This window comes from Mesorhizobium sp. AR02, assembly GCF_024746835.1.
In the GTDB taxonomy this organism is placed as follows: domain Bacteria; phylum Pseudomonadota; class Alphaproteobacteria; order Rhizobiales; family Rhizobiaceae; genus Mesorhizobium.
On sequence record NZ_CP080531.1, the window covers coordinates 6,085,916 to 6,140,333 of the forward strand.

Annotated in this window: 58 protein-coding genes and 3 pseudogenes (2 of these 61 cut by a window edge); 31 read left to right on the forward strand and 30 right to left on the reverse strand. The window is 61.9% G+C overall.

The window, feature by feature from the left end; all coding sequences use genetic code 11:
• The 3 genes in view from DBIPINDM_RS33655 to DBIPINDM_RS33665 are tightly spaced (at most 23 nt apart) and all read left to right on the forward strand, a layout consistent with a single transcriptional unit that may run on beyond the window.
• Nucleotides 1–732, forward strand: partial view of a heme/hemin ABC transporter substrate-binding protein gene (locus tag DBIPINDM_RS33655; protein ID WP_258583257.1) — the 3' portion only. The gene continues 159 nt to the left of window position 1, outside the view; the window shows 732 of its 891 coding nt (coding positions 160–891); its start codon lies beyond the left edge, outside the window; the stop codon is at nt 730–732.
• 11 nt (nt 733–743) lie between these two features.
• A complete protein-coding gene (locus tag DBIPINDM_RS33660) occupies nt 744–1,847 on the forward strand; it encodes a FecCD family ABC transporter permease (protein ID WP_258583258.1) in 1,104 nt (367 codons plus the stop codon).
• A 23-nt stretch (nt 1,848–1,870) separates the two neighbouring features.
• Entirely contained in the window at nt 1,871–2,659 is a 789-nt protein-coding gene (locus tag DBIPINDM_RS33665) for a heme ABC transporter ATP-binding protein (RefSeq protein ID WP_258583259.1), read from the forward strand.
• Nucleotides 2,660–2,952: 293 nt separating this feature from the next.
• Here the strand turns inward: DBIPINDM_RS33665 and rirA are convergent, their stop codons facing one another.
• The gene (gene rirA / locus DBIPINDM_RS33670; RefSeq protein WP_258583260.1) at nt 2,953–3,414 is read right to left on the reverse strand and encodes an iron-responsive transcriptional regulator RirA; all 462 of its coding nucleotides are present in this window, start codon (nt 3,412–3,414) and stop codon (nt 2,953–2,955) included.
• Nucleotides 3,415–3,724: 310 nt separating this feature from the next.
• Here rirA and DBIPINDM_RS33675 point away from each other — a divergent pair, with 310 nt between their 5' ends.
• From DBIPINDM_RS33675 to DBIPINDM_RS33685, 3 genes are all read left to right on the forward strand, one after another.
• Nucleotides 3,725–5,020 (forward strand): DUF445 domain-containing protein, encoded by a 1,296-nt coding sequence (locus DBIPINDM_RS33675; protein WP_258583261.1) that lies wholly within the window; start codon nt 3,725–3,727, stop codon nt 5,018–5,020.
• 103 nt (nt 5,021–5,123) lie between these two features.
• Entirely contained in the window at nt 5,124–5,552 is a 429-nt protein-coding gene (locus DBIPINDM_RS33680) for a phasin family protein (protein WP_258583262.1), read from the forward strand.
• A 258-nt stretch (nt 5,553–5,810) separates the two neighbouring features.
• Entirely contained in the window at nt 5,811–6,308 is a 498-nt protein-coding gene (locus DBIPINDM_RS33685) for a MaoC family dehydratase (RefSeq protein WP_258583263.1), read from the forward strand.
• Between the two features lie 23 nt (nt 6,309–6,331).
• Here the strand turns inward: DBIPINDM_RS33685 and DBIPINDM_RS33690 are convergent, their stop codons facing one another.
• A complete protein-coding gene (locus DBIPINDM_RS33690; protein ID WP_258583264.1) occupies nt 6,332–7,801 on the reverse strand; it encodes an MFS transporter in 1,470 nt (489 codons plus the stop codon).
• A gap of 128 nt (nt 7,802–7,929) precedes the next feature.
• Here DBIPINDM_RS33690 and DBIPINDM_RS33695 point away from each other — a divergent pair, with 128 nt between their 5' ends.
• Nucleotides 7,930–8,820: a LysR family transcriptional regulator gene (locus DBIPINDM_RS33695; RefSeq protein WP_258583265.1), complete on the forward strand. Its 891-nt coding sequence runs from the start codon at nt 7,930–7,932 to the stop codon at nt 8,818–8,820.
• A gap of 17 nt (nt 8,821–8,837) precedes the next feature.
• Here DBIPINDM_RS33695 and DBIPINDM_RS33700 read toward each other — a convergent pair whose 3' ends face one another.
• On the reverse strand, nt 8,838–10,256 hold the full coding sequence (locus DBIPINDM_RS33700; protein ID WP_258583266.1) for a PLP-dependent aminotransferase family protein: 1,419 nt from the start codon (nt 10,254–10,256) through the stop codon (nt 8,838–8,840).
• A 105-nt stretch (nt 10,257–10,361) separates the two neighbouring features.
• Between DBIPINDM_RS33700 and DBIPINDM_RS33705 the strand changes: the two genes are divergently transcribed.
• Entirely contained in the window at nt 10,362–11,225 is an 864-nt protein-coding gene (locus tag DBIPINDM_RS33705; protein ID WP_258583267.1) for a DMT family transporter, read from the forward strand.
• Between the two features lie 9 nt (nt 11,226–11,234).
• Here the strand turns inward: DBIPINDM_RS33705 and DBIPINDM_RS33710 are convergent, their stop codons facing one another.
• Together DBIPINDM_RS33710 and DBIPINDM_RS33715 are read right to left on the reverse strand one after the other, a co-directional pair.
• A complete protein-coding gene (locus DBIPINDM_RS33710; protein WP_258583268.1) occupies nt 11,235–12,275 on the reverse strand; it encodes a zinc-dependent alcohol dehydrogenase family protein in 1,041 nt (346 codons plus the stop codon).
• A gap of 114 nt (nt 12,276–12,389) precedes the next feature.
• Complete coding sequence (locus DBIPINDM_RS33715; RefSeq protein ID WP_258583269.1) at nt 12,390–12,851, reverse strand: winged helix-turn-helix transcriptional regulator; 462 nt, start codon at nt 12,849–12,851, stop codon at nt 12,390–12,392.
• Between the two features lie 99 nt (nt 12,852–12,950).
• Between DBIPINDM_RS33715 and DBIPINDM_RS33720 the strand changes: the two genes are divergently transcribed.
• A complete protein-coding gene (locus tag DBIPINDM_RS33720) occupies nt 12,951–14,195 on the forward strand; it encodes an MFS transporter (RefSeq protein ID WP_258583271.1) in 1,245 nt (414 codons plus the stop codon).
• A 4-nt stretch (nt 14,196–14,199) separates the two neighbouring features.
• Here DBIPINDM_RS33720 and maiA read toward each other — a convergent pair whose 3' ends face one another.
• Both maiA and DBIPINDM_RS33730 read right to left on the reverse strand, forming a co-directional pair.
• A complete protein-coding gene (maiA, locus tag DBIPINDM_RS33725) occupies nt 14,200–14,850 on the reverse strand; it encodes a maleylacetoacetate isomerase (protein WP_258583272.1) in 651 nt (216 codons plus the stop codon).
• 4 nt (nt 14,851–14,854) lie between these two features.
• A complete protein-coding gene (locus tag DBIPINDM_RS33730) occupies nt 14,855–15,550 on the reverse strand; it encodes a fumarylacetoacetate hydrolase family protein (RefSeq protein WP_258583273.1) in 696 nt (231 codons plus the stop codon).
• 225 nt (nt 15,551–15,775) lie between these two features.
• Between DBIPINDM_RS33730 and DBIPINDM_RS33735 the strand changes: the two genes are divergently transcribed.
• Entirely contained in the window at nt 15,776–16,459 is a 684-nt protein-coding gene (locus DBIPINDM_RS33735) for a response regulator (RefSeq protein WP_027043803.1), read from the forward strand.
• A gap of 372 nt (nt 16,460–16,831) precedes the next feature.
• Here DBIPINDM_RS33735 and DBIPINDM_RS33740 read toward each other — a convergent pair whose 3' ends face one another.
• Together DBIPINDM_RS33740 and DBIPINDM_RS33745 are read right to left on the reverse strand one after the other, a co-directional pair.
• Nucleotides 16,832–18,172 carry a hybrid sensor histidine kinase/response regulator gene (locus DBIPINDM_RS33740; protein ID WP_258583274.1) on the reverse strand — a complete coding sequence of 447 codons (1,341 nt, stop codon included), beginning with the start codon at nt 18,170–18,172 and terminating at the stop codon, nt 16,832–16,834.
• 19 nt (nt 18,173–18,191) lie between these two features.
• Nucleotides 18,192–19,328 carry an FIST signal transduction protein gene (locus DBIPINDM_RS33745; RefSeq protein ID WP_258583275.1) on the reverse strand — a complete coding sequence of 379 codons (1,137 nt, stop codon included), beginning with the start codon at nt 19,326–19,328 and terminating at the stop codon, nt 18,192–18,194.
• Between the two features lie 310 nt (nt 19,329–19,638).
• Here DBIPINDM_RS33745 and DBIPINDM_RS33750 point away from each other — a divergent pair, with 310 nt between their 5' ends.
• From DBIPINDM_RS33750 to DBIPINDM_RS33765, 4 genes are all read left to right on the forward strand, one after another.
• Nucleotides 19,639–20,142 carry a (2Fe-2S)-binding protein gene (locus tag DBIPINDM_RS33750; RefSeq protein ID WP_258583276.1) on the forward strand — a complete coding sequence of 168 codons (504 nt, stop codon included), beginning with the start codon at nt 19,639–19,641 and terminating at the stop codon, nt 20,140–20,142.
• A 113-nt stretch (nt 20,143–20,255) separates the two neighbouring features.
• The gene (locus DBIPINDM_RS33755) at nt 20,256–22,607 is read left to right on the forward strand and encodes a xanthine dehydrogenase family protein molybdopterin-binding subunit (protein WP_258583277.1); all 2,352 of its coding nucleotides are present in this window, start codon (nt 20,256–20,258) and stop codon (nt 22,605–22,607) included.
• Between the two features lie 12 nt (nt 22,608–22,619).
• Nucleotides 22,620–23,417: an FAD binding domain-containing protein gene (locus DBIPINDM_RS33760; RefSeq protein ID WP_258583278.1), complete on the forward strand. Its 798-nt coding sequence runs from the start codon at nt 22,620–22,622 to the stop codon at nt 23,415–23,417.
• Between the two features lie 274 nt (nt 23,418–23,691).
• Nucleotides 23,692–24,714: an acyltransferase family protein gene (locus DBIPINDM_RS33765; RefSeq protein ID WP_258583279.1), complete on the forward strand. Its 1,023-nt coding sequence runs from the start codon at nt 23,692–23,694 to the stop codon at nt 24,712–24,714.
• 1 nt (nt 24,715) lies between these two features.
• Here the strand turns inward: DBIPINDM_RS33765 and DBIPINDM_RS33770 are convergent, their stop codons facing one another.
• The 3 genes from DBIPINDM_RS33770 to DBIPINDM_RS33780 all read right to left on the reverse strand — a co-directional run bounded on the left by DBIPINDM_RS33770 (nt 24,716) and on the right by DBIPINDM_RS33780 (nt 26,624).
• Nucleotides 24,716–25,213, reverse strand: coding sequence for an SRPBCC family protein (locus DBIPINDM_RS33770; protein WP_258583280.1), 498 nt, complete (start codon nt 25,211–25,213; stop codon nt 24,716–24,718).
• A 167-nt stretch (nt 25,214–25,380) separates the two neighbouring features.
• The gene (locus tag DBIPINDM_RS33775; RefSeq protein ID WP_258583281.1) at nt 25,381–25,869 is read right to left on the reverse strand and encodes a GNAT family N-acetyltransferase; all 489 of its coding nucleotides are present in this window, start codon (nt 25,867–25,869) and stop codon (nt 25,381–25,383) included.
• A complete protein-coding gene (locus DBIPINDM_RS33780) occupies nt 25,866–26,624 on the reverse strand; it encodes a copper homeostasis protein CutC (RefSeq protein WP_258583282.1) in 759 nt (252 codons plus the stop codon). Before DBIPINDM_RS33780 ends, DBIPINDM_RS33775 begins: the two co-directional genes overlap by 4 nt.
• Before the next feature lie 244 nt (nt 26,625–26,868).
• On the opposite strand from DBIPINDM_RS33780, the gene DBIPINDM_RS33785 reads away from it, so the two are divergent.
• The gene (locus tag DBIPINDM_RS33785) at nt 26,869–27,324 is read left to right on the forward strand and encodes a carboxymuconolactone decarboxylase family protein (protein WP_258583283.1); all 456 of its coding nucleotides are present in this window, start codon (nt 26,869–26,871) and stop codon (nt 27,322–27,324) included.
• 103 nt (nt 27,325–27,427) lie between these two features.
• Here the strand turns inward: DBIPINDM_RS33785 and DBIPINDM_RS33790 are convergent, their stop codons facing one another.
• Nucleotides 27,428–27,859 (reverse strand): cupin domain-containing protein, encoded by a 432-nt coding sequence (locus DBIPINDM_RS33790; protein ID WP_258583284.1) that lies wholly within the window; start codon nt 27,857–27,859, stop codon nt 27,428–27,430.
• Nucleotides 27,860–28,143: 284 nt separating this feature from the next.
• Here DBIPINDM_RS33790 and DBIPINDM_RS33795 point away from each other — a divergent pair, with 284 nt between their 5' ends.
• Nucleotides 28,144–28,269, forward strand: coding sequence for a type IV toxin-antitoxin system AbiEi family antitoxin domain-containing protein (locus tag DBIPINDM_RS33795; protein ID WP_244571155.1), 126 nt, complete (start codon nt 28,144–28,146; stop codon nt 28,267–28,269).
• A gap of 28 nt (nt 28,270–28,297) precedes the next feature.
• Here the strand turns inward: DBIPINDM_RS33795 and DBIPINDM_RS33800 are convergent, their stop codons facing one another.
• Nucleotides 28,298–28,846 carry a group I truncated hemoglobin gene (locus DBIPINDM_RS33800; RefSeq protein ID WP_258583285.1) on the reverse strand — a complete coding sequence of 183 codons (549 nt, stop codon included), beginning with the start codon at nt 28,844–28,846 and terminating at the stop codon, nt 28,298–28,300.
• Between the two features lie 215 nt (nt 28,847–29,061).
• Here DBIPINDM_RS33800 and DBIPINDM_RS33805 point away from each other — a divergent pair, with 215 nt between their 5' ends.
• From DBIPINDM_RS33805 to DBIPINDM_RS33815, 3 genes are read left to right on the forward strand one after another with little or no spacing between them, the layout of a single operon-like run.
• On the forward strand, nt 29,062–29,295 hold the full coding sequence (locus DBIPINDM_RS33805) for a hypothetical protein (protein WP_258583286.1): 234 nt from the start codon (nt 29,062–29,064) through the stop codon (nt 29,293–29,295).
• A gap of 59 nt (nt 29,296–29,354) precedes the next feature.
• Nucleotides 29,355–29,564: a hypothetical protein gene (locus tag DBIPINDM_RS33810; RefSeq protein WP_258583287.1), complete on the forward strand. Its 210-nt coding sequence runs from the start codon at nt 29,355–29,357 to the stop codon at nt 29,562–29,564.
• Between the two features lie 36 nt (nt 29,565–29,600).
• A complete protein-coding gene (locus DBIPINDM_RS33815) occupies nt 29,601–29,822 on the forward strand; it encodes a hypothetical protein (RefSeq protein WP_258583288.1) in 222 nt (73 codons plus the stop codon).
• Between the two features lie 323 nt (nt 29,823–30,145).
• On the opposite strand, the gene DBIPINDM_RS33820 is transcribed toward DBIPINDM_RS33815, so the two are convergent.
• On the reverse strand, nt 30,146–30,394 hold the full coding sequence (locus tag DBIPINDM_RS33820) for a hypothetical protein (RefSeq protein ID WP_258583289.1): 249 nt from the start codon (nt 30,392–30,394) through the stop codon (nt 30,146–30,148).
• 136 nt (nt 30,395–30,530) lie between these two features.
• Between DBIPINDM_RS33820 and DBIPINDM_RS33825 the strand changes: the two genes are divergently transcribed.
• The 4 genes from DBIPINDM_RS33825 (at nt 30,531) to DBIPINDM_RS33840 (ending at nt 33,017) form a co-directional block, all read left to right on the forward strand.
• Nucleotides 30,531–30,737 (forward strand): outer membrane protein, encoded by a 207-nt coding sequence (locus DBIPINDM_RS33825; RefSeq protein WP_258589406.1) that lies wholly within the window; start codon nt 30,531–30,533, stop codon nt 30,735–30,737.
• Nucleotides 30,738–31,080: 343 nt separating this feature from the next.
• On the forward strand, nt 31,081–31,266 hold the full coding sequence (locus tag DBIPINDM_RS33830; RefSeq protein ID WP_258583290.1) for a hypothetical protein: 186 nt from the start codon (nt 31,081–31,083) through the stop codon (nt 31,264–31,266).
• A gap of 941 nt (nt 31,267–32,207) precedes the next feature.
• Entirely contained in the window at nt 32,208–32,576 is a 369-nt protein-coding gene (locus DBIPINDM_RS33835) for a YybH family protein (protein WP_258583291.1), read from the forward strand.
• A gap of 222 nt (nt 32,577–32,798) precedes the next feature.
• On the forward strand, nt 32,799–33,017 hold the full coding sequence (locus DBIPINDM_RS33840; RefSeq protein WP_258583292.1) for a hypothetical protein: 219 nt from the start codon (nt 32,799–32,801) through the stop codon (nt 33,015–33,017).
• A 599-nt stretch (nt 33,018–33,616) separates the two neighbouring features.
• Here DBIPINDM_RS33840 and DBIPINDM_RS33845 read toward each other — a convergent pair.
• From DBIPINDM_RS33845 to DBIPINDM_RS33875, 7 genes and pseudogenes are all read right to left on the reverse strand, one after another.
• Nucleotides 33,617–33,991 carry a MucR family transcriptional regulator gene (locus DBIPINDM_RS33845; RefSeq protein ID WP_318036915.1) on the reverse strand — a complete coding sequence of 125 codons (375 nt, stop codon included), beginning with the start codon at nt 33,989–33,991 and terminating at the stop codon, nt 33,617–33,619.
• Nucleotides 33,992–34,038: 47 nt separating this feature from the next.
• A pseudogene (locus tag DBIPINDM_RS33850) lies at nt 34,039–34,994 on the reverse strand (IS481 family transposase).
• 776 nt (nt 34,995–35,770) lie between these two features.
• Complete coding sequence (tnpC, locus tag DBIPINDM_RS33855; protein WP_258581801.1) at nt 35,771–37,342, reverse strand: IS66 family transposase; 1,572 nt, start codon at nt 37,340–37,342, stop codon at nt 35,771–35,773.
• Nucleotides 37,343–37,396: 54 nt separating this feature from the next.
• A complete protein-coding gene (tnpB, locus tag DBIPINDM_RS33860; protein WP_014761846.1) occupies nt 37,397–37,750 on the reverse strand; it encodes an IS66 family insertion sequence element accessory protein TnpB in 354 nt (117 codons plus the stop codon).
• The gene (gene tnpA / locus DBIPINDM_RS33865; RefSeq protein WP_258580855.1) at nt 37,731–38,204 is read right to left on the reverse strand and encodes an IS66-like element accessory protein TnpA; all 474 of its coding nucleotides are present in this window, start codon (nt 38,202–38,204) and stop codon (nt 37,731–37,733) included. The genes tnpB and tnpA overlap by 20 nt, the downstream gene beginning before the upstream one ends.
• An 84-nt stretch (nt 38,205–38,288) precedes the next feature.
• Nucleotides 38,289–38,376 (reverse strand): annotated as a pseudogene (locus tag DBIPINDM_RS33870) (ATP-binding protein); the annotation flags it as partial.
• Nucleotides 38,377–38,493: 117 nt separating this feature from the next.
• On the reverse strand, nt 38,494–39,582 hold the full coding sequence (locus tag DBIPINDM_RS33875; RefSeq protein WP_258583293.1) for a YncE family protein: 1,089 nt from the start codon (nt 39,580–39,582) through the stop codon (nt 38,494–38,496).
• 237 nt (nt 39,583–39,819) lie between these two features.
• Here DBIPINDM_RS33875 and DBIPINDM_RS33880 point away from each other — a divergent pair, with 237 nt between their 5' ends.
• Nucleotides 39,820–39,954 (forward strand): hypothetical protein, encoded by a 135-nt coding sequence (locus tag DBIPINDM_RS33880; RefSeq protein WP_258583294.1) that lies wholly within the window; start codon nt 39,820–39,822, stop codon nt 39,952–39,954.
• A 53-nt stretch (nt 39,955–40,007) separates the two neighbouring features.
• Here DBIPINDM_RS33880 and DBIPINDM_RS33885 read toward each other — a convergent pair whose 3' ends face one another.
• From DBIPINDM_RS33885 to DBIPINDM_RS33895, 3 genes are all read right to left on the reverse strand, one after another.
• On the reverse strand, nt 40,008–40,808 hold the full coding sequence (locus tag DBIPINDM_RS33885) for a class I SAM-dependent methyltransferase (protein WP_258583295.1): 801 nt from the start codon (nt 40,806–40,808) through the stop codon (nt 40,008–40,010).
• Nucleotides 40,809–40,988: 180 nt separating this feature from the next.
• Nucleotides 40,989–41,183, reverse strand: coding sequence for a hypothetical protein (locus DBIPINDM_RS33890; protein ID WP_258583296.1), 195 nt, complete (start codon nt 41,181–41,183; stop codon nt 40,989–40,991).
• 388 nt (nt 41,184–41,571) lie between these two features.
• Nucleotides 41,572–42,954: an FAD-binding oxidoreductase gene (locus tag DBIPINDM_RS33895; protein ID WP_258583297.1), complete on the reverse strand. Its 1,383-nt coding sequence runs from the start codon at nt 42,952–42,954 to the stop codon at nt 41,572–41,574.
• A 295-nt stretch (nt 42,955–43,249) separates the two neighbouring features.
• Here DBIPINDM_RS33895 and DBIPINDM_RS33900 point away from each other — a divergent pair, with 295 nt between their 5' ends.
• The gene (locus DBIPINDM_RS33900) at nt 43,250–44,386 is read left to right on the forward strand and encodes a helix-turn-helix transcriptional regulator (RefSeq protein WP_258583298.1); all 1,137 of its coding nucleotides are present in this window, start codon (nt 43,250–43,252) and stop codon (nt 44,384–44,386) included.
• A 367-nt stretch (nt 44,387–44,753) separates the two neighbouring features.
• Nucleotides 44,754–45,743, forward strand: coding sequence for a methyltransferase (locus DBIPINDM_RS33905; protein WP_258583299.1), 990 nt, complete (start codon nt 44,754–44,756; stop codon nt 45,741–45,743).
• A 406-nt stretch (nt 45,744–46,149) separates the two neighbouring features.
• On the opposite strand, the gene cls is transcribed toward DBIPINDM_RS33905, so the two are convergent.
• A complete protein-coding gene (cls, locus tag DBIPINDM_RS33910) occupies nt 46,150–47,586 on the reverse strand; it encodes a cardiolipin synthase (RefSeq protein WP_318036916.1) in 1,437 nt (478 codons plus the stop codon).
• 700 nt (nt 47,587–48,286) lie between these two features.
• A pseudogene (locus tag DBIPINDM_RS33915) lies at nt 48,287–48,436 on the reverse strand (transposase); the annotation flags it as partial.
• A gap of 84 nt (nt 48,437–48,520) precedes the next feature.
• Between DBIPINDM_RS33915 and DBIPINDM_RS33920 the strand changes: the two are divergent.
• Nucleotides 48,521–48,739: a hypothetical protein gene (locus DBIPINDM_RS33920; RefSeq protein WP_258583300.1), complete on the forward strand. Its 219-nt coding sequence runs from the start codon at nt 48,521–48,523 to the stop codon at nt 48,737–48,739.
• A gap of 688 nt (nt 48,740–49,427) precedes the next feature.
• On the opposite strand, the gene DBIPINDM_RS33925 is transcribed toward DBIPINDM_RS33920, so the two are convergent.
• Both DBIPINDM_RS33925 and DBIPINDM_RS33930 read right to left on the reverse strand, forming a co-directional pair.
• On the reverse strand, nt 49,428–50,207 hold the full coding sequence (locus DBIPINDM_RS33925) for a CDP-diacylglycerol diphosphatase (RefSeq protein WP_318036917.1): 780 nt from the start codon (nt 50,205–50,207) through the stop codon (nt 49,428–49,430).
• Between the two features lie 200 nt (nt 50,208–50,407).
• Nucleotides 50,408–50,620, reverse strand: a complete 213-nt coding sequence (locus DBIPINDM_RS33930) for a hypothetical protein (RefSeq protein ID WP_258583301.1) — start codon at nt 50,618–50,620, stop codon at nt 50,408–50,410.
• Nucleotides 50,621–50,681: 61 nt separating this feature from the next.
• On the opposite strand from DBIPINDM_RS33930, the gene DBIPINDM_RS33935 reads away from it, so the two are divergent.
• Nucleotides 50,682–51,545 carry a class I SAM-dependent methyltransferase gene (locus DBIPINDM_RS33935; RefSeq protein WP_258583302.1) on the forward strand — a complete coding sequence of 288 codons (864 nt, stop codon included), beginning with the start codon at nt 50,682–50,684 and terminating at the stop codon, nt 51,543–51,545.
• 94 nt (nt 51,546–51,639) lie between these two features.
• On the opposite strand, the gene DBIPINDM_RS33940 is transcribed toward DBIPINDM_RS33935, so the two are convergent.
• Complete coding sequence (locus DBIPINDM_RS33940; protein ID WP_258583303.1) at nt 51,640–52,002, reverse strand: hypothetical protein; 363 nt, start codon at nt 52,000–52,002, stop codon at nt 51,640–51,642.
• A 362-nt stretch (nt 52,003–52,364) separates the two neighbouring features.
• On the opposite strand from DBIPINDM_RS33940, the gene DBIPINDM_RS33945 reads away from it, so the two are divergent.
• The 3 genes in view from DBIPINDM_RS33945 to DBIPINDM_RS33955 are tightly spaced (at most 50 nt apart) and all read left to right on the forward strand, a layout consistent with a single transcriptional unit that may run on beyond the window.
• On the forward strand, nt 52,365–52,739 hold the full coding sequence (locus DBIPINDM_RS33945; RefSeq protein WP_258583304.1) for a glycosyltransferase: 375 nt from the start codon (nt 52,365–52,367) through the stop codon (nt 52,737–52,739).
• A gap of 50 nt (nt 52,740–52,789) precedes the next feature.
• Entirely contained in the window at nt 52,790–53,653 is an 864-nt protein-coding gene (locus DBIPINDM_RS33950; protein ID WP_258589410.1) for a sugar phosphate nucleotidyltransferase, read from the forward strand.
• Nucleotides 53,650–54,418: the 5' portion of an NAD-dependent epimerase/dehydratase family protein gene (locus DBIPINDM_RS33955; RefSeq protein ID WP_258583305.1), read on the forward strand. The gene runs 110 nt beyond the window's last position; 769 of the gene's 879 nt are visible here — the first part of the coding sequence; its start codon is at nt 53,650–53,652; its stop codon lies beyond the right edge, outside the window. Before DBIPINDM_RS33950 ends, DBIPINDM_RS33955 begins: the two co-directional genes overlap by 4 nt.

Below are 54,418 nucleotides of genomic sequence, written 5' to 3' on the forward strand. Positions count from 1 at the left end.
CTTGGCGAGGAGAAACATCTGGTGGCGCGCGATTCCACCAGCAATTATCCGAAAGCGGCGCTCGACCTGCCCGATGTCGGCTATATGCGCGCGCTGTCGCCGGAAGGTGTGCTGTCGGTCAATCCGACCGGCATCCTGGCGCTGCAGGGCAGCGGTCCCAAGGAGGCCGTCGATGTGCTGAAGAAGACCAGCATTCCGTTCATCGAGGTGCCCGAGCACTATAGCCGCGAAGGCATCCTCGAAAAGGTTCGCATCGTCGGCAAGGCGCTGGGCGTCGACGCCAAGGCCGATGTATTGGCCAAGGAGCTCGATGCCAAGCTCACCGCCGCAGAAAAACAGACGGCCTCGATCAAGGAGCGCAAGCGTGTCCTGTTCGTGCTGTCGATACAGGGCGGCAAGATCTTGGCGGCCGGCAGCGAAACCGCTGCCGACGGCATGGTCAAGCTGGCGGGCGGGGTCAACGCCGTCGAAGGCTTCTCCGGCTACAAGCAAATGTCCGACGAGGCTGTTATCACCGCCAGGCCTGACGTCATCCTGATGATGACCAATGCCGGACCGCCGGTGTCGGACGACGAATTGTTCGGCAATCCGTCTGTTGCCTCGACGCCGGCCGGAACCGCGCGCAAGCTGATCCGCATCGATGGCGGCTATCTGCTCGGCTTCGGGCCGCGCACGGCTGAAGCCATCCACGACCTCGCCGTCTCGCTCTATGGCGCTGAAGTCACGGACTGAGCAGGCAGATCATGGTCGATCAATCGATCGCCGGCCCGGTGAAGGCGATGGCGAGTGCATCCGAAGGCGACCGTTCGGGTCGCGCCCGCATCGTCATCCTGCTGCTGTGCATCGGGCTCGCGGCCGCCGCGCTTTTGTCGCTGACATCAGGGGCATCGGATGCTTCGGCCGTCAATCTCCTCAGGGACTGGCTGCTTGGCGCTGTCCCGGGTGATGCAGTGCTGAGCGCCCGTGACAGCCTGATCGTCTACGACATCCGCTTGCCGCGCATCATCCTCGGCATGCTGGTCGGCGCAGCACTGGCGGTCTCGGGCGCCGTCATGCAGGGGCTGTTCCGCAATCCGCTGGCCGATCCTGGCTTGATCGGCGTTTCCGCCGGCTCCAGCCTCGGCGCCGTCGCCGTCATCGTGCTTGGCACCACGGTGCTGGCGCCGGTGACAGCCTTGTTCGGCACGCTCGCGCTGCCGCTGGCCGCCTTCTTCGGTGGCCTCGCCACGACACTGGTGCTCTATCAGGTCGCCACGCGACGCGGGCAAACCTCGGTTGCCACCATGCTGCTGGCCGGCATCGCGCTGGCAGCGCTCGCCATGGCACTGACCGGCATCCTCATCTTCATGGCTGACGATCGCCAGCTGCGCGACCTGACCTTCTGGCAACTCGGATCGCTCGGTGGCGCAACCTGGCAGAAGATCGGTTCCGTCGGGCCGATCATCATACTGGCACTGGCGGCGATGCCGTTCCTGGCGCGCGGCCTCAACGCGCTGGCGCTCGGCGAGGCGACCGCCGGCCATCTCGGCATTCCGGTGCAGCGGCTGAAATACACGGCCATCATCGGTGTTTCGGCGGCGGTCGGTGCGTCTGTCGCCGTCAGCGGCGGCATCGGCTTCGTCGGCATCGTCGTGCCGCACCTGCTGCGCCTGCTGATCGGTCCGGACAATCGCTATCTCTTGCCGGCTTCGGCGCTGCTCGGTGCCTCGCTGCTGCTCCTGGCGGATGCTGTCGCCCGCACCATCGTGGCGCCGGCCGAATTGCCGATCGGCATCGTCACCGCGATAGCAGGCGCGCCGTTCTTCCTGTGGATACTGCTGCGCAAGCGCGGCGTCGTTGACTTGTGAGACACGGGATTTGTGAGGCTGAGATGATCGAGGCAAGGGACGTGTCCGTTGATATTGCCGGCAAGCGCATCGTCGGCGGGGTCGATTTCGATGCACGGCCCGGCGAGATCGCGGCAATCGTCGGCCCCAACGGCTCCGGCAAGACGACCTTCCTGAAAGCGTTGTCGGGTGAACTCGCCTATACCGGGCGCGTCACCCTCAACGGCCGCGATCTCTCGGCGATGAAGCCGGTCGAGATTGCCGTGCATCGCGCGGTGCTGCCGCAGGCGACGACGCTGTCCTTCCCGTTCACGGTGCGCGAGGTGGTCAAGCTCGGCCTTGTCGGCGGTCGCTCGGGAGTCTTGTCGGGCGAGGATGCGCGACTGCCGGAGCGGGCACTGGCGCGTGTCGACCTCGACGGTTTTGCCGGACGTCTCTACCAGGAGCTTTCGGGCGGCGAGCAGCAGCGTGTCCAGCTTGCGCGCGTGCTGTGCCAGGTCTGGGCGCCGGTGCTCGACGGCAAGCCGCGCTATCTGTTCCTCGACGAGCCGGTTTCGAGCCTCGACATCAAGCACCAGCTGATCATCATGAACATCGCCCGCGATTTCGCCAGAAGGGGCGGCGGCGTGGTCGCCATCCTGCACGACCTCAATCTGACTTCCATGTATGCCGACCGCATCTTCGTCATGCATCGCGGCCGGCTGGCCGCGACAGGCTCGCCGCAAGACGTGCTGAGCGATGATCTGATCGAGAAGGTTTTCGACTGCCGGCTCAGGGTCGGCGTGCTGCCGGCCGGCAATGTGCCGTTCGTGCTGCCGCAATCCGCAGCTTAGGGTTGGCGGCAGCCTTCCCCAACTTCGTCATCCACGGGCGGAGCGGGAGCGAAGCGGACGCGCAGACCCGAGGATCCATTCCGTTACATCAACCGAAGGATGCGGCGATGCAGAAGAGGCGCTGGCGTTGCCGCCACTCGTTCTGCATAGCTGCGGTGCTCGAACGTCACGGAATGGATTCTAGGGTCTGCGCTGCGTCGCTTCGCTCCTTGCTCCGCCCTAGAATGACGACCTCATGGGCGGCGTCGCGCGCAAGGCATCAATAGAATCAAACCGCTAAGCCGCGTCGTGGACTACGCCGCTGGCGCGCGGCGCTCCAGCATGTCGATGCCAAGCAGGTTGCGCACATTCGGCCTTGCCGCCACCATATCGGCGACCGTGTAGCGGGCGAGCACGGCGAAGAAGGCGTTGAGAGCCTCGCGCAGCGCCGAATTCAGCGCGCAGCTGTCGACCAGCGGGCATTCGGTCGCATCGTTCTCGAAGCATTCGGCCATGGCGAAGCTTTCTTCCGTCACGCGCACGACGTCGAACAGGCTGATCGCCTCCGCGGCACGGCCAAGCCGGACGCCGCCATTGCGGCCCCGCACCGTCTCCACCAGGCCATGCTCGACCAGCGGCTGCAGGATCTTGAACAGGAACAATTCCGACACCGAATAGGCGGCCGCGATTTCAGGAATGCGGCTCAACCGGTCATTGTTGGCGGCACAATACATCAGGATGCGCATGGCATAATTGGTCTGGCGTGTAAGCCGCATTTTTGTCCTCACTAGGCGCCGGCGCGGTGCAACCACGCCGAATTCCAGAACTTCGCTGGCGCGGCTCCGATCCGGAATTTCGGATTCTCCGCACTGGCCTCGATCGAATATGGCCTATACCTTGGAATAATTCCAGACTAGCCTCGCATTATAGATGAATATTCTCGTCAACTTTATGTGCGCAACCCGGCAAATCGCTGAGGAAAATCGGCCGTCACGGGCATTTCGGCGGCCCAAGCACTAGATAGGCTCGAGATCGACCCAGAGATCGACCAGAGGTCGACCAGAGATCGACGAGGAGCGTTCATCCATGTCACAATCGGCTCCGTCCCTGGCGCCTGTCCGTTTCGATGCCGATGCGTCCGCCAAGCTATCCGCGCTACGGCGCACCAAATTCATCGCCACGGCCGCGCTCGCGCTTTGCGTGCTGGTGTTCGCCCTGGCCAAGTCGTTCCAAGGCACCTATCCGTGGCTGGGCTTCGTTGCTGCCTTCGCCGAGGCGGCGACCATCGGCGGGCTGGCCGACTGGTACGCGGTGGTAGCGCTGTTCAGGCGCCCGCTCGGGCTGCCGATCCCGCACACCGCCATCATCCCCGAAAACCAGAACCGCATCGCCGACAATCTCGGCCGCTTCATCGAGGCCAATTTCCTGGCGCCGGAGCCGGTGCGGGAAAAACTCGCCGAGGTCGATTTTGCAGCACTCGTCGCCGATTGGCTGACCGACGCCGAACGCGCCGCCGGCCTGTCGCGTTTCGTCGTGCGGCTGGTGCCGCAGACGCTTGCCGCTGTCGAGCAGTCCGGCCTGCGTGGCTTCGTCACCAGCCGCATGCTGGAGCAGATCGAGAAAGTTCCGCTGGCGCCGCTGGCGGCGGAGCTGCTGTCTGCGCTCACCGACGACCGCCGCCACCAGAAGCTGTTCGACGAGTTCATCAAGGTGATCGGCCGCTTCCTGAACGACGAACAGGCACTGGCGACAATGCGCGAAAAAATCCGCGAGGAGCTTCCGTCGCTGTTCAACCTGTTCAGAGCCGACGCCTATCTCCTGAAGAAGATCGTCGCCTCGGCGGGTTCCTTGCTCGACGAGGTGCGGGCTGATCCCGACCATCCGATGCGCGCCGAGTTCGACCGTTTCGCTCAAGGCTTCATCGAAAAACTCAGGACATCGAAGCAGTATGCCAAACGCGCCGAGCAGATGAAGCGCGATTTTCTGGCTCGGCAGGAGGTCAAGGGATTGGCCGGCGACATGTGGGAGAGCCTCAGCCTGTTCATCGCGCAGGACGCCAAGGCGCCGAATTCGGTGATCCGCGCGCATCTCGCCAACATGTTCGTCGAGGTCGGCCGTCATCTCGCCGGCGATGCGCAGATCCGGGCCGACATGAACCAGGGATTCGTGGTGGCGCTGGCCTCCTTCGTCGAGAGCCAGAAGAGCGGCGTGTCGAAATTCATCGCCGACCAGGTCAAGCGTTGGGACCTTGCGCAACTGACGCGGCTGATCGAGATGAACATCGGCAGGGACCTGCAATACATCCGCTTCAACGGCATGATCATCGGCGGGCTGGCGGGTATCGTGCTCTATACGATCGAGTTGCTGCTCCCGGTCAATTGATGCCCATCGATCGCCAGGCCGGTGTTCGAAATGGACATACGGCACCCGAGTGCTATCCTTGCCGTGAGGGCACCCGCATCCGCGGCAAAGGGGAGAAGACATCATGGCCAAACAACCGGAATCCGATTCCTTCATGGACATGTTCGGCAGGTTCGGCCGCGACCTGAAGGTGCCCAATGTCGATGTCGAGGCGATCCTTGCGCATCATCGCAAGAACCTCGAAGCCTTGGAGAAATCGGCGCGAGCCGGTGCTGCCGGTGCAACCTCGCTGTTGTCAAGGCAACGCGAGATGCTGCAGGACACGCTGCGCGAAATTGCCGACATGGCGCAGAGCTACCGGGCGCCGGGCAATCCGCAGGAGTTGATGGCCAAACAGACGGAGTTCGCCCGCAAATCCTTCGAGGCTGCGCTGAAGAATGCCGGCGAGGTGGCCGAACTGGCCCGGAAATCCGGCACCGAATCGATCGAAATCCTGCGCGCGCGCATCAAGGAGGCGATGGAGGAAATCCGTGCCGGCTACGGGCAGAAGTAGATCCCCGTGGCCTGCCGTTACGCCTCCGGTAGGGCATGCCGGTTTGCAATTCCGCACCCTCGCGCATAGTTGCATCCGCGCCACGCTATAAGCTCCCGGCAGCGCTGGAAGGTTCGAAATCCGAATTCGGCCTGCCATTGCATGGCAAGGCATGGCACGATTCAGCCGGAATACGGCGGAACGGATTCGCGCAAGGCGAATTGACAGGGGCCGTCCGTTCGTGGTCCGGAGGCGCGGTAAGTTATCGGGAAAGCAGGAATGACAGAAGTACGGCCTAAAACGCCGCCGACCTACGAGCAGTTGAGGACGATGTCCGGGCAGGAACTGGGCGTCTCGGAATGGACCACGGTCGACCAGGACCGTATCAACCAGTTCGCCGAATGCACCGGCGACCATCAATGGATCCATGTCGACCCCGAGCGGGCGCGGCGGCAAAGCCCGTTCCGCACGACGATCGCGCATGGCTATCTGACATTGTCGATCATTGGCGCGCTGGCGCTCGGCATGGGCATCGTGCCGGAAAACACCCAGGCCGCCTTCAACTATGGCTTCGACAAGGTGCGTTTCCTGGCGCCGGTCAAGGTCGGTGCGCGCATCAGGCTTCGCACGGTCCTGCTTTCCATGGAGGACAGAGGGCCGGGGCAGTATCTGATGAAGGCAGCCAATACGGTCGAGATCGAAGGCGAGGAAAAGCCGGCACTGACGGCGGAAACGCTGGTCATGCTGTATGAGCGCCGCAAGCGAGCAGGGGCCTGAGCGCCCGCCCAAGCCCCGCACTGTCAGGAATTTCGCGTTGATTGCCCCAATTGTTCACGCTTGATCGCATTGCGGGCTGATAACAGCGCGAGCAGCAGCGCAACCAGTGCCAGGGCCGTTGCCGTCTCAAAGGTGATCTGCATGCCCCGGGCTGCGGAGGCGGAACTGAGAGCACCTGTTCCTTGCGAAGTGCTGGCCGATGCAACCGCGAATATGGCGCCCATCAAGGATGCGCCGGTGATGAGGCCGAGATTGCGCGACAGGTTGAGCAGGCCCGATATGACGCCGCGTTCGCCGGCAGCGACACCGCTCATGACGGCCGCATTGTTGGAGGTCTGGAACAGGGCGTAGCCGAAGCAGGTGACGGCAATGGGAACGACATAGCTGGCGATGCCGAGCTTCGTCATGGCGAGCGACAGAAGAAATGTGCCTGTTGCAAGGCTGAGGAGGCCGACGACCATCATCCTGTGGGCTCCGAAGCGATCGGCAAGCCGGCCGGCCAGCAGCGCCGACAAGGTCGAGACAAGCGGCCCGGCCGAAAGCACCACGCCGACCATAGCGGCATCGAGTCCCAGCCCCCGCGACAGATAGAACGGGGCGACCACCAGGGTCGCCATCATCACCGTGGCGACGATGAGGCTCATGGCCAGACTGGCACCGAGCCGCGGATCCCTGAAGCTGGCGAGTTGGACCAGAGGGTTCTTCACGCTTCTCTGGGCGACGGCGAACAGAGTGACGCCAATGCCAGTCGCAGCCAGCAGACCAATGTTGAGCGCGCCGAATTGGCCTTGGCCAAGCGTCATGGCCAATGCATAGGCGGCCAACGTCATGGCCAGCAATAGGGTGCCCATCCCGTCGAACTTGCCTTGGGCGGCCTGCGCGCTCTTGTTGCCGGCAGGCAAGGCGCGCCAGGCGAGGGCGAAGGTCAGGACGCCCAGCGGCACATTGACGAGAAAGATCGCCCGCCAGCCGAGGCCGGCGATCAGCAGGCCGCCGAGCGAAGGGCCGAGTGTCGTACCGATCGCCGACATGGCGCCGAGCAGGCCCATGGCGCTGCCGGTCCGGTCCTTGCTCACCGTCTCCGCGGCAAAGGCAAGCGTCAGCGCCATCATCAGCGCCGCGCCAAGCCCCTGCACGGCACGCGCGGCGATCAGCAGCCAGAGTGTCGGCGCCAGGCCGCAGAGCACCGATGCCGATGTGAACAGCGCGATGCCGCCGAGCAGCAAGGGGCGGCGCCCGAACATGTCGGCCAGCCGCCCGGCGCTGACGATCAGCGTGGTGATTGCAAGGAGATAGGCCAGAACCACCCATTGCACGGCCTGGAACGTCGCCCCGAACGCCTGCATCAGCGAGGGCAGCCCGACGCTGGCTATGCTGGTTCCGAGCGACGACAGCAGCGTGGCGAGCGACAGGCTTGCCAGCGCCCAGCCGACCGATTGGTTCTGCTGCGGGGCTGATATCAGCCCATCGCGATTTTGCGCGGCGACTGCCATGGCGATCTCCTTCCATTCGCTCCGGAACTGGAGCTGTCGGAGATCTAGTCCTGTGCTTGATATGGCGAAAGGCGCAGCATTTGCATCATATTCATGCACCAGACGCCATATCATGCTACGATCCGCGGATGACGTTCCCTGATCTCAATCTGCTTTTCGCGCTCGACGTTCTGCTGGAGGAAGGCAGCGTCGCCCGCGCGGCGCGCCGTCTGCGGCTCAGCCCCTCGGCGATGAGTCGGACGCTGGCGCGGCTGCGCGACGTGACGGGCGATCCTCTGCTGGTCCGCGCCGGGCGCGGCCTGGTGGCGACGCCGCGCGCGGAGGAATTGCGCCGGCAGGTCGGCCCTGTTGTCCAGGACGCGGAGGCGCTGCTGCGCCCTGTCGAGTTGCTTGATCCCTCAAGCCTGGACAAGGTCTTCACGCTGCGCACCAATGAGGGCTTCGTCGAGGAGTTCGGGCCTCGTCTCGTCGCCCGCATCGAGACCGAAGCGCCAGGGGTGCGGCTGCGTTTCGCGCCCAAGTCCGACAAGGATGTGATGTCGCTGCGCGACGCGGCGATCGACCTGGAAATCGGCGTTGCCGGCGAAACCGGACCGGAAGTGCGCATCCAGGCGCTGTTTCGCGACCGTTTTATCGGCGCCGTTCGATCAGGCCATCCCTTAAGCGAGGGCATTGTGACGCCCGAGCGCTATGCGGCGGGCCGGCACATCAGTGTTTCACGGCGTGGCCGCGAGAAAGGACCGATCGACGAGATTTTGGGCGGGCTCGGCTTGCAGCGGACGGTCGTGTGCATGGTCTCGGGTTTCTCGGCCGCGCTCGCCATGGCGCGCGCCTCGGACCTGATCGCCAGCGTGCCGGAGCGGCATACGGCCGGCGCGCGCACAGGCATGCACAGTTTTCCGCTGCCGGTCGCCACGGTGGAGGTCACTATCTCCATGCTCTGGCATCCGCGCCTCGATGCCGACCCGGCGCAACGCTGGTTGCGCGACTGCGTGCGGGAGGTCTGTGCGAGCCGCTGATTGAAAGCGACGTGCGATCACCGCTTCATCGCGGTTTCCAGCACTTTGAAAATCCGCTCGTCTTCGCATTGGGCGACGTTGAAGCGCAGGAAACGGCTGGCCGTTCCGGACAGGCTGAACGCATTGCCGGGCGCCAGCACGACGTTGCCGGTGAGCGCCCGGCGTGCGACGTCGGCCGCGTCCACGCCATCGGGCAGGCTGCACCAGAGGAACAGGCCGGCCGGCTGGTCGATCCATGGCGTGATGCCGATCGCCTTCAGCCGGGTGCTGGTCTCGACCATGGCGCGCGCCAGCTTGGCGCGCAGCAAATCCATATGCTTGCGGTAACTGCCGTCCTTCAGCAGCGTCATCACCAGTTCGGCTGCCAGCCGCCCGCCGCCAAAAGTGGTGGCGATCTTGAGGTCGGTCAGGCCCTCGATCCAGTCGCGAGGCGCGGCGATGAAACCGCAGCGGATCGATGCCGACAGCGTCTTGGAGAAGCTGCCGATCTGGACAACGCGGCTGAGGCCATCGAAGGCCGCGAGCCTCGGGGCAGGGGCATGTTCGAAATCGGCGAAGATGTCGTCCTCGACGATGGTCAGGTCCGATTGGTCGGCGAGCTTGAGCAGACGGTGGGCCGTCACCGGCGACAGGATCGCGCCGGTCGGGTTGTGGATGGCGGAATTGGTGATGTAGAGGCGCGGCCGGTGCTCAGTAAGCGCCTGCGCGAACAACTCGATATCCGGTCCCGACGGCGTGTAGGGAACGCTGACGACCTTGGCGCGGTGGGCGCGCAGCAGAGCGTGGAAATTGAAATAGCAGGGATCGTCGACCAGCACGGTGTCGCCGGGTTCGATCAGGAACCGGCACAACAGGTCGATGGCCTGCGTGCCCGATTCCGTCAGCATGATCTGTTCGGGCGAGACTTCGATACCGTGCCCGGCCATGCGCCGCGCTAAGAGTTGTCGCAGCGGCGGCAGGCCGAGCGGGGTGCCGTAATCGGCCAGCGCGACATCGTCGGCGCGCGCCACCGTGCGCAGTGCCCGGCGCAGCCCGGCCTGCGGCATCCAGGAGGCCGGCAGCCAGCCACAGCCGGGTTTCAGGGTCTCGTCGCCGGCATCCAGCGACTGGCGCGAGACCCAGAGCGGATCGACGGCGCGGTCGAGCCGGGGGCCGATCTCGGCCAGCGACAGCGGCGCCAGCGAGCCGGCGGCATAGAAACCGGACCCCGGCCGGGAGCGGATCGTGCCTTCGGCGGCGAGCCGTTCATAGGCTTCGACTACGGTGGATTTCGACACCTGCATGGATTGGGCGAAGGCGCGGATGGAGGGCAATCGCGCTCCCGGTGTCAGGCTGCGCGCGGCGATCCGCTGGCGGATGGTCGCCATGACGCTTTCGACGAGGGTAGGGGCGGCCAGGGTTCGTGCGCCGTCAGTTTCCAAGGCGAAGTCCGTCATCCGTACTGCTCATTTGGCCATTACAGTTTCGCTGAATTGTACCCCATTGTCTCTGGCTGCGCCATGGCATCTGCCCGATAGGGGGCGAAAGACATGGAGCCTGGAATGGACAAGACCGCGAGCGGCTGGCTGAACGGATTTATCGGCGTGTTGATCTTCTCAGGCTCGCTGCCGGCGACGCGCGTGGCCGTGATGGACTTCGATCCGACATTCGTGACATCGGCCCGCGCCGCGATTGCCGGGCTGCTTGGCCTCGCAATGCTGCTCTTGTTCCGGCAGAAGCGCCCGGAGCGGGGCGATCTGCTGTCGCTGGTGATCGTGGCGCTGGGCGTGGTGGTCGGCTTTCCCTTGCTGACCGCGCTGGCGCTGAAGCACGTCACCTCCGCCCACTCGATCATCTTCGTCGGCCTGCTGCCGCTGGCAACCGCGATCTTCGGCGTGCTGCGCGGCGGTGAGCGTCCACGGCCGGCGTTCTGGCTGTTCTCCTGCATAGGCAGTGCGCTGGTCGCGGGCTTCGCGCTGATGCAAGGCGTGACGGCCTCGCCGGTCGGCGATGGCTTGATGCTCGCCGCCATCGTCGTCTGCGGCCTGGGCTACGCCGAGGGCGCCGCGCTGTCGCGCAAGCTCGGTGGCTGGCAAGTGATCTGCTGGGCGCTGACGCTGTCGCTGCCGATCATGCTGGTGCTGACTGTTGCGACACTGCCGGTATCCTTTGCCGCCGTCGGCTCCCACGCCTGGATTGGTCTCGCTTATGTCTCGCTGTTCAGCATGCTGATCGGCTTCATCTTCTGGTATCGCGGCCTGGCGCAGGGCGGCATTGCGGCAGTCGGCCAGTTGCAGTTGCTGCAGCCCTTCTTCGGCCTGGCGCTCGCGGCGACACTGCTGCACGAGCAGGTCAGCCCGCTGATGGTGCTGGTTACGCTCGGCGTGGTGGCGTGTGTGTTCGGGGCGAAGAAGTTTGCGCGATAGACGCCCGCCCTAAAACTTCGTCACCACTCCGATCCCGATACCCTCGAAGCCGCCCATCGCCATCAGCGCCGCGGGCGCTTCGTCGAGGCTGATCTTCTTGCCAACCAGAAGCTCGGGCTTGAGTTTGCCATGGCGGATCATCTCCATCATCGCGGGGTAGCGATAGGCCTGCATACCGTGGCTGCCGAGGATTTCGAGTTCGAAGGCGATGACCTTGTCCATCGGCACCTGCGGGCGGGCGTGTTCGCCCAGCATCAGGCCGACCTGCACATGGCGGCCGCGCCGGCGCAGATTGGCGATCGAGTTGAACGAGGTGGTGGGGTGGCCGAGCGCGTCCATCGACATATGCGCGCCGCCATTGGTGATCTGCTTGACGGCCTTGACCACATTCGGCGTCGTCGACGCGTTGATGGTCGCCACGGCGCCGATCTTTTTGGCGAAGTCCAGCTTCTCGTCGGTGAGGTCGATGGCAATGACATTGGCGCCCATCGAACTTGCGATCATGATCGCCGACAGGCCGACGCCGCCACAGCCATGCACCGCCACCCATTCGCCGGGCTTGACCCGCCCCTGGTCGACGATGGCGCGAAACGAGGTGACGAAGCGGCAGCCGAGGCTGGCGGCTGTGGCGTATTCCATCTCCTCGGGCAGGCGCACCAGGTTGGTGTCGGCATGCTCGATGCCGACATATTCGGCGAACGAGCCCCAGCCGGTGAAGCCGGGCTGCGTCTGGTGTTCGCAGACCTGGTGGTTGCCCGAAGTGCATTCGAAGCAGCGGCCGCAGCCGACGGCAAACGGCACCGTCACGCGGTCGCCAGCCTTCCAGCGGCTGACCTGCTTGCCGGCGGCGACGACGACGCCAGCCAGCTCATGTCCCGGGACATGCGGCAAGGTGATGCCGTCATCATGGCCCATCCAGCCATGCCAGTCGCTGCGGCACAGCCCGGTCGCCTCGACCTTGATGACGACGCCGTCGGCAGCCGGCTTCGGATCGGGGACGGTCTGGATCGTCGGCGCTTCGCCGAATTTCTCGAAGACGACGGCTTTCATCGGTCACTCCACTCTTGAGACGGCACGCGCTGGGAAACGATAGCCGATTCCCTGTCCGGTCAAGCGGAAATCGATTCCGCCAGGCTGGCCGGTCCGCCGAACCAGCCCAGGCGGTCAGCTGTTTTCCTGGTTGCGGAAATCGGCGAGCCTTGTGTCACCGGGAACGAGCAGACGTCCGTCCTCGGCATGCACTTCCAGGCGTCTGATCGGCCGGCCGCTCTGCGTGTCGACCATGAAAGTGTAGGGCTCGCCCGGTCCGGAGAAATAGGTCTCGCCCCACTGCCGCAAGGCAACCAGGACATGGAACAGGCCACGTCCCTTTTGCGTCAGCACATATTCATGATGCGCGCTGCCGTCGGGTGCGGGAACCGTTTCCAGTATGCCGTGCGCGACCAGATTGCGCAGCCGCGCTGACAGGATGTTCTTGGCAACGCCTAGGCTCTTCTGGAACTCGCCGAAGCGGCGCAGCCCGTCGAAGGCGTCGCGCACGATGAGCAGCGACCACCAGTCGCCGATCGCGTCCAGCGGCCGGGCGATCAGGCAATCGGCTTCGTGGTGGCTCGTTCGTTTCACCATGGCAATCGTTGGTCCAGCCCTGTCATTTCAGTTGCAACATAAAACTGTTCTGTCTATCCAGCAAGTGGTTTCAATTTGAAACCTTTTGTGGAGAGCGACATGAATGTGCGGGTGGTGAATAGCGCAACAGCAAGTGCGGAGCGGTCCGATGGGCCGCCGCAGGTCATGCCGGCGTCACCGCCGGGACTGTCAGCAATGACCGCGCTGGTGTTCGCCATCGCCTGTGGCCTGAGCGTCGCCAATGTCTATTTCGCCCATCCGCTGCTCGACGCCATGGCGCATGATTTTGCCATCGCGCCGGCCTCGGTCGGCATCGTGGTTACGGTCACGCAGATCGGCTACGCGCTCGGCCTGTTCTTCATCGTGCCGCTGGGCGATCTGTTCGACCGCCGTAAGCTGATCGCCGGGCAAGCGATCCTTTCCGTCATGGCGCTGATCGCGGTCGGGATTGCGCCGAACGCCGCGATGCTGCTGGCAAGCCTCGCAATTGTCGGGCTGTTTGCTGTGGTGGTGCAAGTGCTGGTGGCTTATACCGCCGACCTCGCCGCGCCGTCGCAAAGGGGGCGGGCGGTCGGCACCGTCACCAGCGGTGTCATCCTTGGCATCCTGCTTGCCCGCTTCGTCGCCGGCGTCGTCGCCGACTTCGCCGGCTGGCGCTGGGTCTATCTCGCCTCGGCGGCGCTGACGCTCATCATGGCGGTGGTTCTCTTTCTCATCCTGCCGCGTCGCGAGCCCGAGCGACCCCGCACATCCTATCCGCGCCTGCTGGGATCGGTGGTGCTTTTGTTCGTGCAGGAGCCGCTGCTGCGCGTGCGCGCCGTGCTCGCCATGCTGATCTTCGCCACCTTCAACGTGCTGTGGGCGCCGCTGGTGCTGCCGCTGAGTGCCGCGCCATTTTCACTCTCGCACACCGAGATCGGATTGTTCGGCCTGGCCGGTGTCGCAGGCGCTCTCGGTGCCCGCTGGACGGGCGGCCTTGTCGATCGCGGGCGTGGTCAACTGGTCACTGGGCTCAGCCTGTTGCTGATGACGGCAGCCTGGCTGCCGATCGCTTTCATGGGCCTGTCGCTGTGGCTGCTCGTCGCCGGCATCGTCATGCTGGATCTGGCGATCCAGGCCGTCCATGTCACCAACCAGAGCCTGATCTTCGCGCGCCGGCCGGATGCGCGCAGCCGTCTGGTCGGCGGCTACATGATCTTCTATTCGCTCGGCAGCGCGCTTGGCTCGATCGCCTCGACCATGGTCTATGGCGCCATGGGCTGGAGCGGCGTCTGTATGCTGGGCGCCGGCATCGGCCTGCTGGCATTGCTGTTCTGGGCGCTGACGCTGCGCGTGGGCCGATGAAGATTTACTCCGCGTCGATCTGGTTCTGCGGCGCTGCCTTCTGAAAAGCCGGCAGCGCCATGCAGGCGGCGTTGATGCGGGTGATCGTCGGGTAGGGCGCCAGGTCGACGCCGAAGCGGGCGTTGCTGGTGATTTGTGCCGCCAGGCAGATGTCAGCGAGCCCCGGCGCTTCGCCATGGCAGAAAGTTCCGGTCTGCGGCGAGGAAGCGAGAATCTTTTCAAGCGGCTGAAAGCCTTCGTTCACCCAGTGGCGGAACCAGTTGGTGATGTCCTGGTCGCCGGCGCCGAACAAAGTGCGCAGCGAGGTCAGCACGCGCAGATTGTTCACCGGGTGGATGTCGCAGGCGATCATCTGCGCCAGCATTCTCACGCGCGCCCGGCCAAGCGCATCCCCGGGCAGCAGCGGCGGCGCGGGCTGGATCTCGTCGAGATATTCGATGATCGCCAGCGACTGCGTCAAAAGCGTGCCGTCGTTAAGCACCAATGCCGGCACCAGCCCTTGCGGATTGACCGCGAGATAGGCCGGTTCCAGATGCTCGCCATGGCGCAAATGATGCGGGACGTAGTCATAGCTCAGCCCCTTCATCTCCAGCGCGATGCGCACCCGGTAGGAGGTGGAGGAACGATAGTAATTGTGCAGGATGAGTTCGCTCATGCGCTCACTTCGGCTGGCTGATGGTCACTTCGATCGTGCCGATGCCGTCGACGCCGCCGGTCATCGTCTCCCCCGGTTTCACGGCGCCGACACCTGCGGGCGTGCCGGTGAAGATCAGGTCGCCGGCCTGCAATTCGACACCCTCGCTGCAGATCGAGACGATGTCGGCGATCGGCCAGATCAGTTCGGTGAGATCGGCATCCTGCCTGACCTTGCCGTCGACGGCGAGCCAGATACGGCCTTTCGTCGGATGGCCGGTCTTTTGTGCCGGGATCAGCGGGCCGCATGGGGCGGAACGGTCGAAGGCTTTCGACCAGTCCCAGGGCCGCGCCGCCTTCTTGGCCTCGTCCTGGAGGTCGCGGCGGGTGAGGTCGATGCCGACGGCATAACCCCAGACATGCTCCAGCGCCCGGTCACGCGCAATGCGGAAGCCGGGCCCGCCGATCGCGGCCACCAGTTCGATTTCGTGGTGCAGATTGGCCGTCAGCGGCGGGTAGGGGATCACTGTGCCGGAATCGACCACCGCGTCGGCCGGCTTGGTGAAGAAGAAGGGCGGATCGCGCTCGTCATTGCCCAATTCGCGCGCATGCGCCGCATAGTTGCGGCCGACGCAGAAAATACGCCGCACGGCAAATCGCTCGGCCGACCCGCTGATGGCGACAGAAGGCGTTGGCGGCACGGGAAGGATGAAGGCGGTCATGGTGGTCTCTGCGTTCGGGATGATGGCGGCACCTTCGACCGATTTCGGGGGCCGGGCAAGGCGTCGCTTTTCATAAAGCAAAGGCTTTGCCGGGGCTGTACAAGGAATTCAGGGTTCCCATCACTTTTGCAGCAGTGCATCCTATCAACTGGCGATAGACTATTTGCCAATAATCCGGCCATGGTCACAGGACTATGGTGTGGCGGGTAAACCGGAACGAGCCACATGACAGTATCCAACGATCGCGCCCGGTTCCTGATCATCGACGACCATCCGCTGTTTCGCGAGGCGCTGCACAGCGCGGTGCAGATGGCCTATCCGGAAGTCGATACGGTCGAGGCGCGCTCGATTGCCGAGGCGCTCGATCTGCTGGCGGGGATAAAGCCGTTCGATTTGGCGCTGCTCGATCTCAACATGCCCGACGTGCATGGCTTTGACGGGCTGCTGCAGCTCAGGACGCGTTATCCGCGGCTGCCGGTGGTTATCGTCTCAGGCTATGAGGAGCCAAGGATCATTTCCGAGGCCTTGTCCTATGGTGCTGCCGGCTTCATCCCGAAATCGGCGCGCAAAAGCGACCTGGCCGCTGCCATCCGCTCGGTGATGGATGGCGCGATCTATGTGCCGGAGACCTATGAAGGCCAGCCGGCGGACGCCGACAGCATCGACCGCGCCGACATGGTCCAGCGCCTGTCCAAGCTGACGCCGCAGCAGCTGCGCGTGCTGCAGATGCTGCGCCAGGGCCTGCTCAACAAGCAGATCGCCTATGAGCTGCAGGTCGGCGAGACCACGGTCAAGGCGCATGTCTCGGAGATATTGCGCAAGCTCAATGTGTATAGCCGCACGCAGGCGGTGATCGAGGTTTCGAAGCTGGACAATGCGGAGCTGTTCAGGGATCAGGCGGGGTTTTGAGGAATGAAAAGTGCACCGTCACTGCAATTAGTGCACTCTAGAGTTCCTTCGCACGCAATCTGAACACATGCTCTGGATCAATATCTTCGTGTTCAGCCCAACGACCCCATATTATTTCGACCATCATGATCTTCCCATTTACGGAAATTTCTAGAACGTCTCCCACTACCGGAGAATCCGCGTTTACCAGCGTACCTCCGTTAGGCAACGCCCTTTCAGTTATTAGTTCCCCGCTTTTCAAAATGATTCTTTGAACAATGTAAGGCATGCTATTCTTTCTCGCGGCCGAACAGAGATCGCGAACGTCGGCGCTGCCCCTCATCCGGCTGCCGCCACCTTCTCCCCGTATAGTGACGGGGAGAAGGGCGGTTCTCAAGCCAGCAAATGCGCCAGCAGCGCCCTTAGCTGCGCCGGTTTCAGTGGCTTGCGCATCAGTTCGATGCCGCCGGCGCGGGCCGCTTTGGCGACGGCTTCGGAACTGTCGGCGGTGACGATCAGCGCCGGCACGGCGCGGCCGAGATAGTCGCGGACTTCCGATATGGTGGCGGTGCCGAGATCGCCGCCGTCGAGATGCTGGTCGGCAATGACGATGTCGGGCACCCAGTCGGTGTCGCCGAGCAGGTTCATTGCATCGTCGGTCGAGGTCGCGGACCGCACCAGGCACTGCCAGCGCTCGAGCAGGAAGGTCATGGCCTCCAGCACCTCGATGTCGTTCTCGACCAGCAGTACCTTGGTGCCGAACAGGCCGTAGCCGCGCGACCGCTCCAGGCTGGTGGCGCTGGCGATGGCGTCGGCGGGCGCGCCGATGCCGACGGGGACATCGATGTGGAAGATCGTGCCGCGCCCGACCTTCGACGAGAAGGTCACGGGATGGCCGAGCGCGCCGGCCATGCGGCGCACGATGGCAAGCCCGAGCCCGAGACCGTTGCCGTCACGTTCCGAACCGGCCGGTGAGGTGCCGCGATGGAATTCCTCGAACACCGCCTCGCGCTGGTCCTCGGGAATGCCGCAGCCGGTATCGGCGACATCGATGCGGATGGTGTCGCCGCGGTGCCTGGTGCCGACAAGCACGCCGCCGGAACGGGTGTAGCCCAGCGCATTGGAGAGGATGTTCTGCAGGATGCGGCGCAGCAGCGTTCGGTCGGAGCGGACCACGGCATTGACCGGCCGGAATTTCAGCGACAGCCGCTTCATTTCCGCGACCGGCTGGAAATCCGAGCGCAGCGACGAGAACAGTGCTTCCAGGCTGACGTCGCCGATATCGGGCTGCACCACGCCTGCGTCGAGCTTGGAAATGTCGAGCAAGGTGCGCAGCAGGTCCTCCATCGTTTCCAGGGAACGCTCGACCTGGCGGACGAGCTTCCTGCCTTCATCGCTGGTCTGCACCTCGGCGAGCGCCGAGACGGAGAGGTGGGCCGCGTTCAGCGGCTGCAGCACGTCATGGCTGGCGGCGGCGAGGAATCTGGTCTTGGAGAGGTTCGCCAGCTCGGCATTTTCCTTGGCGGCGCTGAGGTCGATGTTGGATTGCTCCAGCCGGCGCAGCGTCGAATGCAGTTCCTCCGTGCGCGTGCGCACGCGGTTCTCGAGCGAGATCGCGGTCTGGAACAGCGAGAAGGCATTGCCTTGCTGGTCCATCGAGCGCTCGACGCGGCTGACCAGGGCGGCGTTGATCTTCTTCAGCTTTTCGAGGTCGTTTATGTCCTTGAGCGGCATCTTGTTGTTCTGCGGCCCCCTATTCCGCCGCTTGCCGTTCGCCGAAGGCAATGCCGGTGAAGGTCTGGTTCAAATGCATCGACCGGTACTGTTCGCCATACGTGCCGAAGCCGATGACATTGTTGACCCGGTAGAGCTCCGAAATGTCACGGAAGACCTGCCGGTTGCGCGCGTCGAGCCGGCGCAGCACGCAGTCGAAGCCGAGGATCAGGTCGATGCCGCCCAGTCTGTCCTCGACCTCGCGCAGGGCCGCGCGCGTCGATTCCACCATGTCCTTGGGCTGGGCGATCGACAGCACGACACCGTCGTCGATGGCGCAGAAGAACGACAGCGAGCCATCCGCGTGCATCCTCTGGATCGAGCGGCAGTAATATTCGCCGCCTACCTTTACCACCACCGGATGCGAGGCGAAGCTCAGCGGCGTCAGGGTCTGCGGCACGATGCCGACGGAGGCGGCATATTCCTCGGCCGCATTGGTGGCGTTGAACTCGCGCACGATGCGGTGATCGGCATCGGACGCCGTCACCACCAGCTTTTCGTCGGTCGGAACGAAATTGTCGGTCTTGAAGACGTGGAACGGAATTTCCGTGGCGATCAGCACGACGATGGCGCTGTCGGAGGTGACCCGGCCGTTCGAGATCAGGCGCGTCGTCTCGAATTTCAAATCGTCGCCGGCCGAGCCGCCGAGCAGCGGTATGTCGTCAAGACCCCAGTGGATGGCCGAGCTGACCGCTTCCTCGGCATAGGACAGCCCATCGATGAAGCAGAGCGCGAAGGTGTTGCCGGTCTGCTCGCAGCCAAGCCGGCCGCGTAGCGTGCGCCGCAAGGCCTCGACCTCGCCGGTGATCCTGTCCATGCCCGATGAGGACAAATTGTCGACCATGGCGCTGACCGCGGTGAACGAGGCCGAGGGAAGCAGCATCGCCAGCATGTGGCCTTCCTCGAGCCCCTGCGGCGTGATCTCGCCGGCGGTGGAGCAGCCGGCATGGTGGAGCGCCGGCGCGTAGGCCGAGAGTGCCCGCGACAGGGCACCGGCCTCGACGAGGCTCTGGGAAAAGAACACGAGGGCAAAGCCGGCGTTGATTGCGGCAGCCTCGCTGGCCACCGCGCGTGCGAAAACGTCCGGGTCGGGCTCGTCCGTGGTCAGCGCCGACAAGCCGCAGGCGTAGCGCGTCGTTGAACTGGTCAGCGGCGTTCTCCCGCATTTCCTCCGACGCTGGTTTATGCGCTGTTTTTACAAGCTTTTGGCGCGCGGGCGTCGAAGGGCATTGTTGCTTCCAATAGGCGTTTTGGCAATGGGGCGAGGGGAATGCGCCTTTGGCCTTGGCCATGACCGAAAGTACAATGATACGCCTTTTCCGTCGCGCTGTTTTTTGTGCGTTGTGCGGTGTACGAATAACGCATGGCCGAAGTGCCAGCGGCGCGTCGGCAGCGTGATGACCAAGGTTGATACCCAGGGAGGATTCATGTCGGACGTTTCGTTGATGGTGAACGGCAAGCGGGTCAGCGGGGCCGCCGAGGACCGAACGCTGCTGGTTCACTTCCTGCGCGAGAATCTCGGCCTGACCGGGACGCATGTCGGCTGCGACACCTCGCAATGCGGGGCCTGCGTCGTCCATGTCGACGGCAGGGCGGTCAAGTCCTGCTCGATGCTCGCGGTACAAGCCTCAGGGTCGACCGTCGTGACGATCGAAGGTCTGGCCAACGGCGCCGACCTGCACCCCGTGCAGGCCGCCTTCAAGGAACATCACGGCCTGCAATGCGGCTTCTGCACGCCAGGCATGATCATGACGGCAACCGACATGATCGCCCGCCATCCCGAGGGCCTCGACGAGGCGACGGTGCGGGCCGAGCTGGAAGGCAACATCTGCCGCTGTACCGGCTACCACAACATCGTCAAGGCGATCCTCGCCGCATCGAAGACGATGTCGAAGGGGGCCGCGAAGGCCAAAGCGAAACAGGCTGCGTGAACGAGGCGGTAGGGCAGTAAGGCAGTAGGGCAGTAGGGAACCGGAACCAATTTTTCCCTACTGCCGTACTGCCTTACTCACCTACTCCCCTACAATCTCGGGAGGAATTTCTGATGGGCATTGAAGGTGTTGGCGCTCGGGTCGCGCGCAAGGAAGACAAAAGGTTCATCACCGGCGCCGGCCGCTATGTCGACGATATGGTGGTTCCCGGCATGAAGCATGCGGCCTTCGTGCGCAGCCCGCACGCGCATGCGCAGATCAAGAAGATCGACGTCAAGAAGGCTCAAGGCATGCCCGGTGTCATCGGCGTGCTGACCGGAAAGGAGCTCAAGGCCGACGGCATCGGCAACCTCATCTGCGGCTGGATGATCCATTCCAAGGACGGCTCGCCGATGAAGATGGGCGCATGGTCGCCGCTGGCCTTCGACAAGGTCCGCTATGTCGGCGACGCGGTGGTCATCGTCGTCGCCGAGACCAAGGGCCAGGCGCGCGATGCGGCCGAGGCGGTCGAGATCACCTACAAGGAATTGAAGGCCGTCGTCGACGCTTCCAAGGCAATGGACAAGGGCGCGCCGCAGATTCATCCGGAGGCCGAAAACAACCTGATCTTCGACTGGGACATCGGCAATGCCGACGACACCGCCGCCGCGTTCAAGAAGGCAGCCCACGTCATCAAGATGGACATCATCAACAACCGGCTGGTTCCCAATGCCATGGAGCCGCGCGCGGCACTCGGCCACTATGACAAGGCCGAGGACCATTACACCTGCTGGACGACGTCGCAGAACCCGCATGTCGCGCGGCTGGTGATGAGCGCCTTCTACAATGTCGCGCCGGAAAACAAGCTGCGCGTCATCGCGCCGGATGTCGGTGGCGGCTTTGGCTCGAAGATCTATATCTATCCGGAAGAGATCGTCTGCCTGTGGGCCTCGAAGAAGACGGGCGTTCCGGTGAAATGGGTGGCTGACCGCACTGAAAGCTTCCTCACCGACGCGCATGGCCGAGACCACCACACCCATGCCGAAATGGCTTTCGACGCGGACCACAGGATCCTTGGCCTCAAGGTCGAAACAAAAGCCAATCTCGGCGCCTACATGTCGCTGTTTTCGTCGGCGACCCCGACCTATCTCTACGCGACGCTGCTGTCGGGCCAGTACAACATCCCGGCGATCCACGCCAATGTGAAGGCGATCTACACCAACACCGCACCCGTCGATGCCTATCGCGGGGCAGGGCGGCCGGAAGCGACTTTCGTCATGGAACGCATGATGGAAACCGCCGCACGCCAGTTCGGCGTGTCGCCGGCGGACTTGCGGCGCAAGAACTTCATCACCTCGTTTCCGCACCAGACGCCGGTCATCATGTGCTATGACGCCGGCGACTATGGCGCCTCGCTCGATGCGGCCATGAAAGCTTCGGACTATGCCGGCTTTGCCAAGCGCAAGGCTGCCGCCGCCAAGCAAGGGCTGCTGCGCGGCATCGGCATGAGCTGCTACATCGAGGCCTGCGGCATCGCGCCGTCGGCGGCGGTCGGCTCGCTCGGCGCCGGCGTCGGCCTTTGGGAATCGGCCGAGGTGCGGGTCAATGCCGTCGGCACGATCGAGGTGCTGACCGGTTCGCACAGCCATGGCCAGGGTCACGAGACGACGTTCGCGCAACTGGTCAACCAGCGTTTTGGTGTGCCGATCGATTCGGTTTCGATCGTCCATGGCGACACCGACAAGGTGCAGATGGGCATGGGCACCTATGGTTCGCGCTCAGGCGCGGTCGGCATGTCGGCGATCGTCAAGGCGCTCGACAAGGTCGAGGCCAAGGCCAAGAAGATCGCGGCCCACCTGCTCGAAGCCGACGAGGGCGACATCGTCATCGAGAACGGCGCGCTGAAGGTCGCCGGTACCGACAAGAACGTGCCGTGGTTCCAGGTGGCGCTTGCCGCCTATACCGCCCACAATCTGCCGGCAGGGATGGAGCCCGGACTGAAGGAAACCGCCTTTTACGATCCGTCCAACTTCACCTTCCCGGCGGGCTGCTACATCTGCGAGGTCGAGGTCGATCCGGAGACCGGGACGACCGAGATCGTCCAGTTCGTGGCGGCCGACGATTTCGGCAACATCATCAATCCGATGATCGTCGAAGGCCAGGTGCATGGCGGCATCGCGCAAGGCGTCGGCCAGGCGCTGCTGGAAGGTGCCCATTACGACGCCGGCGGACAGCTGCTGACGGCGAGCTACATGGACTACACCATGCCGCGCGCCGGCGACCTGCCATCATTCAAGGTCTCGACCTCGAACACGCCATGCCCGGGCAATCCGCTCGGGATCAAGGGCTGCGGCGAAGCCGGTGCCATCGGTTCGCCGCCAGCAGTGATCAACGCCATCACCGATGCCATCGGCAGCAACGATCTCGCCATGCCAGCCTCGCCGTCCACCGTGTGGGCAGCGATCCGCGCCGCGACGAAGCACTGAGGAGGAACAACCATGTACTCGGTCAACTATCACCGTGCCGCCTCGGTCGCTGATGCCGCCAAGCTCGTGAAGAGCGGCGACGCCAAGCTGCTCTCCGGTGGCATGACCTTGATCCCCGCCATGAAGACGCGGCTGGCGGCCCCCTCCGACCTTGTTGATCTGTCACGCATCAAGGATCTGCAGGGGATAAAAGTGTCGGGCAAGACGGTCACCATCGGCGCCGCCACCACGCATTTCGACGTTGCCAATGACGAGAAGCTGCAAAAGGCCTGTCCGGCGCTCGCCCATCTGGCGTCGCTGATCGGCGACCCGGCGGTGCGCCACAAGGGCACGATCGGCGGCTCGATCGCCAACAACGATCCGGCGGCGGACTATCCGGCGGCACTGCTGGCGCTGGGCGCCACCATCGTCACCAACAAGCGTGAGATATCAGCAGACAAGTTCTTCAAGGGGCTGTTCGAAACCTCGTTGAAAGATGGCGAGATCGTCACTGCGGTGTCCTTCACCGCGCCGGCAAAGGCGGCGTACGAAAAATTCCGCAACCCGGCCTCGCGCTACGCGATCGTCGGCGTGTTCGTGGCCAAGGGCAAGGATGGCGTCAGCGTTGCCGTCACCGGCGCCGGCGATGACGGTGTCTTCCGCTCGAAGGAGATCGAGGCCGCACTGGCGAAGAATTTCGACGCTGCATCGCTTGCCGGCGTGAAAGTGCCGGCGAAGAACCTGATGAGCGACATCCACGCCTCCGCCGACTACCGCGCCAATCTGATCACGGTCATGGCCAAGCGCGCGGTGGCGGCTGCCAACGCCTGACAGCATCAGTTGCCGACATGGAAAGGGGCCGTCTCGGCCCTTTTTCGTATGCGGCAGGCTGTAGCCGTGCGGCTCCTGAAGGAAATGCCGCCGCGCGACCGCTCCTTTGCTTGAAGCAATTCCGGCGGCTTGCTGCCCAAGGAACTGCTCCGGCGGCGATCTCGCACTTGCACAAACTGATATTGCACTGCAATATGAATTTGGGCGGGAATGCGAGCCGGGTTCGGAGAATGTATCGCCGTGCCCTTTCGCATGCCAATGCGAAGGGATCGGCATGTCCGAAATTTCCGCGACCCATATGGTTCCGTCCCGATCCGCCGTCGACAGATCGGCCCGGACAAGACTGGCCTATCTCGATGGTTGGCGCGGCCTGTCGATAGCCCTGGTGCTGATCGGGCATTTCTTTCCGGTGCCCGGAATCAATCTGGGCGTGCTGGGCGTCGAATTCTTCTTCGTGCTCAGCGGCCGGCTGATGGGCGAAATCCTGTTCATCGAACGCTATCCGCTGAAGAAGTTCTTCAAGCGCCGTTTCTCGCGCATCTACCCGGCGCTTCTGGTCTTCGTCATCATTGCCATGGTCGCGTTCTCCGGCACGTTCATCGCCTTCAAATGGAAGGCGGCGCTGACGGCGCTGACATTCACCTACAACTACGCCGGTATCCTCGTCACCCGGGCCGGGGCGCTGGACCATATCTGGTCGCTTTGCGTCGAGGAGCATGCCTACATTATCCTGGCGTTGATCAGTGCGCTGGTCTCCAGCCGCAACCCCGTCATCCCGCTGCTGGTGGCGCTGGCCTTGCTCGCCATGGCCAATGGTGCGGTGTCATACTGGGTGTTCAAGCTGGATTACGAGGCCACTTACTGGCGCACCGATGTGCACATCGCCTCGATCCTGCTGTCGGCTTCGATCTGCCTGCTCAAGGCCGAAGGCAGGCTGCCGGCCGTGTTGAAGGGGCCCTATGTCGCCCTGGCAGCGGCGGTAGGCGCGGTTCTGCTGTTCATGGATCCTGTGCCGACGCCGATCCATTACCTCGTGGCGGTGCCGCTGCTGGCGCTGGCCGTCAACGCGCTCGATTTCAGCACTGCAATTTTTTCCAATTTGCTGTCGTCCTGGCCAATGGCGATGTTGGGCCTGTGGTCATACTCGCTCTATTTGTGGCAACAGCCGTTCTACAAATTCGTCTACGAGCAAGGCAGTAATCCGTGGCTGATGCTGGTCGGGGTCTTTGCCTGCGCGCTATGCAGCTACTACCTCATCGAGCGGCCGGCGCGTGAATGGTTGAACCGCAACTGGTGATTCAGGCCTTATCGCGCCGAGACACTGTTGTTCCGAGCCTGAGATAGCGCCGCAGGCCGGCTTCGCCGCGCGGCGTTGTCCAGCGATGGTTCCAGGCGAAGGCCGGCCGCAGCAGTGGTGCGAGGAATTTGAGGATCGGCCTCTCGACCGTGACCTGCCAGGTCAGTTGGACATGGGTGCCGGTGCCCGATGGCGACAGTTCGGCCCGCCACAGCCCGTCGAAGTCGCCAAAGGTTTTCACGACGACCAGCCGGCCGGGTTCGAGTTCGGCGGCTTCGATGATGAAGTTCAGCTCATAGGGCAGGGCGCCGCGCGCCCGCGCCCTTGCCCGCGAACCGACTGACGCCTTGCCCTTGCCGTCGAGCGGCACCACCTCCTTGTAGACCTCGCCCCACCACAGCGGCAGCAATTCGGCGTCGGAGAGCACGTCCCACACTTGCTGCGGTGTGCCTTCAGGAATGTGCCAGCTTTCGTCGAAGCGGAAGACGTTGCTTGGCATCGCGGTTCCTCCGGTTGGTGGAACCTATATTAGATGCGGCTTCTTTATGTGGCCAGCGCCAGAGCAGTTCACCGTTTCGTGGAAACGGCCAACTGCTCTATCTCTTTGTTTTTACGCAATTCCGGACGGAAAACCGCTTCACACTTTTCCTGGAATTGCTCTGCGGATCAGGCGACGATCTGCTTGACGTAGTAACGCACCGCTTTCTTGCCGCCATGGATCACCGCGTCGCCGACTTCGGCGAAGCCCAGCGCGGCATGGAACGCATCCGAGGCGGGGTTGGGCGGATCGGCATTGACCTCGCAGGTGACCAGCGTGTGGCCGGCGCGCTCGGCATGCCCGAACAGGTCCTGATAAAGCCGGCGCGCATGGCCGCGGCCCCTTGCGTGCGCCGCCACGACGACGCGGTCGACATAGATGAAGCGTTCGTAGCGTTCGCAAAACCAGAGGAAGTTCGGGCTGTCGTAGTTGGCGTCCTGGTCGAAGGTCATGATGAAGGCTTCGAGATCACCGATGCGTCGCGCATAAAACGCCTCGCCAAGCAGGAACGACAGCCGCTCGGCTTCGAGCCAGGACAGTTCCGCGGCATGCTCATTGTTGAGCGCCAATATGTCCGCTTCGTCGCCTTGCGTTATGCGGTCTATCGGAGAGGTCATGCCTTGGCCGCCGCGATCGTTGCTGCCACCAGCGGTGTGTCGGTCAAAGTGTTGCGGTATTCGCGATCGAGATCGGAGCCGCCCATGCCGACCTTGGGATTGCGGTAGCGCATGGCGCTCGGCACGTCCTTCAGCGCGGCGAAATGCATTTCGGCCAGTCCGGTTTTTCTGCGCACCTCGGCGATGTTGGCGAGATCGAGCCCGCCGCAACCGAGGATGATGATGCGGTCACCGGCCTGACGCACCAGATCGGCCAATAACGGCAGGCCTTCGAGCGCGGTATCGCGCTGGCCGCTGGTCAGCACGCGCCCGACCTTGCAGCGGATCAGCGCTTCCAGTGCCTCGGCCGGATCGCGCGTCATGTCGAAGGCGCGGTGGCAGGTGACGTTCAGCGATCCGGCCGCCTCCGTCAGCTCGCCCATGCGCTTCTCATCGATGGTGCCGTCGGCGTTCAGGCAGCCGAACACCACGCCGGGCACACCGAGATCGCTGAGTGCTGCGACATCGGCGAGCATCGAGCGGTACTCGGTCTCGCTGTAGAGAAAATCACCGCCGCGCGGCCGCACCATGACGTGAAACGGCACGGTCGCCTGGTCCAGCGCCGCGCGCACCGTGCCGAGGCTCGGCGTGATGCCGCCTTCGACCAGGCTGGCGCAGAGTTCGACCCGGTCGGCGCCGGCAGCCTGCGCGGCGAGCAGGCCATCGATGCCTTCGACACAGATTTCGATTAGCGGCGGGCGGTTTTCTGAGGTCAAGGGGCGATCCAGTCCATGATGTTGCGCAAAGCCCTAGCACCCGGGCGGCTGGCGCGAAAGCGTGAACGATGCCCCGCCATTTGGACCAGGCGACATTTCCCTGTGGAGTTATGGATTGACCTATAGCCAACGGGTTATTGATTGACCGTTGGCAGCGCGGCGGCAGCCGAAAAATCCATCAGCTAATAACCCGGATGCGCTGCCTCCGGGCTCGGCAAAACACGTCCTCGAAAGGAGAAAGACCATGCAAGCGAGAATCAAGAACCCGGTGATGCTCATCCCAGACGCCCTGCAGGCGCTGCTGGCGCTGGACAAGTCGACGGAGGCGGCCGATGTGCCCTATGTGACGCGCAAGCTCATTCATCTGCGCGCCAGCCAGGTCAATGCCTGCAGCCTCTGCGTCGACATGCACGCGCGCGAACTGAAGAAAGCCGGCGAGAAGGACGAGCGCATCTTTGCCCTCGCCGCATGGCGCGAGACGCCTTACTTCACCGAAGCCGAACGGGCGGCCCTGGCGCTGGCCGAGGCCGGCACGAGGCTCGCCGACCGGGCAGACGCCGTGCCGGACGATGTCTGGGACGAAGCCGCCCGGCACTATGACGAAAAGGCGCTCGCCGCACTGGTTGTCCAGATCGCCCTGATCAACGCCTTCAACCGGCTGAACGCGACGACACGCCAGATGGTCGGCGCCTGGGGCTGAGCGCTGGTCCTGCGCTTGGGGCCGGATGGTTATCCGCTAAGGCGCGGGAAGGCGGGCGGCGCGGTGCCTCTCGCCTTCGGCGCGCGAGCGTGGCCCTTGGCGGCTACTGCCGCAATTCCGTGTTCTTGGCGCCTTCCTCGACCTGGTCTATGACCAGCAGCTTGACCGGGCCGTCGCCGATATTGGTGGCCTGATGCCATTGCCCGATCATTTCGATGATGAAATCGCCCGTCTTGTAGGTGTTGCTGTTGCCGGTGTCGACATTGGTGACCTTCAGCGTTCCAGCCTCGACATAGGCGTAGCGCGGGAAGGGGTGGCGGTGCACCGGCAAGGTTGCGCCGACCGCGATGTCGTAGGTCGACACCAACACCTGCACGTTCTTCTGCGGCAGCGTGATCGGCTGGCCGGAAGCGGTGGTCGTGCGTGATGCCAGCGGCGTCACGACGACAGGGGTGCTGCTGCTGTCGAGGGCCAGAGCGCAATTTGCATAAAGTGCAGCCGCGGTCAGCAGTGCCGAAACCAGGATTTTGCGCATGATTCCTCCCTGAACCGACGCATCTATCGCGCGGCCGATATCCAAGCGCAAGCACTGCGAAGCGTAGGTAGGTACTACCAGATCGGACTTTTTGAAATATTTGGCTCCCCGGGTCGAATGAAACCGCGAACTACGAGCTGCCGATCCCCCTCGAAACTACGCCAGAACCTTCCGTCGAGATTCGCAAACGCGACCGCGAGCGCGCTGAGCGCGTCCGATTGGCCGGCGGGCCTAAGCCATCCCTCCGAGAGCGCGCTGTCGCATTTGCCCGCGAAAAGGGTGAAGTGCGGACGCGCGACTTGACTGAGATCGGAATTCCCCGCTGCTATCTGGCCCGCATGTGTGGTGAGGGGCTGCTCATCAAGGTTTGCTACGGAACCTATCGCGCCACAGATCGCGAGCCGGCATGACTCGGGATCGCCGCATGCACCGGCGGCTTCAGCCCCGTTTGTAGCCGGCGGTAACCTCGTCCTTGTGGGCGGCGAAGGCTGCCAGGACCTCTGCCTTCTCGGGCTTCGGAACCTTGAAGTGGTCCAGCGTCCGCCCGAGTTCCGCTGCGACCTCGTCGAACTCTGCGGGGGAGATCCGCAAGTCCCGATGGGCCTCTTCAAGACCGAGCGGCGTCGTGCCGGGCTTGGTGGCGACGAACTTGAAGGGGCCCCCGGAAACGTCGCAGACCCACAGCGTGCGCATGAATTTGAGCCCGGGCAGCCTGCCAAGATTCTCGGTGTGCCATTTCCGCAGCTGGGGGTTCTTGGACTTCTGGCCGACTATGGGGTTTTTCACGACTGCATCGCTAAAGTGGTCCACCACCGCTGCGATGGCGAACACGCCTCCCAGCCGCTCGTAAAGACTTTTCTCAGGCGCGGTTTGCTTGGCCTGCGCTTGCGCGTTGTCTGCAGCCAATACGGTGGTCGATGCGGCGGCTACCGCCAGCCCTGCGACGACGCTTCGTCTTGTGAAAGAGGTCGAAACAGCGGTTTTCATCTCTGGGGTCCTTCGAGTTGAGCCAGAGCAAGCCGCGGCCTGTCTGGCGGCTTCAATGAAGTATGTTCCTACTTTGACTTAACCCGGCATCGTCTGAGGAACTAACGACGCCTCCGCCCGAATTATTCCGATTCATCGAATTTCCGCCGTCGAGACGTGTCAACGACGAAGACCTACGCCACGCTTCGCTGCTGGATTCGGGGAGGAGGAAGAAAATGGCTGTGCCCAAAAAGGATCAGGAGCGCGTGGGATATGCCTCTCTCTACGGAGCGCAGGCCAGCAAGGACGGCAAGGAGCGCGTCGTGCCGGCGTTCTGGCACGAATACGCTGACGCATGGCTGCAAGGCTATGACGGCGTGCCGATGGCCGGCTCGGAGAAGATGAAGCCTGTCAGCGAGCAGATGGAAGCGGAAGTTGACGAAGCTGCGGTCGGCAAGCCTCAATCTTGAGCGCGGAACATTTTAGCAGGGGCTGCATTTCATCGGTCAGTTAGCCAGGGGAGGCTTTGTTGACCCAACGACGCGTCGACAAGGAACGAATCGAGCGGGCTGATCGCGAATCGAAACTGACGATTGAGGCCGAGCGCTTAGCGAGAAATGCCAAGACGGCACGATTGCGCGAGCAGCGTCTTTCAGCCGAGGCATCGGCTGGGGAGCCGGGTCACGCGAAACGCCGGCGCCCCAGTAAGCAGGCGCGAAAAATCGTCGAGATCGACTGACCCGGAACCGAACGACATCCACGAGCTTATGGCTCGATGAGCACGCGCGGAATCAACTTCCTGGATCAATGGATCGCCAACAACGTCCCTGAAACGACGAAGGCAGACGTCATCTCGGTCGTCGAACCCACGCACAAGCTGGTGGCCGACGCCAAGGCGCTTGGCATCAAGCGGGGTAAGATCGACGAAGAGGTCGACAGCCTCTACCGAGCCATCCTCGACGCCATTGTGCATTACGACCCGGGCCTGCCCGAATAGCCCTTGCCATCGACCTCGAGCCGAGGAATATAATCCTGCTGTTGCGGCGAACCTTCACCAGAGATCGCCATACCTCTCAAGACTCTCGCCGATACCCTTGCGCCGCGCGAAAGCGTCCACGTCAACTGCAGCCATCCCGTGTGCTGCAGGTCGACCAAGCTCGACATACAAGCGCTCATAGACCGCCTCGGACCTGGCCATGGCTCGATGCATGAGGATCTTGTCGGACTGTTCGTCTGCTCGCACTGCAAGGCCGCAGGCCGCGATCGGCGCCCAGTGTTCTTCACGTGCATTCCTGACTACGAGGGCCAGCAGCAGGCCCGCTATTGCTTTCGTCGGCCCACATTCATCGTCAGGGGCGGCGTCGGCTCGACGGGGCAGTAGGGTGGCGATCGGCCGTGTTGCCCGACATCACCTTTTAAGCCCTGCGCAGCTTTGATCACGGCCTTGCGGCTGTTACCGTGTTTTAGGATCAACTCCCAGACCAGGTCCGCAGTCAAACCGTTCTCTGAAGCGAAACATTTGACCTGATGGTCGTGAATAGCATCATGCCAGGGCTTATAGCCGCCCATTTGGGCCTCCGCTCTAGGCGCCGCATGGCAAAGATATGCGCTACTGCTAATATAAGGAACATGCGAACGAAGGACGTAAGGGCCTGGCGATGTCTGATAAGCCCGTCACACCTTCACCAAATACAAATTCGCGCAGATCGATTTTCCGCAGACGTTTGCTGGCAGGGCAAGGGTTGGCTGGACGGCAGGGCTCGGCGCTGAATATGCTTTCACCGACCATTGGACCGCTGGTGTCGAGTGGAACTATTGCGATTTTGGCTCGAAAGATGGCGCAAGCAGCTCAAATTCTACCTTCGTGCTCAGCGCTCGCGAGACCGAGAAACACTGTCGTCGCCAGAATTAACTACAAATTCTGAGACAGGTGTCGGACGCTTAAGCCGAGTTCTTTCGCCAGGCGATAGTGTAGGCGAATTCTTGCCCGCCAACCTCGTCGGTGACTCGGATCCAGTCCTTCGCCCATCTTTTAAAGACGGTCTTGCAGGCATTCATTTCAGATGCGGCCACAGCAGGACTATTCGCTTCGACTGCCTTAGACCGAACGACGCGATCATAGTGCATTTCCGCAACAACATAGACTGGCATGCGACCCACCCAACAACGCTATATTTCCCCAAGAGGTAGTATTGCGCAGCACGTGATCGACCGCAAGTGGTATGCCGCATTAGAGCCATATCGCGGAATGTGCTATGATTCTCTTCGTGGGCAAGAAGGCAAAGCGGGCTGGCGAATCTCCGATCAATCGTGAAAGAGAGATCGAGGCCGAGTATTATGCCCGCAAGTGTGGTCTCACCAGAGACGAAGCGCTCAAGATCATAAAAGACGCCCGACCCGCCAAGCAGCGCGCCAGCCTCGTCGGGGCAAAGACCCGGTAGTGCAGGGGACTATTCTGGACTCCAGATTTTCGAGCCACCTAATCTTCACGCGATGTGTGGAGGCGTTCATGTAAAGCGCACCATCGAGGAGATGGTGGCGAAGTTCCCATTCGCTGACCCTGGCGAGGTCAACGGCCTGTCGAACCAATTCCCGCTGTGGAATGGTGCACCGAGGCTCACCTATCCAATCATCGTGGTCGATGATTGGTGCGCAGCACGACCAGGTTCGTGCCGGCGCGGTGAGGAATTAAGGCCGGCGCCGCAGGGTGGGCGGGGGTGGGGTTCGCCTAATGGGCGCCGGCCAGGCGGAAACAGGTCCGCCTTGCTGGACAGATGGCTGACTATTGGGGGAGTGTTATGGCGTGCTCGCGGAAGCCACGGCATCAGCGTTTCAGCGCCGCTTCGCAATGGACGGGCCGCCGCTGCAGTGAATGGAGCGGCGGGTCGTTTTGCCTCCTGTCCCATCTCAGGACTAGGGTGCCGGCATCGCTCTTGCTTCGGAGAGGGTGCCGGCTAATCCCGGCCCTGATCGCGTACCTGATCAGGCAGTAGGCTCGCCGGGCCCGAGGTGGTTGGGGTCTTTCGCCCGGCGAGTTTCCGTCCTAGGTGTTTTGTTTTGCGGCCCTATACTCAGCTTCCCACGGCAACGTGTCGAAGTCGGGCTTGTGGCCGCCGGCTCTGTAGGCGTCCTGGCTGATGTAACTGGCCTTGGCCCGCTCTACGATGCAGGCAAATGGCGGAATTCCTGGGCACCGGTAAAGGCCTACTGCTTCCATGAGGGTCCTCCATGCTGCCCGGCGCCTATAGATTGGGATGTGAATAGGAACCGGGCCTAACCGACAGGCTGTTTGTGAGTACGGCGCCATCGGCTGGATGACTTATGCGCTTCTGCTAATATAGACGAAGCATGCGAACGAAGGAGCAGGCCTACGGAGGCAATGATGTCGATCCGCGATGAACTGCAGGGGATTTGGGACATCTACGTCGCTGCATATCGAGCCGGGGATGCTGCCGGTTGCGCGTCCATATTTACCGATGACGCCGAAATGCATTCTCCGTATGCGCCCCCAGCACGCGGCCGCGCGGCAATAGAGGCGCTGCACGGTATCTGGACCCAGCACGCCGCCCCCGACAAGACACTTGCCGTGATAGAGGCAGGAGGCTCCGGGAACCTAGCCTGGTCACTCGCAGCCTATTCGGAAGGGGAAGCGACCGCAAACGGAACTTCGCTCAGCGTCTTTGAGCACCAGGCTGGCGGAGGCTGGTTGATCCGCATGTGTAGCCTGAACAGTAGCGACGTTGCAGAGTGACAGACAAGCCGGCCACAACCTACATCGTGAGTGTCTTCGAGAAACCGCATTGGCGCACGGTCCTGACCACCAAGGACAAGGCAGAAAGCTAACGCCGTGAGATTGGAAAGGCTTGAATTTTAACATCCGCTAATATTCACTCCGGCGGGCGGCCGGGCGCGACCGCGTGCTGGTGAGGCTCTGTCTCAATCAGCAAGGTTCGGATGCCGCACGGAGGGTGCCATGCGAGAATTGCCGTCCAATGTCGACGCAGATGCCGTGATTGAAGTTGGCCGCTATCTCGATGATCACGCGAAAACCACCGCAGTTTCAGTATCAGAAGCGCTACGCATAATCCGGCGCCGCATCAACGGTTCACGGATCAGCGACAGCGGGCTGGAGGAACTCATCTTAGAAAGCGCTGCAACCAGACATCTGGCCATCCTCATGGACAACCGCTAGCGGTCAAGGGCGGGCAATAAAAGCGGGGGCGGCGACGGCAGCCGGCCAACCCTACTCAAAACCCCTGCAGCCTGCCGTCAGTGGCGACAACGGTATCACGAACCAAAAGGTTGCCCGGATCATGGAGATATGGCGAAGCCGAAGAAGCGGTATGCAGGCTATGGCGCGCCTATCACTCCACCCAAATAGCCAAACGCTACAGATACAAATCCAGCCATCACTGCGATCAACGAGCGGGTGCGATATTCCCGCCGCAAGTCGTCGGTGGAGTTGGCAGGTTCATTTCTTTGCCAGTTAGGGGCGAGCTTTGCAGCGAGCCACGCCAGCATTACGTTTTGGGGGTTGGGGAAATGGCTTGCCACGAGAGTGAACGTCAAGAGATGCTCAAATGTCCAAGGGTGGCACTCGCTTTGTAGGCGGAACGCTTTCTAGCCCTGCCGATCGGTTCAAGTAGTAATCATCTATTGCCGCCCGCTAGCAAAAAAGGCCGGCGCCCTCGCTGGGAGGTTGCCCGAATGGCGCCGGCCAGACGGTCCTTTTCAGGTCCGCCGCTCTCCAGACATAGCTGAGTCTTTCCGTTGCGTCAGGTGGTGGCGGACTTACGCTTTGGCTTTCCGCTTCGCAGGTGCCTTCCTGGCTGGTGCGACGGGTTTAGCCTTGCGGCCAAGCCCGATGGACTTCGCCAGTTGCGAGCGCTGAGCGGCGTAATTCGGAGCTGTCATAGGGTAGTCGTGCGGCAAGTTCCATTTGGCGCGATAGGCGTCCGGTGTCAGGCCGAAGTCCGTGCTAAGGGACCGCTTCAGGGATTTGAACTTCTTGCCGTCTTCGAGGCAGATAATGAAGTCCGGCGTCACCGACCTCTTCGGGTTGACCGCGGGAGTTTGCGGTTCAACGACAGGCGCGATCGGCGTGCCAAGTCCGGACAGCGAAGCATGAACCGATGCTATCACGTCCGGCACGCCAGACACCGGCAATGGATTGTTGCTGACATATGCTGAAACAATGTCGGCGGTTAACTCAGCTAGTTGCGGAGCCTCAACAGGTTGTCCTCTGTTAGATCGAGGCGACTGATAGGTGTTTTGGACTTTAGGCTGCCGTGTGGGCGATGCCAATTGTATCGGTGCAGCCAGACAGGCAGTTCGGCGGCACGGTGGTCTGAAGTCGGATAGGCGATGGCATAGGCCCATTCGCGCAGTGCCGTCTGGATGAAGCGCTCGGCCTTGCCATTGGTCTTGGGCGTATAGGGCCTTGTCCTGACGTGCTTGAGGCCGAGATCGCGGCAGGCCTTGGCGAAGGCCTTCGATCTGTAGCAGGAGCCGTTGTCGCTCATGACGCGGGCTATCGTGACGCCGAGGCTGGCGTAGTAGGCCACCGCCGCCTTGAGGAACGCGATGGCGCTCTCCTGTTTCTCATCTGGCAGGATCTGCGAGAAGGCGATGCGGGAGGCGTCGTCGATGCAGACATGGACGAACTCCCAACTGCTGCCGCGCGAGCTGGCATTGCCGGTACGTTTGCCGGTAATGCGATGACCGATGCGCTCGAAACGGCCGAGCTTCTTGATGTCGATGTGGATCATCTCGCCGGGATGCTCGCGCTCGTAGCGCCGGATCGGTTCGGCCGGTTCGATATCCCTCAACCGCGACAGTCCGGCACGCTTGAGAACCCGACTGACGGTAGCGGGCGACACGCCGACCTCATGAGCGATGTGCTTGCCGGTCCAACGTAGCCGCCGCAGCGCCACGATGCGCTCGGCGATCGACGCAGCGGTGGCCCGTGGCATATGGACGGGCCGCGAGGAACGGTCGATCATGCCGGCTCGCCCTTCGGCCTTATAGCGCTCGACCCAGCGCGCCACGATCTTGGCCGACACGCCGTAGGCGCGCGCCGCATGGGCTTGGGAAAAGCCCCTTCTATCACCGACAGCGCCATCTCCTCTCGACGCAGCGGCGTGAGACGGGCATTCTTGTGGATGTTCATTCGGACCCTCCGGTGAGTGCTGAAGCCTGGTAACTCCAGTCTCCTCGGTCCGGTCCGAATGGACAACCTCCCGAAAGCTCACAGCTAGTTCGGCAGCGTGGGTATCGGTTTGGTTGGTATTGGTTGATCCTTTTGTCTGATTTATCCCCTTGGTTGATGATCAATGACGCAACCGAGTTGCACCGGATTTAACCGCTGAAACAACGACCAGGCGAAACGCCTATTGATACCAAGCAGATGCAACCTGGCATATGACTGTTCGGATCCACCAGCGTTCCAGATTCGAATAGCGTTGCGACTGCATCTCAAAGCCGAGCATTTGACAACCAGTCTGCTGCCTGGCACTCCTGACCTTGGTCTCTCGAACCGGAGTTGAGCCGACGCAAAATTCGTACGGTCTTCGGGCAACCCTTTGATGTTATTTCAGAAGTAGTCGCGACCGCAGAGCGAAAGAGGCTCGTGGAGCGAAGTTGCCTACTCAGCATCCGATTTGGCTGGGGTTCTTGAAAGCTTTTCGAACTTTTTGTCTTGCCCCTCCAGCCGAATTGTACCTACTTGCGAAAGAGATTGGGGTATCAGGACACGCAATAGAGCAAGCTTGATCGCGCAGGCTCTGGAACTGAACCCTCCTCGGAAAGCTCTTGTCCCGGGGCGGAAACCGCGGTCGGCAAGCCGCTACCACTTGAGTTGCGTAGGCGTGTTAGCAGTAAGCGCTCATTTCCCCGCACATTGACGGCCCTTGCAACAACTGATCGCTTTCAGACGGACGCGTCGGGTCAGGCTGCGGCGGCTTTGAGGAAGTTGAAGGGCAGGAGATCGTCGATAGCCACGTTCTCGGGGCGCTGAGGCAGTTCAGTGAGGACGTGGCGCAACCACGCTAACGGCTCGACGCCACAGGCGCGGCAGGTTAACATCAGGCTGTAGACGATGGCGCTGGCCTTGGCTCCGTCGACAGTATCGCTGAACAACCAACTCTTCCTGCCAGTTGCAAAAATCCTGATGTCGCGCTCCAGAAGATTGTTGTCGATCGGCATGCTGCCGTCCTCGGTGTAACGCGTCAGATATCCCCATTGGTTCAGGGTGTAGGAGACGGCGTCGCCGAGCTTGCTGTCCGGCAAGACTTTTGGGGCGATGTCGTCGAGCCATGCCTTGAGAGCATGGAGGATGGGGACACTATGTTGCTGGCGGAAGCGGCGAATGCAGTGATCTCGCGTTTCGCCGTCATCGGGGATTTCGTTCCGCGCCTGCCTTTCAACTCGGTAGAGCTGTTCGAAGAACCGGAGTGCCTGTTCCGGCGGCCCGCCGCCTTTCTTCCTCGCCTTTAGGGCATCGACGAAGCGCCGCCTGGAATGGGCCATGCATCCAAGATGCGTTGCCCCTTCCAGCGTGCGCCAGGCGGAATAGCCGTCGCTCATCACGATGCCGCGGTAATCGCCGAGGAAGGCCTGCGGGTGTATCTGGCCGCGGCCCGGCTGATATTCGAGCAGCACGATCGGCTCGTCACTGTCCTGGCCGCTCCGGTATGCCCACATGTACGAGGTGCTGGCGGCCTCTCTGTCCATTTCCTTCAGCACCTGGACCGTGGTCTCGTCACCATGGATGAGGGGCTGCGATCTGAGCCGCAGCTTCAGCGCGTCATAGATGCGGGAGAGATGCTTTTCGCTCGAGCCGATCACCCAGTGGCCCAGAGCGCCTCGGCTGACAGGAACGCCGGCGCGCTCGAATGCCTGCGCCAGGCGGTAGAGCGGTGTGCCGTCGACATACTTATGAACGAGCGCGAAGGCCAGCGTCGAGGCCGTAGCGATGCTGCCCGGCAAAGGTTGCGTGGGCATCGGCGCGGTCACGACCGGCGTGCTGATCCCGGTGCGGTCGCAATGACGGCAAGCATATTTGAACCGCACATTCTGCAGGACCTTCGCCTTCACCTCGATATGAAGTTGCTCGGTAACGGTCTCGCCCATGCGATGCATCTGGTGACGGCAGCAAGGACAAGCCTTCTGGGCGTCGGGAAGGTCATACTCGACACGCTCGCGCGGCAGGTTTTCCGGCAAGGCCTTGCGGCCGCGCTTCTTTCCCGTCGCCCCTTCGCTCGCCGGCAAGCCCGTGTCCGGCAGGACAACGACATCGCCATCTTCGTTGTCGGCGGCGTCCTCATCCGCGGCCTGTTCGGCTTCATTGAAGAGGCGGTCAATGTGTTTTTCACTGCGCGGCGCAAAACGATGCAGTCGTGCAAGCGCCAGCTCTTCCTCGAGTTTGACGACGCGTTCGGTGAGTTGACGGTTCTCCGCCCGAAGCGCAGCAATACGCGCCATCAACTCTTCAACAGTCGGTTCGCCGGGTCGATTCATCAGATTCTTGAATCGAAAGCATGCCGGCGCGTCAATCGCTCAATTCGAGAGCCCTCAACCGGCAACCTGATATTGCCGCACCGGATGGCGGACCATCGCATCGATATCGATGCCGTCGAGGATCCAGTGCAATTGCTCGGTCGTAAGCGTGACCACCGCTGCCTCCCGGCGCGGCCACCGGAACTTGTCCTCGGTCAGCCGCTTCAGGACCAGCACGAAGCCGGACCGGTCAAAGAACAAGAGCTTCATCCGGTCGCGACGGCGATTGCAGAAGGCAAAAACCGCTGGAGCAAACGGATCGAGCGCCATCGTCTCTTGGACCAGAACCGCAAGGCTGTTGATGCCGGCCCGGAAGTCGATCGGCTCGCGGTGCAGGTAGACTTTCAGGTCAGCGCCCAGTCTGAACATGACCCAGTGCTCCGATGGTCGCCGTCAATGCATCCACATCACCGCATTCCAGCGTCAACTTCACGCCGTTCGGCAGTGACGCGCTCACCTTGGCTGGAGAGGAAAAAAGCGCAGCCCTTTTGGCTTCCGACCCATGCACTTCATCACAGGTCGCCGGCAAATCCACCGCAGCCATGCTGCTCTGTCGCAGCAAGACCCGATCGGAAGTGCTTTCAATCTGAACCGGGATGAACGCCGGTGATGAGGACGGCGGGAGGGACTGGGTCTCAGTGCGCTTCTTTATCCACTTCCGAAGAAGGTTCGCATTGACCCCATGTTCGAGCGCAAGCCTCGATACCGACACGCCAGGCTCAAGGCAGGCCGAGACAAGACGGTCCTTCGATGCAGGGTCGTATCGGCGTCGCCCGTTCCGACCAACAAGCCTTACCTGCAATTTCTGATCATCTTCTTCCATCACAAGGTGTCCACCTATTTGGGTGGACACCTCATGCATCAGAGCACTCAACAGCAAAAGGTGCGGGGAAATTCGCGCTTACTGTTAGCACTCGTTTCCGGTCTCGATGATCGCAATGATATGTGAGACGGTCGAGGAGCGCTGTCGTCATCTTGGCATCGCCGAAGACGGCAAGGTATGTTCAATCCTGTGTGATTGTCACCGCACCCGCAACCTGACCAGCTCTCTGTCACTGGCGGACCTGATAGGCGAGCGGCCGTTGGCCGGCCGCTCCCTGTGTTAAGCCTAATTACTTGACTGGTGCACCGCGCCCGTACGTCAACATCACGAACGTGTCCGGAAATATCTTGTTGGGATAGAAGGGCGAAATGGCAGCCAGATTCTTCTTGGAAGGATCGACAGTGTAATCAGCCGTCATGCCATAGATCAGCTTTGTTTCTGTATCGAGCCGCATTACGCGCATACCTGCACGGGTCGAGAAAGCCTCGCTCAAGCTATATTTGTCCCCATCGCCCTGCTTGTAGACGACGACATTGGCGTCCAGACCGTTGGCTGTATAGATGAGCTTTGTCGCGGGATCGAAGATCACGTCGTCAACGCCGCGTCCAATCGGCGCGCTCGCAACGGTTTTGCCGCTGGCGCCGTCGACAACCACGAGCTGCGGGTTCGTTTGCTTACCACGGCAGCCCAGAAACAGCCGATCGGTGGCTGCGTCATAGTCTGCTCCCGACGGCTCCGTGCATTTTTCTGAAACGTCCCAATGCGCGACGATTTTCTTGGCCCTCAAATCGATTTTGTAAACAGCGCTCTTATCGCGCAGCGGTAAGTACAAGTTACCTTTGCCATCGAGGGTAGGGCGTTCAAGCTGATCGCCTTCAACCTCGATGGTAGTCGCCAGTTTCATCGTAGCGGCATCGACCAGCAGTTCCCTTGAATTGTCGGCCTGCTGATAGGCGAGGATGTTTGTACCCTCGTCATAGACCACGCCGTCAAAATTGTCGCCGAAGCTGATCCGGTCGACAGGTGAAAAATCCGACAGCTTGAAGACTGAAGTTGAGCCGTCCGTGTTAGCAGTGAAACCGCGGTCGAGCTTTGGCGCGAAGGCCACAGAGCCGGTTCCTTTAGCGTTGGCGACATTTGCAACGACTTTGCCGTTGTTAGCGTCGACGACTGTCAGGCAGTCGACCCGGCGACTGAGATAAACGAGTTTCTTGGTTTGATCGAAATCGATGTGGTCCCAGGATGTACCGCTGCCACCTAACTCGACAACGGATTGCAACTGATAGAATTTCTGCGGATCCTGCGCCTGTGCGCCACATGTGGCACTAAAAACGATAGCGGCGACCGCCAGCGTTGCACGTATTGGCTTGGATAGCATCGTGAGTCTCCTCCCATGAGAACGTCATTTTCGACAACAGGCATTCATCTCTGTTCGTCGCCTCCATCTCCAAGCACATTGTGTGCCAATAAGCGTAGTGTCGTGGCCTCTGGTCTATGTTGTTGATAAGGCAGTATTTTTGCCGAAGCGACGATCGCCAAAAAGGCCCGTTTGTGTGGAAATCCGCACCGCCCGATTCCTTTTTGGCTGGGTTTCCACACAAACGGGCCTTCGTGGTTGGCTGATCTGCCGTTGCTTGGTGATACGCTTGGCTTCTCACGGATTCTGATCGTTATGGAAGGCGCCATCGACGACGAGATTGCCCTGCGCTATGAGACGAGCTTGCAAGGCCTTGATCTAGTGGGCAAATAATCGCCGCTCTTGCACCTGAATGTCGACTACCCCCTCGACGCGCATATCCGCATTCACCGCTTGCACAGTCGAGCCACCAGGCCGCGAAAGCCGAATGGCAACCAAACCGGTTGAATATCGATCTGATCCGACGCAAATGCGCTCTTACTCAAGAAATCCTCCAGTCCTTTCCGATCAAATGTTTGCCGGGTTTCAGGACCAATGAATTGCAACGTTCTCATAGAGGAGCAGTCCGTCGCATAGATCGACATTGTTCCGCCCGGGCGTAGAACCCTGTGGGCTTCCGCAAGGGCGGTTCCGATCGGCGAACAGAAATAGATCACGTTGACGGCTAGAACCTTGTCAACTGAGGCGCTCTCCAGGGGGAGCCGCTCAAAGGTGCCCTGGATCAGTTTCAGCTTTCTATGGTGAATTGCTGCTCGATTTCGAGCGTAGGCCTGACGAACCATCGTCGGCGACCGATCCACCCCGGTAACCGTGCCGCTCCGCACAAGTTTGGCCATTTTCTTGAGCGCCCAGCCCGGCCCAAATCCTATTTCGAGCACGTCATCCTGTTCGGCGATGTCCAAGAGTTCGATGGCCCGCCTGTTAGGCAGGTGGTTTATCAGGCCCATGACTGCACCGGTCAAACGCCCGCACATGCCCTCCGGCATGGAAAACTGCTGCGCGATAAAGTTATGCAGGCCCAGGGAGCCTTTGTTATCGAGTGTCTCGATGACCGACGCTTGCGGTGGTGCGAGACGGGTTTGGCGGCTAATCGCACCTTGAAAGGTGAGGCCTCCGTCCCCGCTGCATCCATCGGTCCTCGGAACCAATGGTCTTACCGGCGATTCCCGCGGTTTTTCATCTAACATTCGTCGTTGCTTTTTATGCGTTCGATACCCAGGGACGCCAGTTCGGTGTGGCGCGTCCGAAACGCACTTGCTGAAATGGCGCGACGACAGCGATCGTTGCAGCCGCAGACGCGCTCACAGCATTACGACCGACCAACGATCGTGTAGGACGTTTCGATGGTCGGGGGAACACGGGACCGATCAGCCGAGCCATTTCGAGTGGAGGGAGAAGCGAGATCGCCGCAATTGCGTTGCCGACGAATCTTCTGCATTGCCACCAGGAAGCGCGAGTGCCAAAAAACAAACGATGGCAACAATCGGCACCGCGATGACTGCAAGCGCCACGCCTAAAACGAGCGCGGACGCAATCCAGAAGGTTTCAGCGATCCTGTTCATTGAGATGACACCGTTGTCCCCCGAAGCGATGGGCCATTGATATTTCCCGCGCATTGCCGCTCGCATTCATATTCGTAAGGTGCCGTCGTGCCTTGTGTGTCAGGCAAGAATGGGCAGTGGAGGCTTTCGCCGGCCTACGATTTACCCTTTTCGTCAGGTCCGGGAGGTCAGCACAGCGCAGCGATCGCAGAAGCGGGACTCTCGAAATCCCGAATCAAGGAACTTGATCGGCTTCCGAACGTGGACAGGGCCGGCACAAGTGCTACGCCGTAGTGAATCCCGCGACGGTCTTGTTGTTTGCGAACCGCTACGTCTGCGCCGTAGTAACGAAGATGGATACCTTCGGGCGGCGGTCGCTTCGAGCCACGACGTTGAACCGCTCAAGGGCTCAGGCGGCCGGCTGGATGTTCTGGTTCACCCTGAAGAGGTTGGTCGGGTCGTATGTCTTCTTCAACGCAGCGAGGCGGGCGTAGTTGTCGCCATAGGCAGCCTTGAGTCTTGCATCCCCTTCGTCATCCATCATGAAGTTCGGGTAAGCGCCGCCCAGGTCGAACGGATGCACCGCCTCCCAATAGGCCTTGGTCCAGCGCGTCACCGGTCCCGCTCTCTGCGGGTTCGGATCGATCCCCGCAATGACCATCGACCACGTGGCATCGCGGCAATTCCAGGCCGTGTCTCCCTTGCCGACGCGATGGACGGCGCCGTCGATTGGATAGAGATGCATGAGCGATAGCTCGCTCGGCGCCTTCGCCGCCTGCTCGATATGGGCGTCGATCGCCGCGTCAGACAGAGTCTTGACGAAATCGCCCCGCCAATACCACTGCATTCCCTTCGGGTAGAGCCCATCGAACATGCACTGCACGGCTGGATAGGGCATCGTTCCCATCCAGTTGAACCAGGGCGCGGGGAGCGAATCGATTAGCGGGGCCAGCGCCTCTCTGCCCTTTTCCTCCGGACCGCTGTAGCAACACATCAGGAGACACATCCGCTTTCCCCAAAACTCTTCCGGGAACGGCGCGCTCGAAAGGATCGTCTTGAGCCCGAGGAAGATCCCGAGTTCCTCGGGCGCGCCCGGCAGGAACTCGCGATAACGCTGCATGATGGTGCGAGCGTGCTGCTGATCCCATGCGATCGGTCCCGCAAAGACCATATTGACCGGATGGAGCTGGAACACAAAACTGGTGACGACGCCGAAATTGCCGCCACCGCCGCGAAGCGCCCAGAACAGGTTGGGGTTCCGGTCCTTGCTGGCGGTGACGAAGCTTCCGTCGGCAAGCACGACATCGGCCTCGATCAGATTGTCGATGGTCAGGCCGTATTTGCGCGTCAGGTAGCCGTGGCCGCCACTCAGCGTCAGTCCGGCGACGCCGGTGGTCGAGATGATGCCCGCCGGTACGGCCAATCCAAAGGCGTGGGTGGCGTGGTCGACGTCGCCCTGGGTGCAGCCCGCGCCGACCCGCGCCGTACGGACGTCTGGATCGACGCGCACGCCGTTCATCGCCGACAGGTCGATCACCAGACCGTCATCGCAGCTCCCTAATCCCGGTCCGTTGTGGCCACCGCCACGCACCGCGACCAGCAAATTGTTGTCGCGGCCGAAATTCACCGCTGCGATCACGTCGGCGACATCGACACAGCGGGCGATCAGCAACGGTCGCTTGTCGATCATCCCGTTGTAGAGCTTGCGCGCGTCGTCGTAGCCGGCATCGCCGCGCTCAACCAGCGTACCCCGCAGGTTGGCTCGCAATTTGGCGTTGGACTCGTCTTTCATGGTCTCCTCCTGATCTATGGACGACTGGATTCGAGGTGTCGGGCGCATACTCCCGTTCCGCTCGTCGCGCGGAACCAGGACAGCCCATCACTGGCGCTGTGAGCCTGACCAGGGGCACAAACTGCCTGACGGCAAAGGTCGCCGCATCGCCCGATCGATGGATGTCGGGCCGCTCTTTGCCGCGCCGTGCGCTTAAGCCCCTGCAGCCTGTGATTGTCCATGACGAACCTTGGGCACCCAGCCGCGCGTGCAATCGTTCCGGAAGGAGGGTAAGGTGAACATTGGAGTTGCCACCATGCGTGAAGCAGAAGAGCTTTCGCAGGTTATTGGTGACGTTTACGACGCGTCACTCGATCCGGCACTGTGGCAGGACGCCATCAAAAGCGTCTGCGGGTATATCGGCGCCGCCTCCGGAAGCCTGCATTCGCAAGACTCGATCAGCAGGGCCACGGATGCGTTGTTCTGGTGGGGTGACCCGTCCAGCGCTCCTCACTATTTCAAGACCTATCTGGAAACGTACGGCAAGATCAATCCGATCTTTCCCAGCGTGATTTTTTTCGACGTAGAGCGGCCGGTGGCTGTTCCCGACGTGATTTCGTGCGAGGAATTTGTTCGGACGCGTTTCTTTCGCGAGTGGCTCGCGCCGCAGAGCCTGACGGACGGCCTGTTCTCAAACCTGGAGAAGGGCGCCACAAGCTGTGCACTGTTTACCGCCATGCGCCACACGGCGCAGGGAGAAGTGGATGACCGCATGCGCAGGCGCTTCGAGCTGATTACGCCACACATTCGACGCTCCATGCTCATCGGCAAGGTGATCGATCTCCATCGCGTCGAGGCAGCGACGCTCGCCGACAGCCTCGACGAACTCGCTTCCGGCATGTTCATTGTGGAGTCGACTGGCCGTATCATCCATGCCAATGCCAGCGCGCATCGTCTGATCGCCGAAGCTGACGTACTGCGCGCCACGAACGGGCGGATAGCAGCGTTTGATCTCGAAGGCAGTCGCAAGTTGCTCGATGTGTTCATGGCAGCTCAATCAGGGGATGTGGCTCTCGGAAAGAGTGGCATCGCGCTGCCGCTGACAGCGCGTAGTGGTGAGCGCTATGTCGCACACGTGCTGCCGTTGACCTCCGGGAAACGTCGGAAGGCGGGCGTTTCCTATTCGGCGACGGCGGCGATGTTCATCCGCAAGGCCGCTTTGGACTTGCCTTCACCGCCGGAGGCGGTGGCCAGCCAGTTCAATCTGACGCCTGCGGAACTCCGGGTCCTCTTCGCCATCGTTCAGATTGGCGGTGTACCCGAAGTCGCCCCGGTGCTCGGCATATCGGACCAGACCGTCAAGAGCCATCTGCATCGCATCTACGAGAAGACAGCGACGAAGCGACAGGCGGATCTGGTAAAGCTGGTAGCGAGCTATTCGGGAAGGCCCTGACCCAATTCGGGTCGGATGCGCCGACGATTGGCCCACCGTCAAGATCACTGCGGGTTGTGACCGAAGCCGCTAACACCCGATGTCGGCGGCATGTCGCAGGCAGTTGCACGATACCGCTCTCCGAAGATGCCGGGAAGGAGGAAGGCACTCTCCTCAACGCCGTCTCGGCGTGTCTCCGAAGTCGAGAAACAGCTCAACAAGGGCAGCCAGGAACTGTCAAAAACTGTGGTAGTGATTGCTCGTTGGCACTGCCACTGCGCGCCGCTTTTTACGAGACAAACCCTTAACCCATCACCGCCTTCGCCCCTTTGCGTCCTTGTGTCTTGCTATTGTTGGTGCTCTCTTGCCATCCACAAGGGGACAAACCATGCCCAATCCGTCGCAACAGATGATGAGGCTAGGATTTGGATTCGCCATTTCACAGGCACTTCGCGTAATTATCGAACTCGGCATTCCCGATCTCCTCGCATTAAGCAATCGGTCGGTGGACGAACTGGCGGCTTCCACTCAGTCCGATGCTGACGCGCTATATCGCGTAGTCCGGCTTCTCGCCTCTGAAGGTGTCTTTCAGGAAGTATCACCTCGCCATTTCGAGTTGACGGATGTTGGGGCCGTGCTGCGCTCCGATCGGCGGGGTCCTCGTGACTTCGTGCGGATGATCAACAGCGAGGCTTATCTTGCGTTCGAGCAGCTCCTGTACTCTGTCCGCACTGGAAAGCCAGCATTCGATAAAGTGTTTGGGAGCCCGAGGTTTGACTGGCTTTCGGAACACCCGGAGCAGGCGGCCTTGTTTCAGCGCGCCATGGTCGCCTTGGGCGAAGGTGGCAACGAAGCCGTTGCCGAGGCGTATGACTTCCTGCCATTCAAGCGGATCGTCGACGTGGGTGGTGGGCATGGTCAGCTTCTCTCGGCGATACTGGCCCGCAACCCCCATTTGAGCGGCGTGCTTTTCGATCTGCCTTCGGGCGTTGCGGCTGCCCGTCAAGGCGCAGGAGGTGATCTGCCGCGCACCGAATTTATCGCAGGCGATTTCTTTGAAAGTGTTCCCATTGGTGACGTTTACGTCGTCAAGAAGGTCGTTCACGATTGGGACGATGGGCGTGCGGCGGTGATCCTGAGAAATTGCCGCAAGGCAATGCTGCCGAACGGAAAGGTGCTTGTGGCGGAGACGCTGGTGCCGCCTGGTGACGAACCGGACCAAATTAAGGCTATCGACGTAGTCATGCTCGCTGTCACTGGTGGTCGGGAGCGAACGCAGGTCGAATATGTAAGCGTGTTCGACGCCGCTGGACTACATTTTGAACGAGTAATTCAGACCCGAGGCGCCATTTCCATCCTTGAAACGTCTGCCGCCTAACCAAAGACGATCTCGCGATGAGCCCAGATCCCGGAACGTCGCCGTGCAGATATGGCCATCTTTTCCGTGAGGGCTGGGAAATCGCGTTGCGGAGTGAAAAGTCGGGCGTCGTGGACATATCCAATGTGGATTGTAGAAAGGAAACGGACTATTTGGCTGTTTGGCGGAATGGGTAAATCACACGGCTTTAGCAGGCTGTTGAAGAAGTCCATTTGCGAGCGACGAAGTCTGCTTCGTCGCCGCTACGTGTGAGTGCGAAGTGCCGAGCAAGCTTGTCGAACAGCAAGGCATCGTGGCCGGTGCCGCTCTCCTCGTAGCGTCTGGAGCAGCAGTCCAGCGCGAAACGGGTGACGAGCGGGAATGCCGAACTCGACAAGTTTCAGCGCACCTAACGTGTTGACCGGAGTTAGAAGACTGGCCCCACGATTGTGAGCAAATTGTCGAATACGACACGCGCTTTCGATCGCGATTGAACTTCTTCGAGTGAAACGAGGGTTGAGCTTACAATATAGCTTTCTTGTCTTTCGCGAACCGCGCGCGAGACGTCGTCTGAATAGAGAAGAATGTTATTCTCGAAATTCAGGTAAAGGCTCCTAAAGTCCATATTGGCAGAGCCGACAAGGGTAACGCTTCTGTCCACCACCAATGTCTTCGCGTGGAGAAGCCCACCATGATACTCGCGCAGGGTGACGCCCGCCGCGAGCAGTTCAGCATAGTGCGCTCTGCTGATCGCGGCGACGATCGCAGAGTCGTTTCGTGCGGGCAGGATGAGCGTTATGTCTACCCCGCGCCGGCCACAGGACAGTATGGCGGCGAGTAGCGGCAAATCGGGGACGAAATAAGGGGTGGAGATAACTGCTTCCCGCTCTGCGCTGTTAAGAAGCGCCACGAAGGCATCCGACATCGAGCCCTTCGGCGACATGGGACCAGTGCCAAATGCGATTGCCGGAAAACCGTCAGATTTGACCGGGGGAAGTGGTGCATCCAATATGGCTGAGAGGTCCTCGCCATATTCGATGGTCCAATCGCTTGCGAAGAGAAACTGGTTCTGACGGGCGACCGGGCCCTCGAATCGAAGCATGATGTCGACCCAAGGCGCAAACTTCGGCTCGATACGAAATTCCGGGTCTGCGCAATTCTGGCTTCCGCAATATGTGATCTGATTGTCTACGACGACGATCTTGCGGTGGTTGCGCAGGTCGGGCCGACTTATCGATTGCAGCGACATTCCTACCGACGACTTGAGCGAAACACATAACTTCGCTCCGCCCGCTTCCATCGCCGCCCAGTATTCGGAACGAATGAGATCACGTGAGCCGACAGCATCTACGACAACACGACACACCACGCCCCGTGACGCTGCACGTTTCAACGCTTCAACGATTTTCAAGCCGCTATTGTCGGTGAGCCAGATGTAGAAGGAGATATGGATTGTCTCCTGAGCCTTGTCGAAGTCGGATACCATCGCATCGATGGCGCCGTTCGAATCCGCAGTGAGGGTCGCGTGATTGCCACCCACGACAGGACATCCGCTAATGTGCTCACAGGTCGCAAAAGCAGATCGAAATCGATCAGCCACGGTCGCAGAAGCGGAATTTGCTGCGATCGCGTGGGTCCACTCGTGTTTCTTGAACGCTCCATCTGCCTGTCGTCGAAATCGTCTTGCGATCCATGGCTCCCCGAAAAATAAATACAATATAACACCGAATACCGGTAAGAATAAAATTACAATAATCCAGGCTAGACGGGCGTTTGAATTTGTATAATTGTTGATAATCATTCCGACAATTGTCGAAAACTGAATTAGAATTAGTATAGATAGCCAAATCGAATAGTGCAACATGATACTAATTTCCTCTTCCCGAGGCGCCCCGCAGAACGCCTCTCTTCGTCTTGGCGGACCTCCCCTGCGCCCGGTGCTGCGCGAATAGGGGTAACCTCCCTGGCACTATGCACTTTGGTTAGCTTAAGAGCTCGAGCGAGTTGTTGGGCTCCGCGCGTACGCGGTCAGCCAATCTGAATAGTGCGGCCTATACCATTTTGTTCAAAACGGTCGGAACGGCGCGTCGCACAAAACAAAGCCTTGGCATTCGGTGGTGGGACGATCATTGGAACTCCGGGTCGAGACGGCGCATCGCATCGGCAAGGTCTTTCGTCAGCTTCACAAAGTCACTGTGGACATACCCCTCCTCGACAAGGCGGGACACAATATGGTCCGTAGCAAGGAAGCGATGATGGTACAGCCTTGGCCGCAGGATCGTCGCAAGGACGACCGACCGCCAGGTCTCGGACCTGACCGTAAAGCAGCCTGTTCCTCCGATCTCGATTGCGAGATGCTCGCGCACGCCGAGGGCGCGTAGCGCGGCAAGATCCTTGATACGGAGTTTCTGTTCGCCGGCGCTCCGGCGGGCTCGATCATATCCCTTGATCTTGCGCCTCGCGATTGAGGTCAGTCGTTCGGCCGCAGCGTCGGCGTCCTGTCGTTCGCGGAAACGCATTTCCTCCACTGCGAGTTCGATCCTTGCGTTGAACAGCCAGGTCCGCGGCGCGGCCGACAGATCACGTATCCATTTGCGCAGCACATTCTCGTGCAGGTCCAGATCCCGAGCCGCCTGCGCGACCGCAACATCTCGTTCCTTCACCAGCCTAACAGCCTCAAGCTTGAACTCGCGGCTGAACTCTCTTCTTTCCATGGGAAAGCTCCGGTTCCATCTTCAACACCTTAACTCGGTGTCCAGGAAACCGGCAGCAGGCCAAATCTTTTCCTCTCCGCAGGGGTGGGTTACAGCGATCTCGACGAAGAGATCCAGATCTCCAACCTGGAGATGGAGGTCCGGTATCACCTCGACATAGTCGCGGAATTCCAGCGTCGCACGATCGACGACGATCTCGCGCTCTTCGGCTATCAGGACACTTCATATCCGCCATGCGCGGCCAACTGGCGCGGAATGGTGAGCCGCAACTCGGATTGGACGATCTCCTTGCAAAGAAGATGAAGCGAGGTCTCCGGGCCGCCGCCGCAAGCAGGGCCGCGGTGAGCGAAGTGCGCCTTCAGGTCATCCTTTAGGTTTGCGACTAGTGCCGCCTTGCAGTGCGGGCAGATCAGACCGCAAGCCAGGCCGCGACTTGTCTTCGAGATGTGGATTAGCTTGCCAGTTTCGGGATCCCGGCCGTAGACAAGGCGCGCGCTGTCGCTGCCGAACTGCCGGCGGATCTCGGGTTCATCGTGGCCCTGATAGATCGACATTGGCGGACAATAGCAGGCGCGACATGAAACGATAACGCTTCGGCAGTGCGATCCCCCTTCCCGCAATCATCGAAATCGCTGAGCAGGGATATTGATCGAGTCGTTTCGCCATCGGGAATGAGTAGGTTGAAAGTCTTGTGCACAGTGTTAGCCTGCCGCGATTGAACGGGACGAGTCTAAAGGTGCTCGTTGCAGTTTTTTAGCTCGCTCGATTGATATGCTGCTGCGCCAGCTCGCCCATGGGCAGAGGCTGGACTGGACAGGTTGAGCTATATCCACCTACTTATGTGCGTGCCAACCTCCTGGAATTCACGCATAATTTTGCATTCCATGGTCCCCCGGCAGGCCCGCACCTGCATCGACACGAATGCATATGCGTCGGCGGGCTGACTTGCGGGCAACACTGCGTCAACTCTCTCGACGAGTGCCTCGCGCATTTAACGCAAGGTACATTCGTGATCTATGAGGTGCTCAGCTGCCGACCTGCCCCAATCAGCCAGGATGTAAAAGCCCGGCCTCGCATCGGCTAGTTCAGCGCCCACGACGACCACATTTAACCGATACATAGCGCGTCGCGCTTGCGGTAACCCGGCAGCAATGATGCCGATCACATTAGTGGTTTCCAAATCCGGCTTTTCCACTGCCTTGATCCAGTAGCGCTGGCCCATCAACGCCAGAGGAAACAGGTGCCAGGGTCCCTCTTTCTTCGGTCCATCCAAGGCAAGTTTCTTTTCAACCGGCGCCGCGAGGCAATCGATATGGATGTGGAACTGATCCTGGGACCGCTCAGTTCTAGAATTCACTGCCAGGGCAATGGCCGATCGTGGCAGATGACGTCCGAGTGTCGCTGAGACTTTGCTTCGCGCTTCCCATGCTCGATTCCAAAGTTGGGAACTGTCCAAGGAACGGACGGAGGGGCTCTCTACGCCCGCAATAGGCGTAAGCGGGGTCAGCAGAAACTCAGTCCGGTATAGGGGCGATTTGATAAGCGCCGACCCAGATACCCCTCGTCTGGGCAGGATCACGTCCTCACAGGGGAAGGCGACGCCAAAACGCACACTTGCAAGGACACAAATCTGCACAACCTGCCATAACGCTTTGCGGTGCACGTAAGCATAGCCGACGGTAGTGGCGGACACAGTCACCAACAATGTCACTAGCGCCCGAAGAACCCTATACTTGGCGAAAAAGCCCCGCAAACGGCGTTCCCCCTCCACACAGTTTACCCAGGGTGGCGTGAGAATTTCGAAGGGTCTGGTTCAGGTCATCATACAAACGCAGGACGCGTTCTCGACAGAGCAAGTTGATCTGCGCGCGGGTATGAGACACGCATTTCCGGAGAATTCGTCCGTTCCGAAAGCCAGTGCGCGCCTAGGCTTGCGCTTGCGGTTGCGAGTCGTTCGAGACACGGTCGAGATCATCGACCTGCCCCCATTTGGCGACCAACCCGAGCGGTGCCGCCGCCCATTGCGCTGATCTTGCTAAGTGCCTTTACGCAAGCCACCACATCGGCGCCCGCCGATAGAGAGACGACGTCCGACAACGCCTCCGGGTTCGCGGGGTCAAACGTCCGGATGATCGTACTGCCGGCGTCCTTGAAGACGGCTTTATAGACGACGGCATCATCCAAATAGATGTCAGGGAAGCGTCCTGCTGCGTGTATGATGGTGGCGGTATGGAGGGAAGTAAACTTGCAACGATCGGCGGCCTGTCCAATCTGCCGGACCAATGCCGGTCCGGTGGCGATGCGCGAAGGGGAGTATAGCGGCCGGCAGTGCTCGTGCGGTGTCATCTATATCGATCCGTTTCCGGCCCATCCGGCGGACCCGGCGATCGATCATCACCACCGCGTCTACTATTCCGCGCCAGCGCGTGCGCGGGTCGGCTGGGTGAAGGCATTCACCCAGCGTGGACGACTGCTTGAGATTGGCTGCGGTGACGGCGAGTTCACCGCGGCTGCGATCCGGGCCGGTTTCACGGTCGAGGCGGTCGAGCCGTCAGACGAACGCGCCGCACGCGTCGAACGCGCGCTGGGTATCATGGTCGAGCGCGCGCTGATTGAGGACAGCCGTCTGCCCGAGGGGCGCTATGACACCAGCTTCCATGTCGATCTGCTGAGCCACTTCCCCGATCCGGTGGCGGCGCTGAGGGCGATCGCGGCCAAGGTGGCGCCGGGCGGCACGATCTGCTTCGAGGTCGGGCTGTTTTCCAACCTGTCGCCCTTCTGGCAACGGCTTGCCGGGCGGCCGAACATGCCGACGCATCTGTGGTTCTTCGATGCGCCGGCGATCGAGCGGTTGCTGGACGCAGCCGGGCTGAAGCTGATCGCGATGCGGCGCTATCCGGTAGGGCTGTCGACCGCGCTCAGTACGGTGCTGGGCAGCCGGCGCGTAGCAGCGGCACCGGGGAGCCACGCCCCTCTAGCGAAGGGCTGGGCGAGCGCGCCTTATTACCGGCTGCACATGTTCCTGCGCTACAGGATTGGCAGGTGGCTCTCGATGGGCGGCCCGCAGACCGCGTTCGTCGCCGCACGGCACAAGACCGACAGCGCATGACGCGCAAAGCACGCCGCATCGTCGTCGTCGTCACCGCGCTGCCGCGCTGGATTTCCGATTTCAACCAGGTCAGCACCGCGCTGGCCGAGGCGGGTCACGCCGTGGAAGTGTGGTCGCCGGCCGACAACGGGCTCGCCATCGCCGGCTGGGATTCCAAGCCGGCGATCGATGCCGCACGCGATGCACTGGCGCCAGGCATCGCGACGCGGACCATGCCGTTCTCGCGCAATCGCGGGCGGCCGAGCCTATTCCGGCTGGCACGCGCCAGTTTGATGGCGGCGCGCGCGGCGCTTTTTAGTCCGGGCAGTGTGTTCATCCTGTGGTCGGCGCTGTCGATCATGCTGGCCGGGCCGTGGGTCAGGCTCAGCAACCGGCATGCGGTCTGCCTGGTCACGGGACTCGGCTCGTCCTTCTCGGTGTCGCAGCGCAGCAGCCTGACGACGCGGCTGATCTGCATTGGCTATCGCTTCGTCTTCGCTAGCAGGCGCGCGATCGTCATCGTCCACAATCACGAGGACAAGGCCGAACTGATCACGCGCACCGGCGTCGCGGCGGATCGCGTGATCGTCACCGGCGGCTGCGGCGTCATGCCGGAGGACTTCCCCTACAAGGAAGCGCACGCGGTCGGCGCGCCGCCGACGATACTCGTTCCCGGGCGATTGCTGCGCGACAAGGGCGTGCTGGACGCGGCCGCCGCGTCGGGCATCCTGTCCGAACGGGCCGTGGCGCATCGCATGTTGTTCACCTCGAACCCGATGAGCGGCCGCGCCGACGCGCTGACGGAAGCGGAACTGGCGCGGGCGCGCTCCTTATCCCGATGTGTCGTTCATCGGGTTCCAGCCGAGCATCACCGCGCTGTATGCCAGGGCGGACATCGCCTGCATCCCATCTTGGTATCGCGAGGGATTGCAGACCGCCTTGCTCGAATCCGCATCCTCGGGGTGCCCTATCGTCGCGTGCGACAATGTCGGGGTGCGCGATTTCCTTCGGCCCGAAATCGACGGATTGGTCGTGCCGCCGCACGCGCCGGCGCGGCTGGCCGACGCGCTGGAGCGGATGATCCGCGAACCCGGCCTCGCCGAGCGGCTGCGGACCGCCGCTTATGCCCGCTTCCTGTCCGGCTTCACTCGGCAGCACATGGTGGAGACGACACTGGCAGCGATGCGCGGCACCGGCATCGAGACGCCGCTATGAGCCGTGACGCATGGACCGGTCTGATCATGGCGGGCGGACAGGGCGAGCGCATGGCGCGCTCCGGCGTAGTCGGGCGCAAGCCGCTGGTCGAGGTCGGCGGGGTCAGCCTGCTCGAGCGCAACATCTGGATGATGGCGCGTGGCGGATGCCGGCGCATCTTCGTCGCGCTGACCCGTGCTGATGCAACGCGTGAAGCGGACAGGATCGCCGATTTCGCCGCGCGCGCCGCCGGCATCGGCGTGGCAGTCGCGCCCTTGATCGAGGAGGTGCCGCAGGGCAATTTCGGCGCAGCGACGATGCTGTCGGGCCACGCCTGCGACGTGCTGGTGGTGTATGCCGACAATCTCACAACGCTCGATCTGGCGGCGCTGGCTGCCGCGCACCGTGCGTCCGGCGCGGCGATGACGCTGGCGGCGCATGACGAGCCGTTCCGCCTGCCCTATGGCGCGCTCGAGGTGGACGCGGACGATCCTGATCTGCTCACCGCCTATCGCGAGAAGCCGGTCTATCCGATCCTGGTCGGCAGCGGGCTGGCGGTGGTGACCGCTGCCGCGTTGAGCAGCTTGCCGCAGGGCACGCCGCTCGGCCTGGTCGATGCCGCCAACCGGTTGACGGCTGGTGGCGCGGCGGTGCGGCTTTATCGCCACCAGGCTTCATGGATCGACGTCAATGACGCCGCCAAGCTAGCCGCCGCTGAAGCCTTGCTCTTGGGCGATGCCGCGTTCGACGCATGGTGGCCGAGGGAAGTCGCGCGCGAGATCCGGGTCGCGGGCGGCAAAGTACGCTATGTCTGCGACGTGATGACGGAAGCCGGCGTGCTGCGGGTCCATGTCGGCGCGGCGGGTACGCTCAGCGGCGACGAGCTGCCAGAGCTGGTGCGCCGGCGCCTCGCCGCACGGGGGCAGGAGGCGTGATCGGCATCAGCGGCGCGAACGGCTTTATCGGCCGGGCGGTGCTGCGCCGGATCGGCACGGATGCGTGCGTGGCGCATGCCGGCCCGGTCGATGGGGAAGCGGGGGCGATCGACATTTGCGACCAGCCGGCGCTGGAGGCGTTGTTCGCCGGGATCGACACGGTCGTCCATCTTGCCGGGCCCAGTGCCGTCGCGGCCTCGTTCGACGCGCCGGCGGCATTCGCCCGCGCGCATGTGCTGGGCACGGCGACGTTGCTCGCCGCCGCCGAGCGGATCGGCGTGCGGCGCTTCGTCCATGTGTCGTCGGCCGAGGTCTATGGTCGCCCGGACACCGCGTGCGTATCGGAGAGCGCGCCGCTCCTGCCAGTCTCGCCTTATGGCGCGGCAAAGGCGGCGGCAGAGCAACTCGTCTCGGGTGCGGTGCGGCGAGGGGCGCTCGAGTCGGCAATCATTGTTCGGCCCTTCTCGGTCTACGGCCCGGGTATGCGCGCGAACGGGCTGGTCGGCCGGCTGGCGGCACAGGCGCGCCTGCGACAGCCGATGCGCGTCTTCTCGGCCGATACGACGCGCGATTACCTGTATGTCGACGATCTGGCGCGGGGATTGCTGATGGCCGCCGCGCGCGACGAACCGGGCCTCCTGACGCTCAACATGGCCTCCGGCACCGGGACCGACGTCGCCGCGCTCGCCACCGCCTTCGCGAGGATCGGCGGCGGGCCTGATGAGCTGATCGTCGAGGGGCAGGGCGACCGATCGTGCGCGTTCG

Coding starts and splice junctions, on each gene's coding strand:
- DBIPINDM_RS33665 (WP_258583259.1), top strand. CDS start 1,871: ATGATCGAGGCAAGGGACGTGTCCGTTGATATTGCCGGCAAGCGCATC.
- DBIPINDM_RS33715 (WP_258583269.1), bottom strand. CDS start 12,851: ATGGTGAAACGAACGAGCCACCACGAAGCCGATTGCCTGATCGCCCGG.
- DBIPINDM_RS33820 (WP_258583289.1), bottom strand. CDS start 30,394: ATGGGCGGCTATAAGCCCTGGCATGATGCTATTCACGACCATCAGGTC.
- DBIPINDM_RS33760 (WP_258583278.1), top strand. CDS start 22,620: ATGTACTCGGTCAACTATCACCGTGCCGCCTCGGTCGCTGATGCCGCC.
- maiA (WP_258583272.1), bottom strand. CDS start 14,850: ATGAGCGAACTCATCCTGCACAATTACTATCGTTCCTCCACCTCCTAC.
- DBIPINDM_RS33785 (WP_258583283.1), top strand. CDS start 26,869: ATGCAAGCGAGAATCAAGAACCCGGTGATGCTCATCCCAGACGCCCTG.
- DBIPINDM_RS33940 (WP_258583303.1), bottom strand. CDS start 52,002: ATGCAGATCAGCCGCGTCGTCAGGCTGCTGCGCTGCGACACCGAGAAG.
- DBIPINDM_RS33765 (WP_258583279.1), top strand. CDS start 23,692: ATGTCCGAAATTTCCGCGACCCATATGGTTCCGTCCCGATCCGCCGTC.
- DBIPINDM_RS33680 (WP_258583262.1), top strand. CDS start 5,124: ATGGCCAAACAACCGGAATCCGATTCCTTCATGGACATGTTCGGCAGG.
- DBIPINDM_RS33875 (WP_258583293.1), bottom strand. CDS start 39,582: ATGCTATCCAAGCCAATACGTGCAACGCTGGCGGTCGCCGCTATCGTT.
- DBIPINDM_RS33770 (WP_258583280.1), bottom strand. CDS start 25,213: ATGCCAAGCAACGTCTTCCGCTTCGACGAAAGCTGGCACATTCCTGAA.
- DBIPINDM_RS33840 (WP_258583292.1), top strand. CDS start 32,799: ATGCGAGAATTGCCGTCCAATGTCGACGCAGATGCCGTGATTGAAGTT.
- DBIPINDM_RS33675 (WP_258583261.1), top strand. CDS start 3,725: ATGTCACAATCGGCTCCGTCCCTGGCGCCTGTCCGTTTCGATGCCGAT.
- DBIPINDM_RS33815 (WP_258583288.1), top strand. CDS start 29,601: ATGAGCACGCGCGGAATCAACTTCCTGGATCAATGGATCGCCAACAAC.
- tnpA (WP_258580855.1), bottom strand. CDS start 38,204: ATGGAAGAAGATGATCAGAAATTGCAGGTAAGGCTTGTTGGTCGGAAC.
- DBIPINDM_RS33775 (WP_258583281.1), bottom strand. CDS start 25,869: ATGACCTCTCCGATAGACCGCATAACGCAAGGCGACGAAGCGGACATA.
- cls (WP_318036916.1), bottom strand. CDS start 47,586: ATGTTGCACTATTCGATTTGGCTATCTATACTAATTCTAATTCAGTTT.
- tnpB (WP_014761846.1), bottom strand. CDS start 37,750: ATGTTCAGACTGGGCGCTGACCTGAAAGTCTACCTGCACCGCGAGCCG.
- DBIPINDM_RS33750 (WP_258583276.1), top strand. CDS start 19,639: ATGTCGGACGTTTCGTTGATGGTGAACGGCAAGCGGGTCAGCGGGGCC.
- DBIPINDM_RS33720 (WP_258583271.1), top strand. CDS start 12,951: ATGAATGTGCGGGTGGTGAATAGCGCAACAGCAAGTGCGGAGCGGTCC.
- DBIPINDM_RS33695 (WP_258583265.1), top strand. CDS start 7,930: ATGACGTTCCCTGATCTCAATCTGCTTTTCGCGCTCGACGTTCTGCTG.
- DBIPINDM_RS33805 (WP_258583286.1), top strand. CDS start 29,062: ATGGCTGTGCCCAAAAAGGATCAGGAGCGCGTGGGATATGCCTCTCTC.
- DBIPINDM_RS33830 (WP_258583290.1), top strand. CDS start 31,081: ATGATTCTCTTCGTGGGCAAGAAGGCAAAGCGGGCTGGCGAATCTCCG.
- rirA (WP_258583260.1), bottom strand. CDS start 3,414: ATGCGGCTTACACGCCAGACCAATTATGCCATGCGCATCCTGATGTAT.
- tnpC (WP_258581801.1), bottom strand. CDS start 37,342: ATGAATCGACCCGGCGAACCGACTGTTGAAGAGTTGATGGCGCGTATT.
- DBIPINDM_RS33705 (WP_258583267.1), top strand. CDS start 10,362: ATGGACAAGACCGCGAGCGGCTGGCTGAACGGATTTATCGGCGTGTTG.
- DBIPINDM_RS33735 (WP_027043803.1), top strand. CDS start 15,776: ATGACAGTATCCAACGATCGCGCCCGGTTCCTGATCATCGACGACCAT.
- DBIPINDM_RS33740 (WP_258583274.1), bottom strand. CDS start 18,172: ATGCCGCTCAAGGACATAAACGACCTCGAAAAGCTGAAGAAGATCAAC.
- DBIPINDM_RS33685 (WP_258583263.1), top strand. CDS start 5,811: ATGACAGAAGTACGGCCTAAAACGCCGCCGACCTACGAGCAGTTGAGG.
- DBIPINDM_RS33710 (WP_258583268.1), bottom strand. CDS start 12,275: ATGAAAGCCGTCGTCTTCGAGAAATTCGGCGAAGCGCCGACGATCCAG.
- DBIPINDM_RS33790 (WP_258583284.1), bottom strand. CDS start 27,859: ATGCGCAAAATCCTGGTTTCGGCACTGCTGACCGCGGCTGCACTTTAT.
- DBIPINDM_RS33950 (WP_258589410.1), top strand. CDS start 52,790: ATGGCGCGCTCCGGCGTAGTCGGGCGCAAGCCGCTGGTCGAGGTCGGC.
- DBIPINDM_RS33890 (WP_258583296.1), bottom strand. CDS start 41,183: ATGAACAGGATCGCTGAAACCTTCTGGATTGCGTCCGCGCTCGTTTTA.
- DBIPINDM_RS33690 (WP_258583264.1), bottom strand. CDS start 7,801: ATGGCAGTCGCCGCGCAAAATCGCGATGGGCTGATATCAGCCCCGCAG.
- DBIPINDM_RS33835 (WP_258583291.1), top strand. CDS start 32,208: ATGTCGATCCGCGATGAACTGCAGGGGATTTGGGACATCTACGTCGCT.
- DBIPINDM_RS33755 (WP_258583277.1), top strand. CDS start 20,256: ATGGGCATTGAAGGTGTTGGCGCTCGGGTCGCGCGCAAGGAAGACAAA.
- DBIPINDM_RS33900 (WP_258583298.1), top strand. CDS start 43,250: ATGCGTGAAGCAGAAGAGCTTTCGCAGGTTATTGGTGACGTTTACGAC.
- DBIPINDM_RS33800 (WP_258583285.1), bottom strand. CDS start 28,846: ATGAAAACCGCTGTTTCGACCTCTTTCACAAGACGAAGCGTCGTCGCA.
- DBIPINDM_RS33730 (WP_258583273.1), bottom strand. CDS start 15,550: ATGACCGCCTTCATCCTTCCCGTGCCGCCAACGCCTTCTGTCGCCATC.
- DBIPINDM_RS33895 (WP_258583297.1), bottom strand. CDS start 42,954: ATGAAAGACGAGTCCAACGCCAAATTGCGAGCCAACCTGCGGGGTACG.
- DBIPINDM_RS33660 (WP_258583258.1), top strand. CDS start 744: ATGGTCGATCAATCGATCGCCGGCCCGGTGAAGGCGATGGCGAGTGCA.
- DBIPINDM_RS33700 (WP_258583266.1), bottom strand. CDS start 10,256: ATGACGGACTTCGCCTTGGAAACTGACGGCGCACGAACCCTGGCCGCC.
- DBIPINDM_RS33885 (WP_258583295.1), bottom strand. CDS start 40,808: ATGTTAGATGAAAAACCGCGGGAATCGCCGGTAAGACCATTGGTTCCG.
- DBIPINDM_RS33905 (WP_258583299.1), top strand. CDS start 44,754: ATGCCCAATCCGTCGCAACAGATGATGAGGCTAGGATTTGGATTCGCC.